The 56891-nt window shown below is 72.2% G+C and carries 43 protein-coding genes and 5 pseudogenes; 26 read left to right on the top strand and 22 right to left on the bottom strand.

Annotation, left to right across the window (positions count from 1 at the left end; all coding sequences use genetic code 11):
* Positions 1-718, bottom strand: a 718-nt coding sequence (locus HCJ92_RS02635; protein ID WP_338053984.1) for a transposase, incomplete at its 3' end; no start/stop codon positions are given.
* A 249-nt stretch (positions 719-967) separates the two neighbouring features.
* On the opposite strand from HCJ92_RS02635, the gene HCJ92_RS24255 reads away from it, so the two are divergent.
* Positions 968-1249: a hypothetical protein gene (locus HCJ92_RS24255; protein ID WP_209310635.1), complete on the top strand. Its 282-nt coding sequence runs from the start codon at positions 968-970 to the stop codon at positions 1247-1249.
* 343 nt (positions 1250-1592) lie between these two features.
* On the opposite strand, the gene HCJ92_RS02620 is transcribed toward HCJ92_RS24255, so the two are convergent.
* Positions 1593-2075 (bottom strand): GNAT family N-acetyltransferase, encoded by a 483-nt coding sequence (locus HCJ92_RS02620; protein ID WP_167931731.1) that lies wholly within the window; start codon positions 2073-2075, stop codon positions 1593-1595.
* A gap of 1069 nt (positions 2076-3144) precedes the next feature.
* On the opposite strand from HCJ92_RS02620, the gene HCJ92_RS02615 reads away from it, so the two are divergent.
* Positions 3145-4161: an SMP-30/gluconolactonase/LRE family protein gene (locus HCJ92_RS02615; RefSeq protein WP_167931730.1), complete on the top strand. Its 1017-nt coding sequence runs from the start codon at positions 3145-3147 to the stop codon at positions 4159-4161.
* 13 nt (positions 4162-4174) lie between these two features.
* Here the strand turns inward: HCJ92_RS02615 and HCJ92_RS02610 are convergent, their stop codons facing one another.
* The 4 genes from HCJ92_RS02610 to HCJ92_RS02595 form a co-directional block, all read right to left on the bottom strand.
* The gene (locus tag HCJ92_RS02610) at positions 4175-4759 is read right to left on the bottom strand and encodes a TetR/AcrR family transcriptional regulator (RefSeq protein WP_167931729.1); all 585 of its coding nucleotides are present in this window, start codon (positions 4757-4759) and stop codon (positions 4175-4177) included.
* 289 nt (positions 4760-5048) lie between these two features.
* Positions 5049-6422 (bottom strand): salicylate synthase, encoded by a 1374-nt coding sequence (locus HCJ92_RS02605; protein WP_167931728.1) that lies wholly within the window; start codon positions 6420-6422, stop codon positions 5049-5051.
* A 309-nt stretch (positions 6423-6731) separates the two neighbouring features.
* A complete protein-coding gene (locus HCJ92_RS02600; protein WP_167931727.1) occupies positions 6732-7463 on the bottom strand; it encodes a class I SAM-dependent methyltransferase in 732 nt (243 codons plus the stop codon).
* 19 nt (positions 7464-7482) lie between these two features.
* Positions 7483-8271: a thioesterase II family protein gene (locus HCJ92_RS02595; protein WP_167931726.1), complete on the bottom strand. Its 789-nt coding sequence runs from the start codon at positions 8269-8271 to the stop codon at positions 7483-7485.
* Between the two features lie 196 nt (positions 8272-8467).
* On the opposite strand from HCJ92_RS02595, the gene HCJ92_RS02590 reads away from it, so the two are divergent.
* The gene (locus HCJ92_RS02590; protein ID WP_167931725.1) at positions 8468-9694 is read left to right on the top strand and encodes a cytochrome P450; all 1227 of its coding nucleotides are present in this window, start codon (positions 8468-8470) and stop codon (positions 9692-9694) included.
* Here the strand turns inward: HCJ92_RS02590 and HCJ92_RS02585 are convergent.
* From HCJ92_RS02585 to HCJ92_RS02570, 4 genes are read right to left on the bottom strand one after another with little or no spacing between them, the layout of a single operon-like run.
* Positions 9684-11642 (bottom strand): Gfo/Idh/MocA family oxidoreductase, encoded by a 1959-nt coding sequence (locus HCJ92_RS02585; RefSeq protein WP_167931724.1) that lies wholly within the window; start codon positions 11640-11642, stop codon positions 9684-9686. The genes HCJ92_RS02590 and HCJ92_RS02585 overlap by 11 nt on opposite strands.
* Entirely contained in the window at positions 11639-12766 is a 1128-nt protein-coding gene (locus HCJ92_RS02580; RefSeq protein ID WP_167931723.1) for an NAD(P)H-binding protein, read from the bottom strand. The genes HCJ92_RS02585 and HCJ92_RS02580 overlap by 4 nt, the downstream gene beginning before the upstream one ends.
* On the bottom strand, positions 12763-18246 hold the full coding sequence (locus HCJ92_RS02575) for a non-ribosomal peptide synthetase (protein WP_167931722.1): 5484 nt from the start codon (positions 18244-18246) through the stop codon (positions 12763-12765). The genes HCJ92_RS02580 and HCJ92_RS02575 overlap by 4 nt, the downstream gene beginning before the upstream one ends.
* Entirely contained in the window at positions 18243-24836 is a 6594-nt protein-coding gene (locus HCJ92_RS02570; RefSeq protein ID WP_338053982.1) for an amino acid adenylation domain-containing protein, read from the bottom strand. The genes HCJ92_RS02575 and HCJ92_RS02570 overlap by 4 nt, the downstream gene beginning before the upstream one ends.
* A 137-nt stretch (positions 24837-24973) precedes the next feature.
* Between HCJ92_RS02570 and HCJ92_RS02565 the strand changes: the two genes are divergently transcribed.
* Positions 24974-26692 (top strand): (2,3-dihydroxybenzoyl)adenylate synthase, encoded by a 1719-nt coding sequence (locus tag HCJ92_RS02565; RefSeq protein WP_167931721.1) that lies wholly within the window; start codon positions 24974-24976, stop codon positions 26690-26692.
* Positions 26689-26955: a 4Fe-4S domain-containing protein gene (locus HCJ92_RS02560; RefSeq protein ID WP_167931720.1), complete on the top strand. Its 267-nt coding sequence runs from the start codon at positions 26689-26691 to the stop codon at positions 26953-26955. The genes HCJ92_RS02565 and HCJ92_RS02560 overlap by 4 nt, the downstream gene beginning before the upstream one ends.
* Before the next feature lie 80 nt (positions 26956-27035).
* Here the strand turns inward: HCJ92_RS02560 and HCJ92_RS02555 are convergent, their stop codons facing one another.
* Genes HCJ92_RS02555 through HCJ92_RS02540 form a run of 4 tightly spaced genes read right to left on the bottom strand, consistent with a single transcriptional unit; the run spans position 27036 to position 31781 of the window.
* Entirely contained in the window at positions 27036-28478 is a 1443-nt protein-coding gene (locus HCJ92_RS02555; protein ID WP_167931719.1) for an ATP-binding cassette domain-containing protein, read from the bottom strand.
* A complete protein-coding gene (locus HCJ92_RS02550) occupies positions 28475-29296 on the bottom strand; it encodes an ABC transporter permease subunit (RefSeq protein WP_167931718.1) in 822 nt (273 codons plus the stop codon). The genes HCJ92_RS02555 and HCJ92_RS02550 overlap by 4 nt, the downstream gene beginning before the upstream one ends.
* A complete protein-coding gene (locus tag HCJ92_RS02545; RefSeq protein ID WP_338053981.1) occupies positions 29293-30270 on the bottom strand; it encodes an ABC transporter permease in 978 nt (325 codons plus the stop codon). The genes HCJ92_RS02550 and HCJ92_RS02545 overlap by 4 nt, the downstream gene beginning before the upstream one ends.
* Positions 30267-31781, bottom strand: a complete 1515-nt coding sequence (locus tag HCJ92_RS02540; RefSeq protein WP_167931717.1) for an ABC transporter substrate-binding protein — start codon at positions 31779-31781, stop codon at positions 30267-30269. The genes HCJ92_RS02545 and HCJ92_RS02540 overlap by 4 nt, the downstream gene beginning before the upstream one ends.
* A 227-nt stretch (positions 31782-32008) precedes the next feature.
* Here HCJ92_RS02540 and HCJ92_RS02535 point away from each other — a divergent pair, with 227 nt between their 5' ends.
* Together HCJ92_RS02535 and HCJ92_RS24610 are read left to right on the top strand one after the other, a co-directional pair.
* The gene (locus HCJ92_RS02535) at positions 32009-32854 is read left to right on the top strand and encodes an SAM-dependent methyltransferase (protein WP_167931716.1); all 846 of its coding nucleotides are present in this window, start codon (positions 32009-32011) and stop codon (positions 32852-32854) included.
* On the top strand, positions 32851-33273 hold the full coding sequence (locus HCJ92_RS24610; RefSeq protein WP_245240501.1) for a chorismate mutase family protein: 423 nt from the start codon (positions 32851-32853) through the stop codon (positions 33271-33273). The genes HCJ92_RS02535 and HCJ92_RS24610 overlap by 4 nt, the downstream gene beginning before the upstream one ends.
* Before the next feature lie 540 nt (positions 33274-33813).
* On the opposite strand, the gene HCJ92_RS02525 is transcribed toward HCJ92_RS24610, so the two are convergent.
* On the bottom strand, positions 33814-37464 hold the full coding sequence (locus HCJ92_RS02525; protein WP_167931715.1) for a glycoside hydrolase family 9 protein: 3651 nt from the start codon (positions 37462-37464) through the stop codon (positions 33814-33816).
* Positions 37465-38596: 1132 nt separating this feature from the next.
* Between HCJ92_RS02525 and HCJ92_RS02520 the strand changes: the two genes are divergently transcribed.
* The 4 genes and pseudogenes from HCJ92_RS02520 to HCJ92_RS02505 all read left to right on the top strand — a co-directional run bounded on the left by HCJ92_RS02520 (position 38597) and on the right by HCJ92_RS02505 (position 42638).
* Positions 38597-39268: an Abi family protein gene (locus HCJ92_RS02520; protein WP_167931714.1), complete on the top strand. Its 672-nt coding sequence runs from the start codon at positions 38597-38599 to the stop codon at positions 39266-39268.
* Positions 39269-40039: 771 nt separating this feature from the next.
* Positions 40040-40806: pseudogene (locus HCJ92_RS02515) on the top strand (transposase family protein).
* 301 nt (positions 40807-41107) lie between these two features.
* Positions 41108-41838 (top strand): IS5 family transposase gene (locus HCJ92_RS02510; protein ID WP_420824660.1). Its coding sequence is split into 2 segments (ribosomal slippage): positions 41108-41396 and positions 41396-41838, totalling 732 coding nucleotides; the frame shifts between segments, so codons are not numbered across the junction.
* Positions 41839-41867: 29 nt separating this feature from the next.
* Positions 41868-42638 (top strand): transposase, encoded by a 771-nt coding sequence (locus HCJ92_RS02505; RefSeq protein ID WP_167931713.1) that lies wholly within the window; start codon positions 41868-41870, stop codon positions 42636-42638.
* 255 nt (positions 42639-42893) lie between these two features.
* Here HCJ92_RS02505 and HCJ92_RS02500 read toward each other — a convergent pair whose 3' ends face one another.
* The gene (locus tag HCJ92_RS02500) at positions 42894-43283 is read right to left on the bottom strand and encodes an SDR family NAD(P)-dependent oxidoreductase (protein WP_167931712.1); all 390 of its coding nucleotides are present in this window, start codon (positions 43281-43283) and stop codon (positions 42894-42896) included.
* A gap of 31 nt (positions 43284-43314) precedes the next feature.
* Positions 43315-43761, bottom strand: a pseudogene (locus HCJ92_RS02495) (zinc-binding dehydrogenase); the annotation flags it as partial.
* Here HCJ92_RS02495 and HCJ92_RS02490 point away from each other — a divergent pair.
* Entirely contained in the window at positions 43696-44289 is a 594-nt protein-coding gene (locus HCJ92_RS02490) for an MmyB family transcriptional regulator (protein WP_338053980.1), read from the top strand. The pseudogene HCJ92_RS02495 and the gene HCJ92_RS02490 overlap by 66 nt on opposite strands.
* A 382-nt stretch (positions 44290-44671) precedes the next feature.
* Here HCJ92_RS02490 and HCJ92_RS02485 read toward each other — a convergent pair whose 3' ends face one another.
* Positions 44672-45241 carry a hypothetical protein gene (locus tag HCJ92_RS02485; protein WP_167931711.1) on the bottom strand — a complete coding sequence of 190 codons (570 nt, stop codon included), beginning with the start codon at positions 45239-45241 and terminating at the stop codon, positions 44672-44674.
* Between the two features lie 278 nt (positions 45242-45519).
* Between HCJ92_RS02485 and HCJ92_RS24605 the strand changes: the two genes are divergently transcribed.
* The 4 genes and pseudogenes from HCJ92_RS24605 (at position 45520) to HCJ92_RS02470 (ending at position 47662) form a co-directional block, all read left to right on the top strand.
* Positions 45520-45987 (top strand): Mu transposase domain-containing protein, encoded by a 468-nt coding sequence (locus tag HCJ92_RS24605; protein WP_245240499.1) that lies wholly within the window; start codon positions 45520-45522, stop codon positions 45985-45987.
* A gap of 49 nt (positions 45988-46036) precedes the next feature.
* Entirely contained in the window at positions 46037-46198 is a 162-nt protein-coding gene (locus tag HCJ92_RS24245) for a hypothetical protein (RefSeq protein ID WP_209310634.1), read from the top strand.
* A gap of 118 nt (positions 46199-46316) precedes the next feature.
* A pseudogene (gene istB / locus HCJ92_RS02475) lies at positions 46317-47111 on the top strand (IS21-like element helper ATPase IstB).
* Positions 47112-47248: 137 nt separating this feature from the next.
* The gene (locus HCJ92_RS02470; protein WP_167931710.1) at positions 47249-47662 is read left to right on the top strand and encodes a GNAT family N-acetyltransferase; all 414 of its coding nucleotides are present in this window, start codon (positions 47249-47251) and stop codon (positions 47660-47662) included.
* Positions 47663-48392: 730 nt separating this feature from the next.
* Here HCJ92_RS02470 and HCJ92_RS02465 read toward each other — a convergent pair.
* Entirely contained in the window at positions 48393-48785 is a 393-nt protein-coding gene (locus HCJ92_RS02465) for a winged helix-turn-helix transcriptional regulator (RefSeq protein ID WP_167931709.1), read from the bottom strand.
* Between the two features lie 111 nt (positions 48786-48896).
* Between HCJ92_RS02465 and HCJ92_RS02460 the strand changes: the two genes are divergently transcribed.
* Together HCJ92_RS02460 and HCJ92_RS02455 are read left to right on the top strand one after the other, a co-directional pair.
* Positions 48897-49271 carry a VOC family protein gene (locus HCJ92_RS02460; protein WP_167931708.1) on the top strand — a complete coding sequence of 125 codons (375 nt, stop codon included), beginning with the start codon at positions 48897-48899 and terminating at the stop codon, positions 49269-49271.
* Between the two features lie 255 nt (positions 49272-49526).
* Positions 49527-50474 carry an AraC family transcriptional regulator gene (locus HCJ92_RS02455; protein WP_167931707.1) on the top strand — a complete coding sequence of 316 codons (948 nt, stop codon included), beginning with the start codon at positions 49527-49529 and terminating at the stop codon, positions 50472-50474.
* 43 nt (positions 50475-50517) lie between these two features.
* Here HCJ92_RS02455 and HCJ92_RS02450 read toward each other — a convergent pair whose 3' ends face one another.
* On the bottom strand, positions 50518-50886 hold the full coding sequence (locus HCJ92_RS02450) for an STAS domain-containing protein (RefSeq protein WP_167931706.1): 369 nt from the start codon (positions 50884-50886) through the stop codon (positions 50518-50520).
* Positions 50887-51356: 470 nt separating this feature from the next.
* On the opposite strand from HCJ92_RS02450, the pseudogene HCJ92_RS25735 reads away from it, so the two are divergent.
* The 7 genes and pseudogenes from HCJ92_RS25735 to HCJ92_RS02415 form a co-directional block, all read left to right on the top strand.
* Positions 51357-51452 (top strand): annotated as a pseudogene (locus HCJ92_RS25735) (SDR family NAD(P)-dependent oxidoreductase); the annotation flags it as partial.
* A 53-nt stretch (positions 51453-51505) separates the two neighbouring features.
* On the top strand, positions 51506-51913 hold the full coding sequence (locus HCJ92_RS02440) for a hypothetical protein (protein WP_167931705.1): 408 nt from the start codon (positions 51506-51508) through the stop codon (positions 51911-51913).
* Positions 51914-52260: 347 nt separating this feature from the next.
* Complete coding sequence (locus HCJ92_RS02435; RefSeq protein ID WP_167931704.1) at positions 52261-52458, top strand: DUF6011 domain-containing protein; 198 nt, start codon at positions 52261-52263, stop codon at positions 52456-52458.
* Positions 52459-52492: 34 nt separating this feature from the next.
* The gene (locus tag HCJ92_RS02430) at positions 52493-52741 is read left to right on the top strand and encodes a hypothetical protein (RefSeq protein ID WP_167931703.1); all 249 of its coding nucleotides are present in this window, start codon (positions 52493-52495) and stop codon (positions 52739-52741) included.
* 125 nt (positions 52742-52866) lie between these two features.
* Positions 52867-53127 carry a type II toxin-antitoxin system Phd/YefM family antitoxin gene (locus HCJ92_RS02425; protein ID WP_167931702.1) on the top strand — a complete coding sequence of 87 codons (261 nt, stop codon included), beginning with the start codon at positions 52867-52869 and terminating at the stop codon, positions 53125-53127.
* On the top strand, positions 53115-53507 hold the full coding sequence (locus HCJ92_RS02420) for a PIN domain-containing protein (protein WP_167931701.1): 393 nt from the start codon (positions 53115-53117) through the stop codon (positions 53505-53507). The genes HCJ92_RS02425 and HCJ92_RS02420 overlap by 13 nt, the downstream gene beginning before the upstream one ends.
* Positions 53508-53672: 165 nt before the next feature.
* Positions 53673-54020, top strand: coding sequence for a hypothetical protein (locus HCJ92_RS02415; RefSeq protein WP_167931700.1), 348 nt, complete (start codon positions 53673-53675; stop codon positions 54018-54020).
* A 154-nt stretch (positions 54021-54174) separates the two neighbouring features.
* Here HCJ92_RS02415 and HCJ92_RS02410 read toward each other — a convergent pair whose 3' ends face one another.
* Positions 54175-54738: a helix-turn-helix domain-containing protein gene (locus HCJ92_RS02410; RefSeq protein WP_167931699.1), complete on the bottom strand. Its 564-nt coding sequence runs from the start codon at positions 54736-54738 to the stop codon at positions 54175-54177.
* Positions 54739-54844: 106 nt separating this feature from the next.
* On the opposite strand from HCJ92_RS02410, the gene HCJ92_RS02405 reads away from it, so the two are divergent.
* Positions 54845-56056, top strand: a complete 1212-nt coding sequence (locus HCJ92_RS02405; RefSeq protein ID WP_167931698.1) for an MFS transporter — start codon at positions 54845-54847, stop codon at positions 56054-56056.
* A gap of 41 nt (positions 56057-56097) precedes the next feature.
* Here the strand turns inward: HCJ92_RS02405 and HCJ92_RS02400 are convergent.
* Positions 56098-56891: pseudogene (locus tag HCJ92_RS02400) on the bottom strand (hypothetical protein); the annotation flags it as partial.

Raw genomic sequence — 56891 nt, 5'->3', positions numbered from 1 at the left:
CGAAGTCGTGGGTGCCGCCGGCGGAGTCGGTGCGGATGAGGGTCTTGCGCCCTCGCCGGTACTTCTTCGGTAGCTGGGCGAGGGCGAGCTGGGTGGTGGTGATGTGGTCGGCGGCGGTGTTGGAGCCCGCGTTGCCCGGTCGCAGGAGGGCGGCGACGGGTTCTCCGGTGCCGCCTGGTCCGTGGTCGACGAACGCCATGAGGGGGTGGTGGCCATAGGTCTTCTTCCAGGTCGCGGCAGCGTCCTGTTTCTCCGAGTGCGCGATCACGAGAACACCGTCGAGGTCGACCGTGACCTGACCGTCGACGTCCGGGGCGTTCCCGCCCGCCAGTGACCAGACCCGGTTGCGGGCTTCGGCCCGTGCGGACCGGATGGCTTGGAGGGCTGTGTCGCCGGAGGTGGCAAGAGCGTCGATCAGGCGGGAGACGGTCGGGTCGGAGGCGACCGGGCCGAAGACGGCCGGCTCACAGCGCAGTATCGCGACGTCCGCGAGGCAGTCCCCGCCCTGCGCGACCGCCAGCGCGACGTCCATGAGGGCCTTGCCGGGATCGTGGACGGCCCGGGGCTTCCGCCACGGAGCCAGGGCTGCGGATATGGCCTGGTCAAGACCGGTCTTGCGGGCCGTCTCCACGAGCAGGACCGACCCGGCCTGCGAGACGACCTGACGACCGTCGTCCTGGACACGGGCACGCGGGTAAGAACCGATAGAGTGCTTCACCTGGAAAGTGCTCTTTTCCTTGCAGCGAACTGGACCCTCAGCAAGTCCTATCGTTGCAGGTCAAGAGCACTTTCTGCGTTCCTGATCAACCTCCGGACAGCCCACCGCGTGAAAGCGCGAGGCTAGGAAGTGCCGATGCGGTGCAGGCACACTGCGAACCTTACGGACCGGAGCCCCCCCCGCCTACGCGCAGCGCCTCTTCGACACCCGGCGGCCTTGTTCGCCTGTGCCTGGGCGATCTCGATTGCGGTGGCGCGCACGGCGTCCTCGCTGACCGGCTGGTCGATGATGCCGGCGGCTGCGGCGCTGGATCTGACGGGGCAGCCCGAGGTCGAACCGGAGGTGGAGGCCGAGGGGCTGGACGACCGCATCGCCGAAGTGCGGACCATAGGCCCGTTCGAGGGCATGCTGGGCGTCGCGATCGGCGTGGAGGGCAACGTCCTGCCCGAGTACGAGATCAGCAAGGACGGCACGGCCATGGTCATCGAGGTCTCCGAGCCCGAGTCGCAGGACGAACCCACGGAGCTCTGACCCCGGACCGCTGCACGGCCGGCGCCGTCGAGCAGACCGGCCGCACTGCCGTGAGGCCCTCGGGCCGATCCCGTCGCTCCCCGTGGAACCCTCACCTTCGAGGGCGCCACGGGGAGTCGGGATCGGCTACCGGCTCGTGGGGGCCGCCAGGAGAGCGGAGACCCCAGCCGGCGCGGAAGCGCTCGCAGGAGGCGGCGACCGGTCGCGGGACGCGGAGTGCGGACCGGGCCGGGCTCTCGGCGGTGACCCCGGCCCCCTCCCCACGCCACCTGCGTCCCGGGGAGGGGCGGCAGCGTCTGTCGCTGTTGCGCAGAGCGTCAGCGTGATGGTGCCCGGCGCATCGCTACAAGGCCTTGTAGTAGCGGGTGAGAGGTAGCGCGGTGTATCCGGCCTTCTCGTAGGTTCTACGCGCGGGAGCATGTCCCGGGTCGCCGCCGGTCCAGATCGAGACCAGGCTCACCCCGGCCTCCCGCATCCAGTCGGTCGCGAACTCCGTCAGCGCCGTGCCGATGGAGTGCCCCTGGTGATCGGGGTCGACGGCCAGAAGCTCAATGGCGCCGGCGTCGCCGTCCTGAGCCAGCACCACAGCGACGAACCCGACGATCCTCGATCCGGTGTCGGCGACCCAGACGCGGGCCCTGCCGTCCGTGCAGGCCGCTTCGACCTCACCGCGCTGGGAGGCTCGCCAATCCGGGTACTGCCGATGGAAGACCTCCGGACCCAGCACAGTGGCGAAGCTCTCGTAGACAGGGACCCAAGCGCGCAGGGACAGGTCGACCACCGCACTGAGGTCCGCCGCACGGAACGGCCGCACTCGTACCTGCATCTCTCGCTCCCCGCCCCGGCCGATGCACGGCCCACGTGATCTCTCCTGCCATGATCGCAACACACGCCGGCCGGCGAAAGGGAGTTCACCGGGGGCGGGCCAGCCCGCCCCTGCTCTGCGGCGCAGCTGCCTCCTGGCCCTCGGCGCTGACGCGGTCGCGGCGCTGATCACCCGGCTGCGCTGACGGCTTGTTCCCACTGTCGACCGGCCGCGAGGTGACGCCGGTGCGCGTGCCGTTGGCCCCGCCGGGGGCGGGAAGAGGCCACTGGGAGAAGGCAAGCACCGGGGGCCACCCGGCGGCGGGCGCCCTGGCAGGGGGAACCGGGGTACCCGTCTCGCACGACCGTCCGGGTGGGACCGACTGGGTGCCCGGTGCGGGCTTGTGGCGGGATCGGTCCACCCGGGGCCGATCCGGGTGTCGGCTCGGACGGCCCGGGCAAGGAGCACCCGCCAGGTCGTCGACGACCGCCAGGAGCCGTTCGGACTCGCGCCGGTTGTCGGCGACGTGCCCCTGGTTGCGAACGCCGAACCCGCGGGCCGCATGGTGCGCCACGTCCCGGGGCCGGCGGTCAGCGCTGTGACCATGGTGGAGAACAGGGCGTCCGCGGAGAAGTCGGACAGCTGCGCGATGCGCACGGCGTGGCGACGGATCTCGGCCCGCGGGAGTACCTCCATCCGGGCGCGTAGCGGGTCTCGTCGAGCAGCTGCCGGTAGACAGGCGATTCGACGTCGCGGTGCATGCCGGCATAGCGCTTGCGACACCACGTTCCTCCGACGTCGCCGCCTAGTCAGGCGGACCCGCCGCTCACGTTCACCGCGCTACCGCCGCCTCAGTTCGGTGAGGTCGCCGGAGACAGGGCGAGGGGTCGTCATGTGGGCTGCTCCTGCGCTGCGTTGCCCGCACGGGCGAGCGATCCTCGGCTACGGTGACCACAACCGGACAGCAGTGTCCGGTTGTGGTCCCGGGGCGTGCGACGACCACCGGGCGCACACGGCCGTCCGCTGGGCGGACACGTGCGCGTCTCGAGTCGGTGTCGCCCCCGTACACCTGGACAGGAAGCGAGTCTCCATGCGATACCGCCCGATCGCCCCGCTGGCAGCCATTGCCATGACCAGCACGCTGCTCGTCACCGGATGCGGCACCGGTACAGCGGACACCCCAGGCGGGGCGACACCCGCCACGACGGGCCGCGCGGTTGAGGCCCAGGAGGTCATGCGGCTGACCGAGCCGCACCCCGAGACGGGGATGACCCTGTTGGAAGGCCCCACGTTCGGCCCGGACGGCCGTTTGGTCGTCGTTGACGTCACCGCACCCGAGGGCGAGCCCAAGGTGATGGCGGTGGAGCTCGCGGACGGCAGCGTGGAAGCTCTCCACACCGAGGGCGGCGCCTACACCTCGGCTCAGTTCAGCCCGTACGACGGACGGCTCTACCTCAGCGACTACGCCGCCGGTGAGATCGTGAGCCTGGCACCGGACGGCGGTGACGCGCAGACGTTCTTCTCCGAGCCGGTCGACGGTGCCCGTATGAAGCCCGACGACGTCGCCTTCGACGAGGCGGGCAACCTCTACGTCAGCGACTCGCTCGGCCTCTCCGAGGGCGAGAACCACGGCCGGGTCGTGCGGATCAGCCGCGACGGCACGGAGAGCGCCGTCCTGGCCGACAACCTGGCCGCGACGAACGGGATCTCCTTCGACGCGGCCTACGACGGACTGTGGTTCAGCGAACTCACCGCCAACCGGATCTCCTACCTCGGCGTCGACCCGGAGGGCGACGTGACCTCCCGGCACACGGCGATCCGCGTGGACGGCGGTGTCGCGCAGACCGACTCCATCGCCGTGGACGCCGACGGCAACCTCTACGTGGGGCTGCACGGCCGACCGGCCATGGTCGTCTACTCCCCGAACGGCGAGCGGATCGCGACGGTGGAGGTCCCGCCCGGCACCGAAGGGCTGGAGTCGGCGACCAACGTGGCCATCACCCCGGGTGGCACCGCCGCCTACATGACGGTCAGCGGTCCCTCAGGGGGATACCTCTACTCCTTCGACGCCTTCGCCGAGGGCACGCGGCAGTCCAACGGGGGCTGACCCGATCCACCGCTCAGACGCTGAACGGCCTCACCGGTCCCACCTCGACGCCGAGCAGGCGCCAGGCGGCGCGCGCCCGGTGCTCCCGCTCGGAACGGGTGGGGCCGGTCACCGTCACCGAGACCATGGCGACCGCCAGTTCCAGGTCCCGCTCACTCAGGCGGTGACCGGTCGGCAGCCGGGAACGCAGGGCACCCTGGACCCGCTCCGAGAGCGCCATCGCGGGGGGCCGCCCCCCGGGGTTGCCCGCACGGACGCTGTGCAGCAGGCCGATGAACGCGGCCGATCCGGCGAGATGCCAGGTGAGCACGCCGAGCACGTCGCTGAGGGTCGCGCCCTCGGCCTCCGCCGCCTGTTCGACCTCGCGGACGTTCTCTTCCAGGACCGCCGCGACTGCGGAGGCCCGGTCGGGAAGGTGCCGGTAGAGCACGGCCTGTCCGACCCCCGCCCTGCGCGCGATCGCGGAGAGCGGCGCCTCCAGGCCGTGCTCCGCGAACACCTCCCGCGCAGCCGCGACCACCGCAGCCCGGTTGCGGGCGGCCGCCCGAGGGCCCTCGTTCGTGGGCCGTCGCGTCTCCCGGTCCGTGTGCTCCGCCATTCCGGCAGCCTAGCCCTCCGCCATGTTCGCGGGGCCGCCACGGGCCCAACGGGCCCGGCATCCGGAACCTCGCCACCGGGCCGCGGTCAGGTACAGCCCTGCCTGCCCCGAGACCAGCACGCCCCCGAGGGCGTCCCGCGTTCTCACGCCCTCCAGGTAGCCGACCGAACCGCCGCAGCACGGACCCACCGGCGACGGGTCGACGCCGAGGGCACCTGCGGTGAAGCGACGTGCGTCCTGCCGTGCCGGCGCGCAGAGCACCGTGGGCGGGACCGCCCGTGTCGGTACGTCACGCGCTTGCTGCGACGGTCCCTGCCGCCGCGGCCGTAGCGCTGGACGGCACGAGGTACCCACTCACGGCTCGGAGCTTCTCTCGGGTCTCCTCGAGCTCCCGGTCGGGATCGGAGGCTTCCACCACACCGGCGCCGGCACGCAACCAGGTCTGCCCACCGCGACGCAGGACTGTGCGCAGCACAAGCGCGGCGTCCAGGGTGCCGTCGGCGTCCAGCCGTACCACCGCGCCGCTGTACAGTCCGCGGGGTTCCCCCTCCGCGCGGTCGATGGTCGGCAACGCCGCCAGTTTGGGTATTCCCGAGGCGGTGACGGCGGGGAACAGCGCGGCGAGAGCGTCCCAGCTGTTGCGGCCCGCCGCGAGCGTCCCTCTGAGGCGTGAGGCGAGGTGCTGTACGCTCCCCCGCTCTTCCACCGACATGAAGTCTTCCGTGCGCACGGACGCGGGCTCGCAGACGGCGTCCAGTTCCTCCTGCACCAGGCGGACGGAGACGGCGTGCTCGTACACCTCTTTGGGGTCGCGGTGCAGTTCCTCGCGGCGGGCCGCGTCGGCCCGGGCTTCACCGGTCAACGCCCGGGTGCCGGCCAGCGGTTGGGCGGTCACCAGACCATCGACATCGACGCGTGCCACGATTTCCGGGCTGAAGCCGGCGGCCTCCCAGCCGCCGTGCCGTAGCAGGAACGACCTTGCCGGCTGGTGGCTGCGGCGGCCCGCGACGTAGGTTGCGGGGAAATCGACCTGGCCGTGGACGGTGACGGGGCGGGAGATGATCGCTTTGGCCAGTGCCCCGGTGCGGATCTCGCGGACCGTTTCGGCGACCGCATCACGGTAGCGTTCGGCCCGCTGGTCGAGATCGACGGTGAGGCGGTCGTCCGCGGGTTCGAGCGGGGCGGCTTCGGCGGCTCGGAGGCGCGCCTCCAGACGGTCGAGGGCATGTTCGTCAGGGGCACGGAGCACAGCACCGGATGCGGTCATCTCGACCTCGTACTGCGGAACCACGAATCGGGCGAGCGGCCCTGCTTCGGCCCCGTGCTCTGACGGCCCGTCTGCGTGGTACCGGTGGATAAGCTCGTAGGCGACCCACCCATGCGATGTCACCCCGGCTCCTGCTGCGCAGGTTCGGAGGAGCCGGCCCGCGGTGGCCAGCGGATGCGCTCCGGCGGGGAGTTCGACTGGTTCGGCGTCCCCGCGGTGCAGGGTGGCTCGTGCCGCGGACACTTCGACCACGGCCAACTCTCCTTCGCTCCACACCACCGAACCGGGCTGCTCGTAGAGGAGGTACGGCGCATCGGTGGTTGCAGCGAGCGCCGCCGCGACCGTGACCGGGTCGCCGGCGAGGGCGAGCGCACGCTCGGCTGGGAAGAAGGTCACTGGGGCTCACTTTCGAGGGTGTCGGGCTGCGTCGGCTGTTTGCGCGGGTCACATGCCGGGGTCGGATGGTTCCGCTTCGTGCCGGGTGCCGGCGGCGGCTCTGCGCTCGGGACTCGGCCAGGTCGATCGGGCCGGTCGGGCCCGGATCGCCGCGAGCGTTCCCCGTGGTTCCGGCAGGGCGCCGGTCCGGGTGACACGTGTGGGCCGAGAGCCATCAAAGCCATAATGAAAACGATTGTCAATCGCAAGTCAGGTGCTGCCACATGGCCGGCCTGGCGCCGCATGGGCAATGCCCCGGCGGTCGACACTTCACCGCGTCAATCTGCCGATCTCCGGAGACCCGGGAACCCCGCCCGCACTCACCAGGCTGCTGGCCATGCCCGCCTCCTCGCCCAGCTGTTCCAGGCTGAGGTTCTCCCAGTCGTAGCTGTCCGTGGTGGTGCGTACGACCTCCCCGCCACGGAGCACCTTCCAGGTCGTGTGCCACCGCATCACTTGCCCCTCGACCTGCTCGGCCCGGGTCCACCACTCGTAGGTCTGGTCGCCGATCGACTCGCGCAGCATGCGGAAGGGGGGCACGGTCCGCGCTCTGGCGACCCCCATCAGCTCCACCACGATCGGGCCGCCCCGCGGCAGCCGCTCCCGCAGTTCCGCCCAGAGTCGGACGCGTTCGCGCTGCGTCAGGTGACCCACCACTCCGAAGATGACGACCGCGCTGACCGTGTCGGGCAGGCGGAGGTGCTGTGCGGGCTCCGCCACCACGGTCACCCGGTCCCGAAGCGCCGGATCGGAGAAGACCCTGCTGGTGAGCATCGCGCGCATCGGGGTCGAGGGTTCGGCGGCGACGATGGGGACGCCCGGCAGGGCGCGGGCGATGACCTCGGTGATCCTGCCGGTGCCGGCGCCTATCTCGACCACCGGGCCCCGCGTGGTGTCGACGCCGGCCAACGCTGTGGTGAGCGGTCCCGCGCTGGTCCGCACATGCCGGGCGGCGACCATCTCGTAGAACTCGGCGGAGGCGGTGTAGTAGTCCGCGACCATACTGGTGACGTCCTTCCGTTCAGGGGGTGCTGGGCCAGGTGCGCGCTGCGGCCACGGAGCGGACGCCGAGGTCCCGGGCCACGGCCTCGGCCAGCCGGACGCGCTGCGGCACGAGGAAGAAGTGGCCGCCCTCGAAGGGGCTGAGTGCCAGTGGTCGGCTCGTCACCGCCGCCCAGGTCTCCGCCTGCGCGGTACCGCACTCGGGGTCCGCGGTGCCGTGGTACACGCTGACCGGGCAGCTCAGTGGCGGCTCGACCGACGGCCGATACGTCTCGATGACCCGGTAGTCGGCACGGACGTACCGGAGGATGCCGGACCGCAGCTCGGGGTCGGCCAGTACCTCCCGGGGGGTGGCCCCGTACCGGGTCAGCTCGGCGAGCAGCACCTCGTCGTCGGCACGGTGGATCTCGCCCACCGCGGCGGCGTGGGGCGCGGCACGTCCGGCGACCAGGAGCCGCATCGGTTCGGGCAGCCCCCGTCGGCGGAGTTCCAGGGCCACCTCGTATGCCACCGCGCTCCCCATGCTGTGGCCGAAGAGCGCAAGAGGGCGGTCGAGCAGCGGTAGCAGCACGTCCACCACCGCGTCCACCAGTTCCGCCATCGACTCGACCACGGGGTCGAGCACGCGGTCCTCCCGGCCCGGGTACTGCACGGTCGCGTACTCGATGCCGTCGGGGAGCAGCCGCTGCCACGGGCGGAACGAGGAGGCCGCACCGCCGGCGTGCGGGAAGCACACCAGGCGCCTGCCCGCCTCCGGCCGCGCGGCGGGCCTGCGCAGCCACGACGCGCGGGATGTCTCTCTCACCATTGTTCTCCTGTCACTAACGCGGGCACGGCGGCGCAGAGCGGCGGAGGAAGAGCGATACCGAACCCGATTTCCGCAACCTCGGCGACCTCGGCCACCACTGTCGAATACGACAGGGCCCTGCGTCAAGTTTTCGTTGGCAACGAGCAATGCGTCGGCTTAGGATGCCCGATACCGTCGCACGAAGGAATGAAACTCCATGACCGAGCACGATGCGGGCGAGACCGCCCCGAGAAACTTTCCGATGACCCGCGGGTGCCCCTTCTCCCCACCGGAGGAGTACGCGGAACTGCGCCGGCTGGGCCCGGTGGCCCAGGTGATGCTCCCCACCGGCCGTCGCGCCTGGGTCGTGACGGGGTACCGGGAGGTGCGGGCGGTGCTGGCCGACCCCCGGGTCAGCGCGGACGTCCGGCACCCGCAGTTCCCCGCCCTGGTCCCGGGCGAGCAGGAGGTGGGCGCCAGGACACGCCCGTTCATCCGGATGGATCCCCCCGAGCACACACGGTTCCGCCGGATGCTGCTCGCCGAGATGACGGTGCGGCGGACCCGGCGCATGCGGCGCGGGGTGCAGCGGATCGTCGACGAGCGGGTCGACGAGCTCCTGGCCGGTGGACCACCGGTGGACCTCGTGACCCACTTCGCGCACACCGTTTCCAGCACGGTGATGTGCGAACTGATCGGCGTCCGCCGGGCGGACCCGTGGTTCCGGCGCATCACCGGGACTCTCGGCTCCCAGGTGTTCGGCGGTGGCGCCAGCACGGCGCAGGGCGCGGCGGAGGGCATCGGCGCGCTGTCCGCCGTGATCGACGGGGTGGTCGCCGACCGTGAGCAGGCACCCGGCGACGACATGCTGAGCCGGCTCGTGACCGAACGGCTCCACACCGGCGAGATCAGTCGGGAGGAGCTGGTCACCACCCTCGCGATCCTGGTCGTGGCGGGCTGGGAGACGACCACCAACCAGCTCGCCCTGAGCGTGCTGGCGCTGCTGGAGAACCCCGGGCTGCTGGCGCGGCTGCGCGCCGACCCGGCCGCGTTCCCCGCCGCCGTCGAAGAACTCCTGCGCGTTCTGTCCGTCGGGGACTCCATCGCACTGCGGACTGCCACCGAGGACATACACGTGGGAGACCATGTCATTCCTGCAGGCGAAGGAATTATCCCCTTGTTGGCTTCAGCAAATCATGACGAGTCCGTTTTTCAGGAAGCGGAGACAATAGACATGGATCGCCAGGGAAAACAGCATGTGGCTTTCAGCTACGGCATTCACCAGTGCGTCGGTCAGAATCTCGCCCGGCTGGAACTGGTGACCGCTCTCAGCACCCTTGTGGACCGCATCCCGACGCTGCGGGCCGTGGCGCCCCTGCACACGGTCCGGTTCCGGCACGAAGGGATCGCCTTCGGGCCGGAACAGGTCCTCGTCACCTGGTGAGCACCGCCCGTTCCGCACCTCGCAGCACTCCGAGGTGCGGGACGGCGGCCCGGTGGCCGTCGGGCGGAGCCGCCAGCCGCAGCCCGGCCTCCTCGGCGACCTGCTCCAGCGTCACCGTGTGCCAGAGGTAGGAGTCGCGCACCTCGCGGACCAGCCGCTCCCCGGCGAACACCCGCCAGGTGGTGCGCAGTCGCATCAGCGCCTCCCCCGCAGGCTCGCCGGCCATCCACCATTCGTAGCGCTGGCTGCCGAGCCGGGCCTGGCGCAGTCGGGTCGGCGGCATGACGATCGGGGTGTACAGGCCCATGAGCTCGACCACCAGGGGCGCCCCGGGCGCGAGGGCAGCCGCCAGGTTCTCCAGCAGCGACCGGCGCTGGTCCGGAGGGAGGTGGCCGAGCACGCCGCAGGCGACCGCGCCGCTGATGCGGTCGGGCAACGCCAGGTCGGCGGCGGCCTCCGGTACGACGGTCACCCGCGCGGCGGTGCGCGGATCCTCCGCCATCCGGCTGGCGAGCACCGCCCGCATCCCGGCGGAGGGCTCCGCCGCGATGATCTCGCACTCCGGGTGAGCCAGCGCCACCTGGCGGGTGACCAGACCGCTGCCGGCACCGATGTCCAACAGCGGCCCCGCCGCAGGGTCGAGCCCCCTCAGGCAGGCGACCACCGCCGGCCCGGTGCGCCCGGTGTGATCCTGCGCCCCCAGGTCGAAGAACTCGGCGGGCCGGGTGTACCCGGCTCCCGGCGCGTTCGTGTCGGCGGCGGGCGGGGTGGGCGTGGCAGCCGCCGGCTCCGCCCTGTCCCCCTTGTCGGCAAGGGTCTGCCGGGTACCGCCGCCGGAGGGCACCCCGGTCGGCGGCCCCACCAGCTCCGAGACCGCCAGGACTCTCGGGGCAGCCGGGCGGATCAGCTCCGGCGGACCGAGGATCGCCATGAGGTCGCGCCAGGCCCCAAAGACGGCCAGGTCGTGCCGGGACTCCCGCAGTACGTCCACGTCGTCGCGGATCGCTTCCAGAACGCCGTCGAGCGCTCGCGTCACGGCAGCCGGCCACAGCTCGGAGAAGACCTCGTCGAAGCTGTGCCCGTCGGGCGCGCCGGCGACGACGGAGCTCGTCGGGAGCCGCAGCCAGGGTGCGTCCGGGCCGGAGCGGAACACGAGCCGGTGCCCCTCGTCACGCGGCGAGTGCATCCGGGGGTGCCACAGCACCGGGCCGTGGGTGTCCGCCAGCGTGAGGACGCCCCCTTCGGTCGTGACCGCGACACGGTGCCAGAACAGCGCGTGGTTGTCACGGTCCCCGGGATGGATCTGGTTCTGCACCCGCAGGGTGGTCGGCACATCGGCGATCGTGCCCTGCAGCGCGCGGACGGGCGCCCCGCCCCCGGAGCCGTCCGCCCCTGGGGAGACCTCCGCCAGCCGCCAGGGGCGGAGTCCGCCCAGGGCGCGCCCCAGGATGTCGACCAGCGGCGCCAGCACGTGCACCGGTGACGCCGCGTCCACGTGCAGCACCCGCTGCTCGGCGCGCAGCCGCCGAGCCGCGTCGAGGAAGGCACGCACCGGTTCGACATGCGGGTAGTGCGTGTTGACCCGGTACTGCATCCTGCCGCGCCGGGCGACGCGCAGGGTCTCCGCGAGCTCGTCGGGGTGCAGGGGGTGCTCCTGCAGCACGTGCACCCCCCGGCGCAGGAGCGCCTGCGCCAGCTCCGTGCCCTGCCCGCCCATGACGGCGGAGGGCACCACCACGCACGCCAGGCCGAGGTCGTCGGGGAGCTGGTCGAGCGCGGTCCAGCAGGGCACGCCGTGACGGCGGGCGAGGGCGCGGGACTGCGGGCTGCCGGTGGCGAGGATGCCGGCGAGCTCCAGGTCGGGGTGGGCGCTCACCGCGTCGACGTAGAAGCGGCCGAAGTTGGTGCCGGCCACCACCGTGCGCAGCGGGCTGCGCGAGGTACTCACAGTTGACCGTCCTCGAAGTCGCCGTGGCTGCCGGCGTCCGCCGCGCCCTCGTGGATCAGGAACTCCCCCGCCCCGTCGCGCTCCAGCGCAGCGATGGTCGGGGCGGGGTCGAGCACTTCGCCAGCGAAGTGCACGCCGGGGGCGATCCCGCCCGCGGCCAGGGCTCGCACGGCCTGAACGGCCACGGCCGCCGTGAGCCGGTAGCTGTCGTCCGTGCGCACCACGAGGGTGCGCCACTGCTCCGTGCCGGAGAGGGTGAGGACGAGCCGGTAGTACGGTTCGGCGCCGGCGAGGTCCGTGGCACCGGCTCGGACGATCCGGTCGATCAGCTCGGCGCGCTGCTCGGGGGTGTCCGCCGGCAGCGTGGGGAGCGCGGAGAACAGGGCGCGGACCTGGCTGCCGGGAAAGACGTTGTACCACTCGGCGTCGTCGAGTCCCTCGGCCCGGGCGGCGCGCTCGACCTCTGCCGTCAGCAGCGGTTGCCGCGCGACGGGTGACGGGAAGTACGGCACCTCGGCGCTCTCCTCGATCCGCAGCGCGCGCGGCACGCGCCGCCCCTTCCGCCAGGCGGCGAGGGGATGGCCGTAGGGCTCGCCGCCGGCGCCGCCGACACGCAGCGACAGGAGGATGTCGGCGGCGACGGTGCCGGTGGCGTGCTCCAGGCCGCCGGCGTGCGCGACGAGCCGGGTCGGGCGGGTGCGGTCCCCGGCAGCTGACTCCGTCAGGAGCCGGTGCGCCAGCCGGGACAGTCCGGGGACGGTTCCGGCGGAGAGCACGGCGGACCGGCCCGCCGGCACGGGCCCGGTCGCCGTCAGCGCCTCGTGCACCGGGTCGTCCCCCAGGACGTCGACGTAGTCGGCACCGGCGGCCAGCGCAGCCAGCGCGACGGTCTCCTTCAGTGCGTAGCTGGGGCCGGCGCAGTTGAGGACGATGTGGCAGCCCGCGCAGAACGCCGCGAGGGAGTCGGGGTCCGTCGCGTCGACCTCGCGGACCTCGTCATCGGTCCGGGCGTGCCTTCGCAGCGCGTCCGTGCGGCGTGCGCCGAGTCGCAGGGGGCCGTCGGCGGCGAGGGCGGCGGTGGCGTGGCGCCCGACCGCACCGGACGCGCCCAGAATGCCGATCACGGGGTGCTCCCTTCGATGACGGCGCGCAGGTGGGCGTGGACGGCGGGGACGTGTTCCCCGGTCATGCAGGTGAAGTGTTCGCCGGCGATCTCTCGGCTCTCCAGGTCGCCCAGGCAGATCTTCGCCCAGTGGTCGGTGATGGTGTCCGCGCTGCCGGGGAAGGGGTAGGCGCCGTTGTGGCGGAGGAAGGTGATGTCCCCCGGGTACGGCTCGGCGCGGTGCCGGCTCAGGGCGTAGGTGCTCTGCTGGTAGGTGCGCAGCGCCCGCAGCAGGCCCTCGGGCTGGTAGGTGCCCTCCAGAGCGGGCGGCAGCGCCTCGCACATGCGGGTGACGCGGGCCATGCGGGGGAGTGCTTCCAGTCGGGCGAACGCCTCGGCGATGTCGGAGAACTCCCCGCCGAGGTCGGTGAGGGCGCCGTCCTCGATGGCGTCGGGCGTCCGGCGGAGCACGGCTCCGACTGCGGCGCCCACCCGGTCGGAGTCGGCGGGGAACCCGATGTGCGCGAGGTCCATCCCCATCATCAGCGCGAAGGAGTACTCGGAGAGCAGCTCGTCGTCCATGCGGAAGGTGGGGCTGTGGCTGCTGATGACGGTCAGGCTGCGCACCGTGGCGCCTGCTTCGGCGAGGCCGCGTGCCACTTCGGTGGCGATGACGCCGCCCACGCAGTAGCCGACGACGTCGAAGGCGGTGGTGCCGGTGTCGAGCAGTGCGCGGGCGTATCGCGCCGCCTGCCGGTCGATCAGTCCGTCGGGGTCGGCGTTGAGGAACTCGTCCAGCTCGGGTATCTCCAGGCCCACCAGGCCGTTGCCGCCCGGTGCTGCGGCGCGTATCGCGGTGACCAGGGGACGGTACGGGAGGAGGGTGCCGGTGCCTGCGTGGACGAGGACGGTGACCGGCGCGTCGGGCTGCGGCGTGATCAGTTCGACGACCGGTGAGGTCGCCGCCGCCGCGCCCTGCTGGTCGGCCGAGACCTCGCGGAGGTACCCGGCGAGCCCGGCGACGGTGGGTCGGCGCAGCAGGTGGCGCAGGACGACCTCCCATTCCAGGTCCCACTCGGTGCCGTCGAGGCCGTCCAGCCCGTCGCGGAGACGTCCGACGATGCGGGCGACGAGGAGTGAGTCACCGCCGAGGTCGAAGAGGTCGTCGTCCCGACCGACCTCCGGGACGTCGAGCAGTTCGGCCCAGAGTGCCGCGACGGCGGTCTCCAGGGCGTCGCGCGGTCGGCCGTCCTCGCGGGCGTCGGGCTGCCGGTCCTCGCGGTCGGCGCGGGCCTGCAGCAGCGCCCGGTCGAGCTTGCCGTTGGCGGTCCGCGGCAGGGTGTCGACCAGCTGCCACCGGGTGGGGACGGAGTACTCCGGGAGCAGTTCCGCGCAGTCGCGGGCGAGGAGCGTCGACTCGACGCGGGCGCGCGCCGGGGTGGGCTGGACGAAGTACAGGCGGCGGCCGAGAGCGGCTGCCGCATCCGGGTCGGCGGGTACCTCGGCGGCGATCCTGCCTCCTCCGGCGGAGAGGAGCGCGGTCCACTGGTCCGCGGTGAGGAAGGACTGCTCGCCGTCGGCGCGGACGTCGGTGAATGGGCCGGCGTGCTCGGGAAGGAACTCGGTCGAGACCCGCAGGGCGTGGTCGTCGTCGTCGGAGTTCTGGAGCAGCACCAGCCAGCCGTCCGGAGCCACCAGGGTGCGCAGCCGCGCCAGCGACGCGGGGACGTCGGGCAGGTTGTCCAGCACGCCGACGCAGATGAGCACGTCCACGGAGTGGGGCTCGACTCCCTGCTCGGCGGGGTCGAGAGCGGGGTCGAACGCCGCGCAGCGCACGCGGGGGTCGTCCGCGTGGCGCTGCTCCACCGGCGCCCGGTGACGGGCGGAAGGATCGGTGGCGAGGTAGTCGACCGGTGCGTCCCCGAGTGCGGGGAGGAGCTCCGTGACGGCGCCGCCGCCGCGGAGGCCGACCTCCATCAGCCGGAGCGGCGAGTCCGCGGAGCGCCCGCGGGCCAGTTCGGTGACGCCCGCGACCAGTACCTGGTGCAGGGCGCGGGCTGCGGGGTTGGCGGTGTAGGCGGCGTGCAGCGCCTCGGCCGAGGCGCCGGCGAACGGCAGGGCCGCCGGGTCGGCACGGCCGGTGAGCAGGTCGGGCAGCACACCCGCGCAGCCGCGGACCATCGCGAACAGCTCGGTGCTCCACCGCGCTTCGCGTTCACGGGCGGCGGCGGTCTCCCAGAGCTGCTCGGTCTCGCCCGCCGCGGGAACGGCCGGCTCGCGGTGGCCGCCGTCCGGGTCCCTGACGATGCGGCCGGCGGCGACCAGGCCCCGCAGCCACCGGCGGACGAGCCGGTGGTGTTCGGGGAGGACGCCGAGGCGCTCGCACACCTCGGCGGCCGTCCGCGGCTCGCCCTCGGCGAAGGCGGGGGCCAGCGCCTCGGTCATGGCGGACAGCGCGGCCTCGTCGGTGGCGGAGCGGAACGCGGTGAGCGCCGCGAGGTCGACGGCTCCGAGGGCGGTGCCGGACGTCCGTGCCACCGTGGCCGCGAACTCCTCCGGAACCGGGGGTGTCTCCGGCAGGTGCGCGGGTTCGACGAAGGCGGTCAGTGCGCGCGGCGCCGGTGTTCCGCCGTCCGCGCGTCCGCCGGTGACGACCACGGCTGCGGCCCCCACGCCGGGGAGCGACTCGACGGTCGCCTGGATCTCACCGAGTTCGATGCGGTAGCCGCGGATCTTCACCTGGGTGTCGGCGCGCCCCTGGAACTCGATCCGGCCGTCGGGGTGGTAGCGGCCGAGGTCGCCGGTGCGGTACAGGCGCTCGCCCGTGACGGGGTGTTCGATGAAGGCGGCGGCGGTGCGCTCGGCGTCGCCGAGGTAGCCCTGTGCCAGACCCGCCCCTCCGATGTGGAGGTCCCCGGTGACGAGGTCGGGGCGTGCGCGCAGCGCGGCGTCCAGCACGTGGAAGGTCTGGTTGGCCAGCGGCGTGCCGTAGGGAATGCTGCGCCGCGCTGCGTCGGCGGCGGTCACCGGGTGGTGGATCGACCAAATCGACGCCTCGGTGGCGCCGCCGAGGCTCTGGACGGCCGCGGCGGGGGCCCAGCGGCGGACGGCCTCGGGGAGGGTGACGGGAATCCAGTCGCCCGAGAGCAGCATGAGGCGCAGGGAGGGCATCGGCGGGTCGTCGGCCCGGAGGTAGTCGTGGAGTATCTGCAGCTGCCCGGGGACGGAGTTCCAGACGGTCACCCCGGCCCGGCGCACCGTCTCGGCCCAGCTGGAGGGGTCGCCCCGGCGTTCCGGGTCGGGCATGACGACCGTGGCGCCGCGCGACAGCGGGCCGAACAGGTCGTAGACGGAGAGGTCGAAGCCCAGCTGTGCCAGGGCCAGGACGCGGTCCTCCTCCGTGACCGCGAAGCGGCGGTTGATGTCCTGGACCGTGTTGAGGGCGGCGGCGTGAGAGATCATCACCCCCTTGGGCGCGCCGGTGGAGCCGGAGGTGTAGATCACGTAGGCCAGGTCGTCGGGGTGGCGGTCGGGAGACGGCACCTCGGTGTCGTGGGCGGGGACCGCGTCGACCGGGAGGGTGGGGAGGGTGTGGCCCGACGCCGCCTCGTCGAGGAGCCAGGACTGGGTCAGGACCGCGCGGGCGTCGGCGTCGGCGAGGATCGCGGCGCGGCGGCGCGGCGGCTGGGTGGTGTCGAGCGGCAGGTAGGCGGCGCCGGCCAGCAGCACACCGAGCACTCCCGCGGCCTGCTCCCATCCCTTGTCCATGGTCACGGCGACGACCTGGCCGGGGGTGACACCCGTGGTCGTCAGGGCGCGTGCGACGCCGTTGGCGCGGGCGACGAGCTCCTGGTAGGAGACCTCGCGTCCCTGGTCCAGGACGGCGGTGCGCTCGGGGGTGCTGTGCGCGGCGGCGAGGACGGGTTCGTGGAGGAGAGCGCGGGGCAGCGGCGCGGCGGTGTCGTTGATCCGGGCGCGGACGGCGCGGGTGCGCTCGGGGAGGTCGATGCGCGCGGGCGCGGACCAGGCGTCGGCGTCGTCGGCCAGGCGGCGCATCAGGGTGGTGAAGGCGTCGAACAGGTCGTCCGCGACGCCGGGAGCGAGGACGCCCTCACGCACGTCCCAGCTGAGGGCCAGGCCGTCGCCCCGTTCCATCACCTGGCAGTCGATCCAGACTTGCGGGGTCTGGGTCTGGGCGTGGCGGACCGCCGCCTCGGGCTGCCGCATGGTCGCGGAGCCGAGGGTGCTGGTGAACACGATCGGCATCAGCAGGGTCTGCGACCCGCGCAGGCGTGCCATCTCGCCCAGGACCTGACTGCCGGTGAACAGGGAGTGCGCGAGGTCCTCCAGCAGGTCGGCGCTGAGTTCCCGGACCCGGTCGGCGAAGGCCAGTTCGGTGCCGAGGTCGACGGCGAGGAGTTCGACGGCGGTGAAGTCGCCGACGAGGCGGTCGACGTCCTCGTGCAGGGGGAGCCGGGTGAAGGTCGGCAGGTTGAGGGTGAAGGCGGTGTTTCGGCTCCACCGGCCCACGACCTCGGCGAAGGCGGTCAGCGCGGCGGCGGAGAGCGGGAGCCGCAGCTCCGCGGCCCTTGCCTCGAAGGCGGCGCGCTGCTCTGCTCCCATCACCGTCTCGTAGCGGCGGAACGGGCCCGGCTGTACGGGGTTGCCGGTACCGTCGGCCGCCATGGGGAGTTCGGGGGCGCCCGGCAGGTCGGGCAGCCGGCGCATCCAGTAGTCGCGGTGGCGGTTGTACTCGGTGGTGAGGGTCTGGCGGCGGCGCGCCAGGACGTAGTCGCGGAAGCCCAGCGTGAGCGGGGGCAGCGCCCGGCCGTGGTAGGCGTCCTCGAGTTCGGCGAGCACCACCAGCAGGCTGGCGTAGTCGACGATGAGCTGGTCGACGGAGAGGTGCAGCAGTAGGGCGTCGTCGCACTGCGTCATGCGGAGCTCGAAGAGCGGCGGGCGGTCGGTCGGCGGGACGCGCGAGGCGAGTTCCTCCCGGACCTCCTCCACCCGGCGCTCAACGGCGGCGGGAGCGGCTCCGCGCAGGTCGCGGACGGGGACCGGGGTCTCGGGGATGCTCGGCAGCACTTCCTGGGAGCCGTCGGGGTGCACGACGGCCCGCAGCATGTCGTGGCGGGCGACCGTCGCCCACCACGCGTCGTTCAGCCGGGCGGGGTCGGTGTCGGCCGGGTAGGCGAGTTCGGTGTACACGTGGCAGGCGACGCCGCCGTAGCCGTAGGCGCTGCCGCGGCCGACCAGGTAGGCGGCCTGGATGTCGGTCAGGGGGAACGGCTCGTGGGCGGCGGCCGGGTCGGGCACGAGTTCGGTGGCGCGGGCCCGCTCGACGAGGTGGTCGAGCACCTCCTGGCGGCGTGTGCGCAGCAGCGCGCGCCGGTCGTCGGTGAGGGCGCCGTGGGGCGCCCGGAACCGCAGCTTCCCCTCCTCCTCCCAGAGCCGGATGCCGTGTCGCTCGAACTCCGCGACGATCTCCTGCGCTCTCATATCTCTCCGCTTTCTTCGTCTGCCGTGTGGTCGGTCTGCATGTCGTTGATCCGGGCCGCGAGCTCGGCGGGGGTGGACGCGGCGAGGAAGGCCCGGACGGGGATGTCCGTGCCGAACTCCTCGTTGGCGGCCCCCACCAGCCGCAGCGCGATGAGGCTGTCGCCGCCGGCCGCGAAGAAGTTGGTGTCGCGGTCGGGTGGTGCGGTGTCGAGGAGGCGGGACCAGAGCTCCGCGACGCGGTGCTCGGTGGGGGTCCTCGGCGGGCCGCCGGTGTCCTGGTCCGCGTTCAGCAGGTCGGCGAGTGCGACGCGGTCGACCTCGCCGCGGGGGGTGGCGGGCAGGTGGTCCGGCGAGTCGAGGCTGGTGATCCGGGAGGGGACGGCGTGCGCGGGGAGGTGCGCCTCCAGGTGTCGGGCCAGTTCCGCGGTCCGGATGCCGCCCGGCACGACCACCGCGTGGGAGCGGGGGTCGGAGGCCGGTCCGGTGGCGACGAGGACGGCGTGGTCGACCGCCGGGTGGCTCTCCAGCAGGGTCTCGACGTCGTACGGGTCGACCGCACGGCCGCCGGCTCCCGGGAGCAGCCCGTGAACGGCGCGCAGTTCCAGCGTGCCGTCGGGGCGGTGGCGCGCCCGGGTGCCGGTGCGGTACCAGCGGGTGCCGTCGGTCGTCGTGAGCCGTTCGGGCGGTGTGCCCTGCGGAGTGCCGTGTGCGGGCCAGGCCAGCCACAGCTCGCCCGACACCCAGTCGGGGCGGTCCCGTCCTGCCGGGTCGGCGACCCGGTACCGGACGCCGCCCAGTGGGCGGCCCGCGGTGGCCGGGAGACCGCCGTCGGGCCGCGTGGCCGGCGGTTCGTGGGCAAGGCCCCACAGCGGCGTGCCGGGCACGGGGGCGAGGGTGACCGTCCGAAGGCCGGCACCCAACCGTGCGCGGAGGCGGGCGGGGAGGTCGTGGCCGACCCTGCTGCCGGAGACCGCGGCGATGCGTACGGCCGGGTCGGCGCCGGAGTGCGGGAGCAGGCGGTCCAGTTGCAGCGGCGTTCCGTTCCAGACGGTGGCTCGGTGCCGGGCGCCGAGCCGGGCCGCCGCCGCGGGGTCCTCCTGCTCCGTGGTGTTCGGCAGGATCAGGGAGGCGCCGGTGCCCAGCAGGCCGAAGAGGTCGAGCACGGCCCCGGCGGTGTCGGGTGGCGACAGGGCGAGGCCGCGGTCGTCGGCGCTGAGCGCGAGGAGGTCGCGCAGCTCGGCCAGGGCGTCGGCCACGGCCGCGTGCCCGAAGACGAGCGGTCCGTCCGCGGTGAGCCGGACCCAGGCCGGGGCGTCCGGGTCCGACGCGACGGGCGGGGCGGGGTCCGCCCCGCGGGTCAGCTCGTCCGGACGGAGGTGTGCGGGTCCGGTCGGTGAACCGGGGCGGAGGTCGGTGACGACGAGGGCGGCGCCGGCCGGCGGCTCGACGGCCTCCTCCGCCGCGTACGGCAGGGGGAGGCACGCCGCCCCCGCACCCAGGATGCCCAGAACGGCCGTCACCTGGTCGACGCCGACGGGGAGTCGGAGAGCGACGGTGTCCCCGGGGCGGACACCGTGCCGCAGCAGCCCGCCGGTGAGGAGGGAGACGCGCTGGGCGAGCTCCCCGTAGCCGACGGTGCGGCCCTCGGAGGTGATGAGCGCGGCCCGCTCCGGGTCGGTCCCGGCGTGGCGCAGCACGTCGAGGTGGAGCGGACCGGCGGTGGGCCGGTCGGCCGCCGCCGGTTCCTCGGCCGCCGGGTGCCGGGGCGGCAGCACAGCGGGGAGGGGGCCGTCGCTCCAGGGCTCGTCCGCGAGCCGGTGGAGCATGCGGCAGTAGGCGTCGAACATGGCGTCGAGGACGCCGGGGCGGAACAGGTCCTCCACGGCGTCCCAGCTGACCATGACGCCGCCGGCGGACTCGGTCACCTGGTTGTCGAGCATGACCTGGGGCGTCTGGGTGATGCCGAAGACCTTGGCGGGGAAAGATCCGCTGAGGTCCTTGGTCGCCCGGTCGCCGACCCCGACGGTGCTGCTGAAGACGACGGGCATCGCGGCCTCCACCGTGCCGGTGCGCCGGGCGAGTTCCTGCATGAGCCAGATGGCGGAGGCCTCCCGGTGGTCCAGGTCCTCACCCATCACTGCCTGGAGCCGGTGCGCCGCCTTGAGCCAGCTCTCGCCGGGGCGGGGCCGGTGGCCGATGAGGGAGACCGAGGTGAAGTCGCCGACCAGGCGGTCGATGTGGGGGTGGACCGGCAGCCGGTTGAACAGGGTGAGGTTCACCGTTACGCCGTCCTGGTCGCTCCAGGACGCCAGTACCTCGACGTAGCAGAGCAGCAGGACGACCGACGGGGTGAGTCCCTCGGTGCGTGCGCGGTCGCGGATCGCCTGCCAGCGGTCGGCGGGCAGGGGGCGGTCGCGGCGGGTGAACCGGGGCCGGGTGACGGCTCCCGGGTCGCCCGCGAGCGGGAGTTCGGGGGCGGGGGGCAGGTCGTCGAGCCGGCGCAGCCAGTAGGCGCGGGCCCGTTCGACGGCCGCGCGTTCCGGGACGATGTCGAGGACGTAGTCCCGGAAGGAGATGTCGACGGGCGGCAGCTGCGTCGCGGGGTCGGTGTGGAGCGCGTCGAGTTCGGCGTAGAGCGCCATGATGGACGCTCCGTCGAGCACCAGGTAGTCGAGTCCGACGGCGAGGCGGGTGCGAGTCTGCCCGTCGCGGTGGTAGCGGACGGCGCGCAGGTCGAACAGGGGCCAGCGGGTGGGGTCGAGGCGTCGGTGGGACGACTCGTGCCGCAGCGCGTCGAGCGCCGCGGTGGGGTCGGTGCCGGGGTCGACCTCGGTCACGGCGATGGTGTAGGGCGGCACGTCGGGAAGGATGCGCTGGCGGCCGTCGTCGTCGAAGACGGCGCGGAGCATCTCGTGGCGCGCGACGAGGTGGTGCCAGGCGTGTTCGACCCGCGGCAGGTCGACGTCGGCCCCGTCGAACTCGCTGTAGTGGTAGGTGCCGACCCCGCCGAGCGGCAGCCGGTCGTCGCGGCCGATCCAGAAGGCGCGTTGCACGTCGGTCGGCGGGAACGGTTCGTGGCGGCGGGCGGTGTCGCCGGCGCCGAGGGACTGTTCGCGGTTCGCACCGCGGGTGAGGGTCGCGGCGAAGTCGGCGAGCCGGGGCAGGGTGAACAGGCGCGCGACCCGGGCCCCGCCGGCGCCCCGCTCGCGGAGAGCCGCGATGGTGCGGGTGGCGAGCAGCGAGTCGCCGCCGAGGGTGAAGAAGTCGTCGTCGCGGCCCACCAGGGTGGCGCCCAGCAGCTGGGACCAGACCTCGGCCAGCGTCGTCTCGGCCCAGCCCACGGGGGGTTGGTGGGTCACGGAGGGGGTGGGCGCGGAATCGGCGAGGAGCTGCGCGGCCCGTCGGCGGTCGGGTTTCCCGTTGGCGGTCAGCGGCAGCAGGGGGACGACCTCGATGCGGGTGGGGACCATGTATCCCGGCAGTGTTCGGGTCAGCTCCTCCCGCAACGCGTCCACGGCGGGCGGTGGTGTGTCGGTGACACCCCCGACGACCAGCGCGAGCTGGACCGGGCCGGCGGTCAGCAGCGCGACCGCGCCGGCGACGTCCGGCCGACCGGTCACCGCCGCCTCCACCTCACCGAGCTCGATGCGGTGGCCTCGGAGTTTGACCTGGTGGTCGACGCGGCCGAGGAACTCCAGTGTCCCGTCGCCGTGGTACCGGGCGCGGTCCCCGGTGCGGTACCAGCGCCTGCCGCCGTGGTGGACGAAAGCGCGGGAGGTGCGTTCCGGGTCGTCGCGATAGCCGTCGGCGAGCCCGGCGCCGCTGAGCCACAGTTCGCCCGGGACCCAGTCGGGGCAGTCCCGGCCGCGGGCGTCCACCACCCGGGCCCGCATGTTCGGCAGCGGGACGCCCCAGGGGACGGGCGCCCCGTCGGGCAGGGTGTGGTCGACCTCGTGGACGGTGGAGTGCACCGCCGCCTCGGTCATCCCGCCGAGGGCGACGAACCTGGCCGCGGGGGCGAGCGCGCGCAGTCGCCCGAAGAGGTCGGGCCCGACCCGGTCGCCGCCCAGCAGGACCAGCCGGAGGCTCCCGCCGATGCCCGCGGGGTCGGCCTCGGCGGCGGTGAGGGTCATGTCCAGCAGCGCCGGCACGCAGTTCACGAGCGTGACCCCGTGCTCGCGGATCAACTTCGCCCAGTGCTGCGGGTCGCGGTGGGCGGCCTCTTCCACCAGGACGACCGAGCCGCCGGCCGAGAGCGGGCCGAACAGGTCGTAGACCGCCATGTCGAAGTCGAGTTCCGCGAGCGCAAGCCCGCGGTCCTCCGCTCCGACGGCGAACCGGTCGTTGAGGGCGGTGAGGGTGTTCATCGCCGCTCCGTGGGAGACGTCGACCCCCTTGGGCACGCCGGTGGAGCCCGAGGTGTAGATGGTGTAGGCGGTGTCGGTGCCGGGGTGGTCGAGCAGGGGCGCCGCGGGCTCGTGGGCGGCGGCGTCCGCGAGGGCGAGGACCTGGTGGGAGCCGTCGGGGGTTCCCGCCGCGGGGCGGTCGGTCAGCTCGGCCGCGACCTTCGCGGCGCGCAGGACGCGAGTGGCCCGGTCGGCGGGTTGGTGGGTGCCGACGGGCACGTAGCAGGCACCGGCGCCGAGGACGCCCAGCACGGCGGCGACCTGGCCGACGCCGCGGGGAAGACGGACGGCGACCGAGTCGCCTTGTCGCACCCCGGAGGCGAGGAGGAGCGCGGTGACGCGGCCGGCGCGGTCCCGCAGTTCCCGGTAGGTGTGGGGCTGCCCGGTCTCGTCGATCACCGCGACGGCCCGGGGTTGTGCGTCGGCGGCCCGGTGGAAGCCCTCGTGCAGCAGTCGGGGCGCGACGGCCGTGTCGGTGGCATTGGCCCGGTCGCGGACCGCGGCCTGCTCGGCGGGCAGTCGGGAGCCGACGGGCCGCGTCCAGGCCTGCTCGTCGTCGAGGAGTCCTTCGACCAGTGAGCGGTAGGCGTCGAACGCGGCGGCGGGGACACCGGGAGCGAACAGGCTCTCCCTGACGTCCCAGTTCAGCAGGATGCCGTCGTCGAGTTCGGTGACCTGGGCGTCCAGCCAGACCTGCGGACCCTGGGAGATGATCCACGACGGCTCGCCAAACGTCTCGCGGACCGGGCGGTCGTAGACCTCTCCCATGCCGAGGGCGCTGGTGTACACGACGGGGGCGAGCACGGGGGCGCCGCCGGACGCACGGGAGAGGTCGCGCAGCACGTCGACGCCGGAGTACGCGCCGTGCGCGATGGTGCGGCGGAGTTCGGCCTGGACGGTGCGTGCGGTGTCCGCGAACGGCTGCGGGCGGGTCAGGTCGATGTCCAGCAGGACGGAGCTGCTGAAGTCGCCGACGAGGAGTTCGGTGCCCGGGTGAGCCAGGTCGCGGTGGAAGAGCGGCAGGTTGAGGAGAAAGCGGGGTTCGGCGCTCCAGGCCGCGAGGGTCTCGGCGAAGGCGGTGGCCAGCACCGCGGTGGGCGTGAGCCGGTGTCGCCTGGCGTGGTCGAGCAGCAACTGCTTCCGCTCGGCGGACAGGTGGTGGTGGTGGCGCACCGTGCGGTGGTGGTGCGGGTCGCGGGCGGCCGGGTCCAGCGGGTCGGCCACGGTGGGGAGGCGGGGCGGGGCGCTGAGACCCTCCAGCCGGCCGCGCCACCATTCCCGTGCCGACGCGACGTCTTCCCGGCGGCGTTCCCGGGTTTCCCGGAGGTAGTCGCGGTAGGTGGTGCCCGGTTCGGGCAGCGGCACCTCCGGCTGTTCGTAGAGGTGGCGGAGGTCCGCCAGGACGACGCGCATGCTGGCTGCGTCGGCCCCGACCATGTCGAGGTCGAGGTGCAGCCGGGTGCGGCCCTCGGGGAGAAGGGTCAGGGCCACGTCGAAGACCTCGCCCTGCTCGGGGTCCATGCGCCGGTGGGTCCCGAGGTCGCGCAGCCGGGTGAGTTCGCGCTCGCGCTCCGCGGCGGTGCGGGCCGTGAGGTCGTGGCCGGTGACGGCGGGCTGCGCGGGTGCGGCTCGGGTGTGCTGGCGTCCGTCGTCGAGCACGGTCACCCGGAGCATGTCGTGGCGGCGGCGCAGGGCGGTGACCGCCGTCGCGAGCCGGTCGGGGTCGACTGCGGAGCCGTCGAGTTCGACGTAGAAGTGCGCGCCCACGCCGCCCAGCGGCTGGTCGTCCTGGCGCCCGATCCAGTAGGCGTGCTGCATGGCCGCGAGCGGGAAGGCCTCCGTGTCCTTGGCCGGTTCCTCCGGGAGGGCCCGTTCCGGCACCTCGGCGGGTGCGGGCACCGCCTTCGAGTTCGCCTGTGTTGCCGGCGCCGCGGGTGCTTGGGCAAGAGCGGAAACCCAGTCGCGGAGAGTCGCCGCCTCGGCCAGCTCCTCGTACCCGATGGCGACGCCCTGCCGCCGCCAGGCGGCAGTGAGGCGTATCAGCGCCAGGGAGTCGATCCCCAGGTCGAACGGGTCTGTTTCCGGGCCCAGTTCCTCCGCGGGGATCCCCAACGCCGCGGCCACTGCCGCGAGCACCTCCGACTCCCCCGGTCGTACACGGTCGGGTGCAGGTACGTCGTTCACGAGCTTCCAGTCCTCCCTCGCCCAGCCGACAGTATTTCAAATGACAATCATGTTCAAGTACCTTAACCTAGTCCCACGACGCCGAGGGATGCCACCGACTCCCACCACACCCGCCGCACCCACCGCGGAGAGGACGCATGACCACGACCCCAGCGACGACACCGGACCCACCCGAGGGACAGGACCGGCCGCCCTCCCCCAACTGGCCCGGCTGGCCCGCGGAGGCCGCGGAGCGGTACCGCTCCGCGGGGTACTGGAGAGACGAGTCGCTCGGCGACATCCCCGCCCACCAGGCCGCCCTGCGGCCGGACGCGATGGCGCTGGTCGACGGTGACCGCCGCTGGACCTACGCGCGGCTGGCGGCGGACGTGGCCGCACTGCACGGCTCCCTGTACCGGCTCGGACTGCGCCGCGGCGACCGCGTCATCGTCCAGCTGCCCAACCAGGCCGAGTTCGTCCTGCTCTGGTTCGCGCTCCAGCGGCTCGGCGCCGTCCCCGTCCACGCGCTGCCGGGACACCGCCGGCAGGAACTGACCCACCTGGTCCGCGTGACCGGGGCGGTCGGCTACGTCTTCCCGGACCGGCACGCCCGGTACGACCACCGCCGGCCGGCGGCCGACCTCGCCGCCGCGCACCCGGCGCTGCGGCACACCGTTGTCGTGGGCGACCCGGGCGGCCACACGGGAATGGTGCGGTTCGAAAGCCTGCTGGGTGCGGAGGCGTCCCACCCCGTGCCCGCAGAGGCGTCGGTAGCCGCCGACGACCTCGCCCTGCTGCTGCTGTCGGGCGGGACGACGGGAACGCCGAAACTCATCCCGCGCACCCATCAGGACTACGGCTACAACGCCCGCGCGGCAGCCGGGGTCTGCCGTCTGGGGCCCGCCTCGGTGTACCTCGCGGTCCTGCCGATCGCCTTCAACTTCACGATGAGCTGCCCCGGCATCCTGGGAACGCTGCAGGCCGGGGGCACGGTCGTGGTCTGTCCGAGTCCGGACCCCGCCACCGCGCTGGCGCTGGTCGAACGGGAGGGCGTCACGATCACGGCCGTCAACCCGCCGCTGGTGCCGCACTGGCTGCGTGAGGCGGAGGAGGGCGGCCACGACCTGTCCTCCCTCGCTGTCCTCCAGGTGGGGGCCGCGCGGCTGGCCGACGACCTCGCCCGCCGGGTCGGCCCCTCCCTCGGCTGCCGACTGCAGCAGGTCTTCGGCATGGCGGAGGGGCTCCTCAACCTCACCGGCCTCGACGACCCGGAGGAGACCGTCTGCACCACGCAGGGGCGGCCGGTCTCCCCCGGGGACGAGGTACTCGTCGTCGACGGTGACGGCGCCCCTGTGGCCGACGGACGGACCGGGGAACTGCTGACCCGCGGCCCCTACACGCTGCGCGGCTACTACCGGTCGCCGGAACTCGCCGCCAGCCACTTCACCCCGGACGGCTTCTACCGCACCGGCGACCTGGTGCGCAGACTGCCCACCGGACACCTGAACGTGGTGGGCCGGGCCAAGGACCAGATCAACCGGGGCGGGGAGAAGATCGACGCCACCGAGGTGGAGGGCCACCTGCTGGCCCATACCGCGGTGGAGGCCGCGGCCCTGGTGGCCGTGGCCGACACCGAGCTCGGAGAGCGGTCGGCGGCGTTCCTGGTGTGCAACGGGCCGGGCCCAGGAGTGCGGGAGCTGGCCCGCTTCCTGCGCGACCGCGGGCTGGCCGCCTACAAGGCCCCGGACCGGGTGCACGAGATCACCGAACTTCCCCTCACCCCGGTGGGGAAGATCGACAAGAACGCGCTGCGGCAGCGGTTGCAGGAGAACGGCACCCCTGACGCCACCGGTGGCGGGCCGGGGCGGACGCCGTGACCCCGGAGGCGTCGCCCGCCCCGCCGGGCGGGGCCGCCGCGCGCGTCCTCGTGGACCGCACCGCCTGCATCGGCTCGGGCCAGTGCGTGCTGGCGGCGGAGACCGTCTTCGACCAGAGCACCGAGGACGGCCTGGTGGTGCTGCTCTCACCCGTCCCGGGCCCCGGCGAACTGGACGACGTCCGCGACGCGGTGGACCGCTGCCCCGCCCGGGCCATCGAGCTCGCGGGCGGCCCCCCACCCGGCGGAGGCGCCCCGGCGTAGGGGCGCTTCGCGCCGATGACACAGGCCGCCACACGTCTGCCCCGACCCGCCCGCGTGCCGGGGCAGGCGGCGACGGTCGCTCAGTCCCGGGAGCGGGCGGGCGGCACCAGCAGGCCGTGACGCAGCTCCAGCACCCGGTCGGCGGTGGCGGCGACCGCCGCGCGGTGGGTGATGAGCAGGACCGCGAGGTCTCGCTCGATCCGCAGTTCCGCCAGCAGCGCCAGCACCCGCTGCTCGGTCTCCGGGTCGAGCGAGGCGGTCACCTCGTCGCAGAGCAGCACCTGCGGTGCCGCCGCGAGGGCCCGCGCCAGGTTCACCCGCTGCCGTTCCCCGCCGCTGAGTTCACCGGGCAGTCGCCCGGCAGCCGTGGCCGGCAGCGCGACGGCCCGCAACAGCTCCGCCGCGGGCTCCGGAACGAGGCCGCACCGCAGGGCCGCGCGGCGCGCCCGTCGCAGCGCGACGGCGACGGTCTCCCGCGGGTTGAGCGCACCACGGCTGTCCTGGTCGACGTGGGCCACCAGCAGCCGGTCCCCGCCGCGTCGGCGGGTGACGGGCCAGGGGCACGGCTCCTCCCGCAGCCACAGCCGACCGGCGTCCGGCACCAAGCCGCCCGCGAGCACCCGCGCCAGCGTCGTCTTCCCCACTCCGGACGGCCCCACCACGGCCACGCACTCCCCCGCACGCAGGTCCAGGTCGGTCCCCCGCAGCGCCGGCTCGCCCCCGTGGCCTGCGGTGACCCCCTCCGCACGCAGCAGGGGGGCGCCGGCCGGACGGGGCGGTTCCGCGGGCAGGCGGACCGCGGCGAGAGGTTCCGGGGCCGGGGGTCCGGGCCGGTCGAGGCCGTCGAGCGGGCCGTCCCCGAGGCTTCCCGCCTCCACGGTCAGCCGGCGGGTCGTCAGCTCGGCGACGATGTCGTGGTCGTGGCTGATCAGCAGCATCGCGACCGCGCCGGCCCCTCGGCGCAGCAGCCGGACCAGCTCGGCCGCGGCCCGCGCGTCCAGGCCGCTCGTGGGTTCGTCCAGCACGAGGAGCTCCGACCCGGCCAGCAGGGCGGTGGCCAGCGCGACGCGCTGCGCCTGTCCTCCCGAGATCTGGTGCGGGAAGGCCCGCGCGAGGCCGGGGTCGAGCCCGAGGTCGCCCATGACCGCCTCACGGGCGGTCGGCAGCCCGTCCCGCGGCACGCCCGCCCGTCGGGCGGCCCGGTCCAGGACCCATCCGACCCGTCGTTCGGCGGGCAGGGCGCTCGCGCAGTCCTGCGGCACGTAGGCGGCGGCGCGGCCCCGGACCCGGCACGCCCCGGCGGTGGTGAAGGGGTCGTGGCCGGCCACCCGGACCGAACCTCCGGTGCGGGTGATCCCTGACCTGGTGTGTCCGAACAGGGCGTGCGCCAAGGCGGTCTTACCGGACCCGGAGCGGCCCACCAGGCCGACCCGCTCCCCCGGGCGGATCGTCAGCGAGCAGTCGGCGAGCACCACGCCGTCGGCGGAGGTCAGCTCCAGCCGTGTGACGTCGACGAGGTTCACGAAGGAGTCCTTTGCGGGGGGTGCTGCGGACGGGCGGGTGCGGTGAGGCGGTCGGCGAGCAGCGTGGTGCCGAGGGCCAGCAGCACCAGGAGGAAGGCCGGGGCAAGCGTCGCCCAGGGTTGGGCGGCGGCTCCTGCTGCGTTCTCCCGAACCAGGCGGCCCCAGTTGGCCTCGGGTGCGGGGGCACCGAGGCCGAGAAAGCCGGCGGTGGCGCAGAGTTGGGTGGCCGCGATGAAGCGCAGCCCCGCCTCGGCCCAGGCCTCGCGGGCGATGTTGGGCAGGATGTCGCGCCGGGCCACGTCGAGTCTGCCGTCGCCGCGCGCCAGCGCCGTCCGCACGTAGCCGAGTTCGGTGAGCCGTGCGGTGGCCGTGCCGATGACGCGCACCGAGAACGGGACGCTGACCAGGGTCACCGCGACGAGCACGGCGAGGTCGCTGCCGGGGCTGCCCGCGGCTGTCAGCAGGACGACCAGCAGACCCGGGACGGCCGCGACGCCGTCGACCAGCCGCAGCAGCCAGGTGAGGGGTCCGCGGCGGGCCAGGCCGGCGAGGGTTCCGATCAGCAGCCCCACGGCGCTGCCCAGCGCGGTCGCCGCCAGTGCCTGCAGCAGCAGGGTGCGCCCTCCGTGTGCCGTCCTCGCGAGGACGTCCCGTCCCAGGAAGTCCGTGCCCAGCAGGTGGCCGGCGCCCGGAGGCTGGAAGGGCGCGGCGATCCGTTCCGTCGGTGAGGACAACGGCAGCCACGGCCCGATCAGCGCCAGCGCGGTGAGAAGAACCAGGAGCACGAGCAGCAGCCGCCGCGGCCCGGAGCGGGTCACCTGAGCCTCCGCTCGCCGCGGAGGCCGGTGGCGGACGCGGAACGCGACCGCACGTCGAGCAGGCCCGACACGAGGTCACCGAGGAGGAGTACCAGGAGGGCGGTCCCGGCGAGTGCCAGGCCGAACCCCTGCACCACGGCGGTGTCCCGGTAGGCGACGGCCCGCGCCAGCTCACTGCCGACGCCGGGGTAGTTGAACAAGGTCTCCACCACCAGACTGCCGCCCAGCAGGCCGGCGGTGGTGACCGCCAGTCCCTGGACGGCCGGGGCGGCGGCCGGCAGCACGTAGGACCAGGCGAGGCGGGGCCCTCTCTCGCCCGACAGCCGGGCCTGCTCCACCGCGGGGCTCTCCGCCGCGGTCGCCACGGCAGCCCGCAGCAGTCGCGTGGCGATCCCTACTCCCGCCAGGAACAGGCTCGCGACGGGCAGGACCAGTGCCTGCGGATGCTGCCATGGGCTGTCGCCGAGCGGGATCAGCGACACCGCGGGAAGCAGCCCGGCGCCGTGGGCGAACACGGCCAGCAGGGCGGTCGCCAGCAGGAACTCCGGCAGTGCCAGGAGCGTCACGGTCCCCGACGACACCAGGCGGTCCACCGGCCGCCCCGACCGCAGACCGGCGAGCAGTCCGAGCACCGTCGCGGCCACGGCGATGCACGCGACGGCGGTCGCCACCAGCAGCACCGAGCTCCCGAAGCGGGAGGCGAGCATCTCCCCCACCGGCCGCCCGGCCGCGGCGGACCGGCCCAGGTCGCCGGTGAGGGAGTCCCCCAACCACGCCAGGTACCGCTCGACGACGGGCCGGTCCAGGCCCAGCCTCTCGCGAAGTTCGGCCCGCTCCCCGGCGGTGGCGTCCGCGCCTGCTGCCGTGCCCGCCGCGTCTCCGGGCAGCGCGTCGGTGGCCAGGAACAGCGCGGCCGAGAGCAGTGCCATGGTCGCCAGCGCGGTGCCGACACGCACCAGGAGGAAGTGGGTCACGCCGAGGCGAGGCGCGCGGCGGAGAGGTCGGGGAACTGGAGATGCCGCACGCCGCTCAGCCGGTCGGTGTGGGCGTCCACCGTGGGGACGAACACGGGGATGATCTGGTTGCCCTGCTCCCACAGCAGCTGCTGGGCGCGATGCGAGGCATCGGTGCGCTGTGCCGCGTCAGGTGCGCTGCGAGCGGTCGCCACCAGCGTGTCGACCTCCGGGAAGGTGCCCGGCGTGTGGTTGGCCTCGAAGGGGGCGGGCGGGTTGTAACCGGCGGCGAAGGGGAGCTGCTGGTACGCCTCGTAGTCGGCGTAGAGCTGACCGGCGGGCAGCTCCACGAGAGTCGCCCGGACGCCGATCTCGCGCAGATTCTCGACGATGAGAGTGGCCGTCTCGACCATGCCGGGAAGTTCCGGCCCGGCGGTCAGTTCGACCGACATGCCGTCGTGACCGGCCGCGCGCAGCAACCGCCGCGCCTCGTCGGGGTCGTGGAGGCGCTGTTCCAACGAGGAGTCGTAGCTCGGGAACCCGATGGCAGGCACGTCGTTGCCGATCGCCGCGCGCCCGAAGTACACCGTGTCGACGACTGCCTGACGGTCGACCGCGAGACGGAACGCTCGGCGGACTCGCTCGTCACGGAAGGGCTCGTGCTCCAGGTTCATCTCGAAGCGCAGGTTCGAGAGATAGGGCGCTTCGCCCGCGCTGACCTCGAAGCCGCTCTCTTCGGCGAGGCTCTGAGCGCTGTAGGGCGACACTCCGCTGACGAAGTCGGCGGCGTCTCCCCGGAGGGCGTTGACGCGAGCCTCCGCGTCGCTGATGGAGAGCAGGTGTATCTCGTCGGGCCCGTTCCCGTCCCCGAACCAGTCGGGGTTGCGACGCAGCACGGTCTGCTGCCCGGCTTCGAAGCCCTCGATGAGGTAGGGCCCGCAGGAGGGAGTGCGGGGACTGAATTCGGTCGTGCCGTCCTTGATGACCAGCATGCTCTGGCAGAGCAACAGGCGGCCGTCCGCGATGGGGCTCGCCGTGGGCAGCCTCACGGTGCGTGCGTCGAGTCTCTTCGCGGCGGAGAGGTCGAATCCGCGTCCGACGAGCCGGGTGAACGGTAGTCCCTGCAGTTCGTCGGGGGCGCGCAGCGAGTAGAGCAGGTCGTCGGAGGTGACCGGGGAACCGTCGGAGAAGGTGAGCGCCTCCCGTAGCCGCAGGGTGTAGGAGGTGAGGTCGTCGTCGATGTCGATCGACTCCAGCGCCCCGAGGCTCACTCCGTCGGGCTGTGCGGGGTCGATGGCGCCGAGCGGCGCATGGACGAGTCGTGCGCGGACGAAGTCGAGCGCGGACGGGCCCACGAAGTAGTTCAGCGTTTCGGCACTACCGCCGCCGGCGAACGCCGCGCGGAGCGTGGTGGCCGCGCTGCCGCCGGAGGGTGCGGCGGGTTCGGCGGAGCAGGCCGTCAGCAGACCGGACAGGCCGGCCGCGGCAACGGCTCCGATCCCCAGAAATCCTCGACGGGACAGTTCACTCACGGTGGTTCCTTGCTGCTGTGGGCGGTACGGGCTTCTCGATGAGGAAGCCGGGAGGGCTCGCGAGCCCGGAGGTCCTGCGAACCGGACCGCGGCGGGCGAGCGGTGCGGGACAGGGCGAAGGCGACGGCACCGCCGCCTGGTTCGCCGGCCCACCGAGCATCATATGCAAACCATAATCGTTTTCAATAGAGTTTACTTGAAAATGATGTTCATGTAGCCTGCCGGGCATGGCTCATGGCGAAGAAGTCGGACTCATCACATACCTGCAGGTCAACAGGGCTTTTCTGGCCCCTGTCATCGAGCGGGCCGTCGCCCGGCTCGGACTGGGCGACCGACGGCGCGTACTCGACGTAGGCACCGGGGCCGGCGGCGGCCTCGTCGCACTGGCCCGTGCCACCGGCCCCGCGGGCCGCGTCCTCGCCGTGGACCGCAGCGAGGACGCCCTCGCACTCGCGCGCCGCCACGCCGCCACGGAGGGCGTCATCGACCGGGTGCGGTTCGAGGCTGCGGACCTCCTCACGGTCGCCTCTCAGGCCGCCGCAGGAGAACGGTTCGATGCGATCTGGGCCGGCGACGTCATCTGGCCGGGCAACGTCCCGGCCCCGCAGCGGGCCGTCGCACAACTGGCTGACGCGCTGGCTCCCGGCGGCGTCCTGGCGCTCTTCACCAGCAACTACTACAACGCCACGTTCCTGCCCGGACACCCCAGGCTGGAACGCCAGTTGATGACCGCTTCCGAGCTGAACTGGGGCATCCCCGCAGACGGCCCGGACCACTACGCCCGGCACGTGCACTGGATGCACGACGCCGGACTCACCGACGTGCGGCTCCACGTCCTGCCACGGACCGGTTTCCCCGTCGACCAAGACCCCACCGTACGGGCCTACCTGGAGAGCATTGTGTGGCCCGAGCTACTGGGAGCTGCACGGACGAAGGGACGGGAAGCAGGCATGAGCAGCGAGGACCTCGAGCTCGCTGAGGCGCTGCTACGACCCGGCGGCCCGAAGTACATCGCGGACGAGCCGGGCTACTACCTGGTGCACCCGGCACTGCTGGTCACCGGCACCCGTTGAACCGGCACAACGGCCACGAGCCCACCACCCGGCTGGACGAACAGACCCACGGCGACCGGCCGACCCACGTGACGCGCACCGCGCCGCCCCCTCATCAGAGCGCCGCCCCCTGCGCGCACCGGGGAGGAGACGCGCGGCCGAACCAGACGGCAGCGGAGCTGCACGCCCACATCGACGCACTCGACGAGACCATCATCACCCTGGTCCGCCTGCGAACCGACGCCTGCATCACGCTGGCTGCACAACGCCGGGCAGCAGGGTTGCCCGCCGTCGAACTCGCGCGCGAGAACGCCGTCCTGGCGCGCTACCACGCCGCCTTCGGCCGCAGCGGCTCCGCCCTCGGCCTTCTGCTCACCCAACGAGGCCAGCAGCGCCCCCCTGAGAGCGTGTTTGAGATGGGTTCAGATGGTGCGGCATAGGGGTTTGTGGCCGGTGCGTGTGGCGGGGCCAGTGCGGGTGAGGCGGCAGTCAGGCACCTGAGAGTCGGGAAGGTGAGCGAGGCAGATGGGAACGGCTGGCGCGGGACGCGCCCATCGGCTGCGTGGGGAAGCAAGGCCTTCGGCCCCTGGTGGTCGGCGGGCTGCAGGCTGCGAGGTCGGCCGCCCGCTCGGAGCCGTGGAAGTGGGAGGTGCCCGCAATCGTGCGGGCTGTCGGCAGGCGTCGCGGCGTGCAGTTGCCCGTGGTGATCGCTGCGCACTGGAACCAGCGTCTGAAGTACTGGCTCGGGTACGGTCCTGTGATCGACGACCTATGCAAGTCCGGTGTCATCGCTCTCGCCGCCGACGTGGTCTGTCTTCTGCGCCGCGAGAACGCAGGCATCCTCCATCTCGTGCTTTGCGCTCTTTGGTGCCAGCGCCACCGCCGGCCAGCGATGACTGGGCGGGCGACGCTCGGCGGTGTGCCTGTCCTCGATGGGTGGGTGGGTCCCGTGCGCCCCTCGGAGGGGACACCTGCCCTTTTCAGTGGCGTGCCGCGTCCGCGGCGAAGGAGCTGACCCAGGCGAGGGCCGAGTTCCAGTTGATGGTTATCTCGTTGACGGACCAGGCTTCGATGTTGTCGACGTAGCAGAGCTGGGGTGCGCAGCCGTGGAGCCAGGAGGCGGCCAGGGGGTCTTGGAGGCTGGAGTTGGGGCCTCCTGAGACGGAACCGACGGGTGGGTTGGGCAGGGTGGCGTCTAGGGATCTGGCGTACCAGCGGCTGTGTTGGTTCTTGGAGTCGTTGGTGCCGTATCCGGTGATGTAGGACTGTCCGAGGCCGTTGCGGCCCATGAGGTAGTCGAAGGCTTCGAAGACGGCGTCCGCGTATTTGGTCTCGCCGGTCAGGTCGTAGGCGGTGGCCAGGACGACTTGGTTGTTGAGCATGGAGGCGTTGGAGCCCCAGTCGTATTTGCCGGTGGTCGGGGTGTAGGCCTGGCCGAAGCGTTCGGCTTGTTGGAAGGCGATCAGTCGGTCGGCTGCCCGGCTGACCCAGGTTCTGATGTCGTTTTGTTCGGAGAGATCGTTGCCGAAGCGGGCGAGGTCGAGCTGGGCGAGCGCGGCTACGGAGCCCCAGTAGAACCCGTTGTGGTTGAAGGCAGCCCCGGCCTTGTGGTAGCGGCTGGCCCGCACGGCGTCGAGGTACTTGTCGCTCTTGGTGGTGAGGTAGAGCTGTGCTGAGGCCCAGTAGATCTCGTCGCTGACGTCGTCGTCTGCGTAGGGGCCGCCGCCTGCTCGGTCCTCCCGTGGTGCGTGCAGTCCCTGGTTGCGCTCGGCGGCGCTGTAGGCGCGTATGGCAGCGGTCTCCAGTTCTTCGGCGAAGTCGGGGTCGATCTCGGCGAAGATGCGGGAGCCCTGTGCGGCTACGGCGGCGAGGTTGAGGGTGGCGGCGGTGGAGGGTCGGTGGAGCTGGCGCTTCTTGGGGTCTTGGTGGGGCAGCATGGGTGGGCCGGTCCAGGACTCGTCGTGGACCTTGTGGTGGACCATGCCGGAGAGGGGCTTATCGGAGGGCACCTGCATCTTGAGCATGAACTCCAGGTTCCAGCGGGCTTCGTCGAGGATGTCGGGGACACCGTTGCCTCGCTCGGGGATGGCGAGGGTGGAGTCGCCCAGTCGGGCCTGGGTGCCTTCGGCGACTGCCCGCTCCCAGGCGGAGAGGAGCTGGTAGGTGGCGATGCCTCCGTTGACCACGTACTTGCCGTGGTCTCCGGCGTCGTACCAGCCACCGGTGACGTCGAGGGTGTAGTCGCAGGTCCAGTTGTCCATGTAGGACTTCGGGGTTTGGCAGGGGACGCGGGTGTCACCACCGCCTGGGGAGGAGGCAACGTGCCCGGCGGGCCGGGCGTATTCCGGGCCGGCGATGGCGCCGTCAATGGCGATTCCGCTGCGGTTGGGGTAGAAGAACCTCATGGAGTCGACTCGGAGGGCGTCGTACAGATCTGCTCTGATGTCGAAGGGGTAGCTCTTCTCGCCGTCGACAACCAGTTCGAAGCGCCCGGTGTTCCGCACGTCGCTGAAGTCGAGTGCGTGCACTCTCGCGCCCACTGATCCGTCGTGGCCCGCGGGGGTGGTGCGGCCGGTGGCGACGGTGCTGCCGCCTACTCGGCGTAGGGCCCACGGGAGCCGGCCGGTGTCGGGGGTGATCACGGTGGCGCGTTTGGGGCCGTCGGGGAGGTAGCCGTGCTGGTTGACCTTGATGGCTGGGCCGGTGTCTGCCGATGGTTCGTATGGGTCGCCGTTGAGGGAGACGTCGTCCATGCAGAACCTGTACGACTCGCTCGAACCACCGAGGCGGAACTGCAGCTGTGACAGAACGTAGGAGTCGGAGAAGTCGATGTCGAACGTGTATTCGTATTGGCGCCAGCTCGTGGTGAGAGTTGGGTACTTGGCCAGGTAGGTTTCGTTTCGGGGATTGTCGAAGGGCGCCACCTGGAGTGCGATGTTGGCCCCGTTGTCAGCCCTGGCGCGGAACTTGAGCGTGTATGAGCCGCCGCGCGGCAGGTAGATGCTGTTGTGCCCGATGATGACGTCCCAGGGCCGCGCCGAGGCGGGAGCTGTCACGCAGAAGGCCCCGCTCTCGATGTCGGGGGTCATCCCGGCATTCACCCACCAGGGCCGGTCCGTCTCGGAGAAGTCGCCGTTGGGTAGGAGTCGCTCGGTCAGCTGGGGCCGAGGCTGTCCGCCGGTGTAGGAGGGCAGAGCGCCGGTCGGTAGCTGGCCGCTGGGAGGCCCACTGACGTCCTCTCCGTCCTCCGGTGCGGTGCCGCCCATTCCCGGAGTGTCCCCGTGGTAGACGTACCTGTTCAGCTCCCGGACAGCGGAGATCGGATCGCCGTCCTTGTACTGGTCGATGGCGAGGAAGTTCGGCTTCTTGCGAGCTGCCGGCATGCACACGTTCTCGGCGCGCTCGGCGAGTTGCTCGTTGTCGGCCCTGGCGACAGGGGCTATCGGCACGTCGCGGAAGTGGTTCATCACGAAGAGCCGCCGGAAGTTCTCCTCCTCCTTCAGGAGAGGGAGGGAGTGCGGTTCCTCGCCCCACCGGCTGTGGCATTCCCAGCTCTCGCCCACCACGCCCCGAGTCATTGACCAGTGGTTCTCCACCGTCCAGTCCCGCTGGCTCATGAAGCCGAGCTCGTTCTTCGCGTTCCCGGAGTTCGAGGCTGCCGCGTCGTGGGTGAACAGCAGCAGCCGCTTGTCGGCGGCGACCATCGAACTGATGGTGGGCCAACCGTGGTCGCGCACGCCTTCCGCGTCAGGGCGGAAGACCTTGTCGGCCAGGGGCTTACCGGGCCCCAGCAGGTCCTTCAGTTCCTCGTTGAGCTGGGAGGCGGTGGTGTAGTCCTCCAGGAAGACGGTCACCACCGCTTCTCGGTCTTCCTCGAGGAACTCGGCGATGTCCTCGAAGAACAAGGCACCTGGACGCGCGACGGGGCAGTTGCCGACCGCGGTGATGTCGTGACAGAAGCGCACCCCGCCGTTGCTGAAGTGCGCGTCCAGCATCAACCCGCGCACCCCGGCCCGTAGCTGAGTACTCACCCGATGCGGCTGGTTAGGCGCGAAGAGGATCGGGACGTCCTGATCCTCCGTGTTGTGCATGGCGTTGTGCGCCGTCAGAAACGTCATATCGTCGAACCTGGGGTCGGACGGCATGGCATGGCGTACCGGAGCAACCGAGGTGAGGTACCAGGACTGGTGGGGGATGTTGTTCTCGGTGATCTTGACCTGCATGTGGGAGTCGATGACCGGCTCACCCCACAACCTGCGCCCGGTCCCCGGTACGTAGATCCGGTACTTCTCCCCCGCTTCGTGTCGCAGCTCCCAGTCGGTGCCGTCCGAACTGCAGGACCGCAAGACGAGCCGTGCATCGCCTTCCGGGTTGTCCCTCTCGGTCAGGCACGCCCCGTCGCGGCCGGTGTTCCGAATCTTGTAGGTGCCGTTCGTGTTGCGGCTGAACCTCCACTCCTGGGCGCCGTCGCCACCGGGCCGGCGGGTGGAGACCCAGTCGCCAGAGCCTGACATGTTGTAGCCGCTGACAGCGTTCTGGAGATGGAACGTGCCGCTCTCGGAGGGGCGTGGGGTGTCGGTAGCGCCTGAAGCGGGCCCGGTGAGCATGGTCAGAACCAGTGCCACTGCCATGCACCAGACCGTGCTCGTGCGTCTCGCACGCACAGGAGAACTCCCTACTGTCGAAGGAACTGGGCGCCCTCACGCCCGGCGCGCGAGACTGACACACCTTGATCACATCCACATGAACCACGAGCCTTTTTCAGCCTCCCCTCACATAGAGCACGACAAGCACACAAAGAACGCGGGGTGCGACGCTGCAGCGGACCTCCGGCTCCGCTCCGCGACAGGCACGATTCACGTGCAGGCCGCGCCCCGAAGACGAGGGACGCCGGGCCGGATACTGCGGGCCGCCCAGGCCCGGGCAGACGCGGCGGGCTGATGGGCACGCACGATCGCGGCGTCGCCCGAGGCGGCCCACCCGCGGTCCTCGTCCGCGTCGGCCTGGCCACCAGTGCGGTGAACACCCGCTCCCAGGTGCCGCGGACGACCCACATCCGCAGCCATAGACAGCTCCGGCGCATACCGGCCGCTCTTCTCCGGCAGGTGCACCGACACAGTGCCGGCCCGGAACGTAAAGGCGATCGCATCGACCACCTCACGATGGTCACTCCAGCAGCCACCCCGCTCCGGCACCCGGTCCTAGAGCAGCGGTTCGATCCGCGCCCACTGCGCGTCAGCAACGGCACAGCCGGACCAAGGGCCACCTGACCCAAACGAAACTGCCTAGTCGGCTCGCCGGTCGTGAAGGACGTGAGCGCCCGCCCCGGCCAGGCACGTCGCTACCACTCCAGGCACCGGCGGCGTGTCTGCCTCGGAGCACGTCGGCGTGGACCGGGCCATGCCGCGGCCTCCGCAACGGAGGCGCGGCACGGCGTGCTGGAGCTGGTGGCAGGAGGTGGGGACATCATCGCCGAGCAGACCGAATCGCTCGGCCCCAATACGCCTCGACGGCCACGGCCTGAGCCTTGGTGCTCTGGTGCTTGCCCTTACCCGTACTGCCCGTGGCCCCGTACGTCCCGCGGCCCTCGTGGGCGCGGCCCGGGGCGGCCCCGTGGGGTGGCATGCGTGAGGGCCGCACAGTGGAAACCGTGCGGCCCTCAGCCAACGTCTGAACCCTGGAGGTGTGGCCTGTCCCCTTGCGAGGACTACCAGGGACGATCCCAGGGTCTTCGTCGCTGACTATACCTATGATTGCCCCACGATGCACAGCACGCCTTTTGCCGACCTCGAGCCGTCCGACGGCAAAGCCCTCATCGAGCTCATCAGCCCCGACAGGATGAGCCCCTACCTGGCTGCCTGCGGCGGCGATGCCACCGCCGCGCTCGCGCTGTACCGGTGGAACAGCAACATCTCCGCGGCGTTCTTCGAACCGATCGGGCACCTGGAGATCATGCTGCGCAACGCGCTGGACGCCCAGCTCGTGGCCCGCCAGGAGCGCCGCGGCCGGGCTACCGAGTGGTACATCGACCAGCAGGTGCCCCTCAGCAGCAGGGCCCGTGCCGATATCGCCCAAGCCCGGGATCGCGCCGGTCGAGGCGGCACCTCGGCCACGCCGCGTGGGAAAGTCATCGCAGAGCTGAGCTTCGGGTTCTGGCGCTTTCTGCTGGCCCGCCAGTACAAGACCACCCTGTGGCCCGACCTCGCAGGCGCTTTCCCTTACGCCCCCAATCGTGCCGTGACCACGGTGGAGGACCCGATCAAGCGGCTGCACACGTTCCGCAACCGCATCGCGCACCACGAGGGAATCTGGCACATGCCGCTCGAAGACCGCCGGAACGATATTCATGCGGTACTCGGCTTCATCACACCGCTCGCCGCAACGTGGGTCGCCGACACCTCCCGCATCAACGACATCCTGGCCCGCCGCCCCTGACACCCGCCCGCGGCCGGTGTACGGGGCGCGGCCGGTTCACGGCGCGCCTGCACCATTTCAGTACGGGGCCGACTCGGCGGCGGGCGTCAGTAGTGGCTCACAGTTCACGGATCGCCACCCGGTCGGCCTTGGCTGGGGGACGGGGCTGCCGGTCCGGGTCGGCCCCGCGGCATACCGCGGGGGGCGGCGGTCAGGGACCGGAAGGCTGCGGTTGCGCCAATGACGATCGTTGAGGTCAGCGCTTGGTGGAGGCGTTGCGCGGTAGGCCGCCGGCCAACAGCAAGGCAAGGGCAGTGGTGGTGGCGTAGAGGTCGACCGCGGTGGCGGTGGGCGGAGAGGAGTTGGAGGAGGGTGAGGGGGCGTGGTGGTCGGCGCGTCAGGCCAGGCGCTGGAGAGTGCGGGGAGGCGGCGATCCCAGGCGTCTGGTTGCGGCCGCGCCGCCCGTGTCACCTCAGGGGCAAGGTCGGCCCCGCAGGGTCGTGTGGGGCGCTCCCGCCGCATTTCTCGGGGGAGGGTGAGGCGGGTTGGGACACCGAGGCGTAGGTATGTGTCCGGGGCCGGCGCCCGGCGGCCCCGACAAACTCAACGCGCGGCGGGGCGAGAGGTCACGGCCGGTCTGCGGGGCAACCCACCCACGCCGACCGCCCCTGGACGAGTCCTTGAGCTGATTCCAACCTGCCTGGCGGGTAATGCGGTTGGGCTGACAACGTGGTGAAGCCGCTGGTGGACGGGGTCACGACCAAGATTCCCTCGCCCCACCAGAGGCTTCGTGTGCTTGTCTACCCGTCAGGGCTGGACGTGTCCAGCTCTGCCCTGCGCCTGCTGTCGACCGAGCTACGCCGACGCCGGGTGGAAATCGGAACCCGCTGGCGACGCCTGAACACGGGCGCCGGTCCCTGCTCACCCTCGCCCACCTCCGCAACGCCCCGCCCCTACGCCCAGCTCGCGCCGGATTCGGCATCGGAACCACGACCGCCTACCGGTACATCGCCGAGGCCGTGGAGGCCATGGCCGCTCTCGCTCCGAGCCTCGCCGAGGCGGCACGGACTGCCTCAGCGAGAGCGTTCGTGCTACTGGACGGCACGCTCCTGCCGATCGACCGCATCGCCACGAACCGGCCGTTCTACTCCGGAAAGCACAAGAAGCACGGGATGAACGTGCAGGTCCTCGCCGATCCCTACGGCCGGCTGCTGTGGGCCTCACCCGCTCTACCCGGCGCTGTCCACGACCTCCGCGCAGCTCGCGAACACGGCATCGTCGACACCCTCACCGAGGCAGGTATCGCGTGCTGGGCCGACAAGGGATACCGAGGCGCCGGCGGCACAGTACGCACCCCGTACTGGGGACGGTGGGACACCCTCTCCGCAGGCCAGCAGGCGGTCAACCGGTCCCACGCGAAGAGCCTCGCACTCGTCGAACAGGCCGTCGCCACCCTCAAGTCCTGGCGACTCCTCCGGAAGCTGCGGTGCTCAACCACCCGCATCACCGCCCTCGTCCAAGCCGTCCTCACCCTGCATCTGGCCAGCTCAACAGCATGATGAAACCGCTCCTTGCCGGGAGCTGACACCGCAGCCCGGGAACCTGCTGTTGCGTCGCTCCGCTCGTTTCGACTTCAACACCTGCCCGATCACGGGACGAGGCACGTTTGCCCCCGACGTCACCGGTCCGTTCGGGTCGGTCGACAACGTCCTGCACAGGGGGCGCCCCCGGGTGCCGGTAAGAGCTCGTAACACGATCTTGTGATGTGGGGCTGGTGGGCGTGACCGGGGTGGCGGTTTGGCCGTTCGTGTTGGTGTGGGTGACAAGCCGTGGATCGTGTCGGATGAACTGTGGGCCCGGATGGAGCCGTTGCTGCCGCGGTGGCCGGAGCGGTCGCCGGGTCCGAGACCGCTGGATGACCGGCTGTGCCTGCAGGGCATCTTGTTCGTGCTCTACAACGACATCCGCTGGCATCACCTGCCGCCTGAACTGGGCTTCGGTTCCGGGCAGACGTGCTGGCGGCGGCTGGGGCGGTGGCAGGAGGCCGGGGTCTTCGACCAGCTGCACCGTCTGCTGCTGGCCGAACTGCACGCCGCAGGTGAGCTGGAGTGGTCCCGGGCCTGCGTGGACGCCTCCCACATCCGGGCGAAAAAGGGGGCGCCGGGACCGGCCCGTCGCCGGTCGACCGGGGGAAGAGGGGCAGTAAACACCACCTGATCTGCGACGGGAACGGCACACCACTGAAGGTGATCACCACCGGCGGCAACGTCAACGACGTCACCCAGACCCTCGCCCTCGTGGACGGCATCCCACCCGTCGCCGGCCGACCCGGCCGCCCCCGCAAACGACCCGACGCGCTCCTCGGCGACAAGGGCTACGACAGCAACCCCAACCGCCGCGAACTGCGAAAACGCCGCATCCTCCCGGTCATCTCCCGCAAAGGCCAGGCAGACATCCACGGCCCGGGCAAGCTCCGCTACGTCGTCGAGCAGACCTTCGCCCTCCTCCACCACTTCAAGCGCCTGGCAACCCGATGGGAACGCCGACTCGAACTCCACGACGCACTCGTCTCCCTAAGGCCTGTCCCGTAAGTGCAGGTCAGCGGTGAGATGATCTTGCGGTGGCTGGTGTGATCACGGCGTCGGAGCCGTCCTGGATAGTCCCGTTCGCTGGGCTGAGCCCGCGGCAGTTCGGCAAGCTGGTCACCGCGCTGCGACGCGAAGGGGCGGACCCGGTGCGCAGGGGCCGGCCGTGGAGCCTGCCGTTGGAGGACCGGGTGCTGCTGGTCGCCGCCTACTGGCGGACCAACCTCACCCTGCGGCAGCTCGCCCCGTTGTTCGGCATCTCCAAGTCCGCCGCCGACCGCATCGTCGACCACCTCGGACCGGCCCTGGCCCTGCAGCCGCGCAAACGGTTCCGCAAGGACACCGTACTCATCGTCGACGGCACCCTGGTGCCCACCCGCGACCACACCGTCGCCGAGCAGTCGAAGAACTACCGCTACTCCACCAACCACCAGGTCGTCATCGACGCCGATACCCGGCTGGTCGTCGCCGTCGGCCGGCCGCTACCCGGCAACCGCAACGACTGCAAGGCCTGGGAACTGTCCGGCCCCAAGGCCGCCGTCGGCCGCGCCACCGTCATCGCCGACGGCGGCTACCGCGGCACCGGCCTGCTCATCCCGCACCGCCGTGACCCCGGCCAGACCGAACTGCCCGCCTGGAAGCAGGAGCACAACGCCTCGCACCGCCAGGTACGCGCCCGCGTCGAGCACACCTTCGCGCGCATGAAGACCTGGAAGATCCTCCGCGACTGCCGCCTGAAAGGCGACGGCGTCCACCACGCCATGCTCGGCATCGCTCGCCTACACAACCTCACCCTCACCGGCTGACCGGCGTACAACCAGGTCAGCCAGCACGCTCGACATCATTTACGGGACAACTTTTAGCCTGCTCACTCATCTGCTTCAGGCGCCTGAAGAACACCACCCCATGATCGTGTTACGAGCTCTAAGACGGTCGTCGTCGAGAGCCAGGAGATGACGGTGATGCTTGGGATATGGCGCGCGAGCACCCGCACCCGAAGGTCGGCCTCTCCGAGGAGCAGCGGGCTGTCTTGGAGGAGCTGGGGGTGTGGACCGCCGCGGTCACCAGGAGGGACCGTGGCAGGGCCGCGGTGGTGGGAGCGCTCGACCGGGCCCGTTGCTTTGGCGCGATGTGGCGTGACGCCGGAAGTCCCGGGGAAAGGGCGTCTCCGGTGTCGCGGGCCATAGCCCACCGTGCATGACGCCGGCGTTGTGGACGACGGCGTCGTAGGGCCCCAGTTCCTCGGCCTGCTCGGCCAGGTCGCGCACCTGCCGGAGTTCGGCGAGGTCGCCTACCACTGCGGACGCCCCGCGGTCCAGCAGGTTCTGGACGGCAGCCAGCCGCGCTCGGGTGCGGGCGTGCACGACCACGTGATGGCCTTGGTCCAGGAGAGCCGTGGCAGTGCTGCGCCCCAGCCCTTCGGTCGATCCGGTGACGAGGACGGCAACCATAAGGGTCTCCCCCGGTTGGTGGGTGATGGGCTCAGGCGAAGGTGGCGGCGTCGATGACGAATCGGTACCGCACGTCGGAGGCCAGGACCCGCTCGTAGGCCTCGTTGATCTGCGAGGCGCCGATCAGCTCGGTCTCCGGCACGATGCCGTGCTCGGCACAGAAGTCCAGCATCTCCTGCGTGACAGGGATACCACCGTTGGCCGAGCCCGCGATGGAACGCCGGAACGCCAGCAGGGACATGGCGTCCACCTGCCCCGGCTCGGTCGGGGCGCCCAGGATGACCAGGGTGCCGTCCACGTCGAGCAGGTTCACGTACTTGCCGTGGTCCAGACCAGCCGAGACGGTGTTGAGGATCAGGTCGAACCGGCCCGCGAGCGTCTCGAAGGTGGCCTCGTCCTCGGTGGCGTAGTAGTGGTCCGCGCCGAGCGTGAGGCCGTCGTCCTTCTTGGCCAGCGTGCGCGACAGGACGGTGACCTGGCCCACAACGCTCTCGGCAGGGCCCTGTACGCCCCCGTCTTCACCAGCGGCACCGCCGCCAGGCACGGGCGGGCCAACATAGCCCGCTACACCTTCCTCGACCCCGGGGCCCAGGACTTCTTCACCGACTGGGACACCGCCTACGCCTCCACCGCCGCACTGCTACGCGCCGAGGCCGGGCGCCGGCCGCACGACCGCGCCCTGCGCGAACTCATCGGCGACCTGTCCACACTCAGCACCACCTTCCGCACCGTCTGGGCCTCCCACGACGTGCGCATCCACCACGACGGCACCAAGAAGCTGCACCATCCCGAAGCCGGCCGGCTGGAGCTCATCTACCAGTCGCTGACACTTCCCCTGCACCACCGGGACGGCGACGGAATGACCCTGTACACCGCCGCACCCGGCAGCGCCGCCGAGGACCAGCTCAGGCTCCTGGGCATCTGGACCGCCGCGCCCGCAGACCACAAGAGCACCCACCCGACAGAAGCACCACAGGACAGCCCGCCGCCCGCCACTTCCGGCTGACGCACCCCCGCCCCCAACACTTCACGGCCCCCCGCAAGGCCGGCGGGCGACCGCGGCCCACACCGTCGGCGCAGCGCAGCCGGCGGCGGTACGCACGCGGAGGTGCCGTCGGACAGTTCTCTTCAACGCCCGAAGCCTCGGAGCACTCAGCGCCTGCGCGACCCGCCGGCCTCACGGCGATCTACCGGGGCTGGAACGCCCCTGAGCACAGGAACCTGGCAACACCCGCGAGCCCAGCGCCTGAGTCGCTCAGCACCGACGCCCTCGGCGCGGAGGTCGGCTGGAGCGTGCCATCCGCCGGGATTCCCTGATCTTGGGCAGCGGGCGCTCCGCTGCCCAAGACGGCGCGTGGGGGGGGCGGGGCCGGGCGTCGGGCCAGGCGCTACGCCGCGCATTCCTCGGACTGGTCGGTGATGACCCAACCTCGGGTGGTGCGTTCCATGTCGATCGTGCCGCAGTCGCCACCGTCGACGTAGGTGACGAACAAGGTCGCAGTGGTGTGGGTCTCCGAGACGATCTCGACGGTCACTTCATCGCTGACGCCGAAGGCCCGGTACATCTCGGCAGTCGCCTCGGTGAGTTCCTCGCAGCCGCTGACCGGGGGATAGCCGTTCGCCTCCATCTCGGCAAGCATCTTCTCGACCAGCTCGTCGGTGAGGTAGCCGCAGGCCAGCTCGGCGTCCGGGAGACGTGAGGCCGTCAGCCACGAACGGTACGCCTCCTCGGGGGTCTCCCACGCGTCCGGCCCGCCCGCCTGGTCCGCCCCGTCGCTCTCCGCTCCGTCATCTTCCGCGGCGTCGGTCTCCCCCTCGTCCTCGCTCTCCACTGCGGGACTGCCCTGCCCCTGCCCCGGGTTCTGCGGCTCCTCCGGGGCCGCGGCTTCACCGGAGGAGCCGCAGCCGGTGAGTACGAGCGAGAGGAGAAGAGTGGGAAATATGGTTCGGCGAAGCATCTCAGGGCCCCCGGGTCCTGTCGGCGGATCAGTCGCTCTCAAACTACAAGGCTCTGCCCCCGGGGCGCGCCCGCCTGCGAACAGCGGGCGGGCCCGGCCGGTGCCGCCGACCTTCGGGTCAGCCGCAGCACTCGGCGCGCTCGTCCTCGGTCATCTCCGGGTGTGTTGGGTCTTGTTGGTGTGGCGGTAAGTGAGGTGCGGGGCGGTGAGCCACTGCACCTGGTCCGCCGTGCCGGTCTTGACGACCCCCAGGCCTCGGAGGACGTCCGCGCGCAACGGTGCGCTGGACCCGGCGGAGTGGGCGGCCCCGTTTCCGGGGCTACCTCGACCTCGCCGTGCTCCTGGTCACCGTGGTGGGTGTCGACCGGTCGTGGCCCGTCGACCGCGACGGCCAGATCCCGGTCCGCACGAACCGGCACTCGGTCCCCATCCGGCTGATCGGCAAGCGGGTGAGGGTCATCCTTCACGCCTCTCACCTGGTGGTTTACGATCAGAATGTGGAGGTGGCCCGGCACGAGCGGCTGATCGCCAAAGGGGTCGTCCGCCTGGACCTGGACCACTGTCTGGAGGTCCTGGTCCGCAAGCCTGGCGCATTCCCCGGCTCGACCGCTCTCGAACAGGCCCGCTCGGCGGGCAAGTTCACCCCGATACACGACGCCTGGTGGACCCAGGCCATGGAGATCCACGGCGAGCGGGGCGACACCCGCGCACTCTCATCGAGATGCTGCTGCTCGGAGTCCACATGACGCACGAGCATGGTGTCGCCGGCCTGGCCGCTGCTCTGCGGGCGGGGCCATGACCGCGGACGTGGTCGCGCTGGAGGCCCGCAAGGCCGCTCAGGCCGAGACCGAGCCCGCACCGGACGCCCAGGGCCTCGGTCAGCCGCCGGCGACGGTGACGTCCCCGGTCGACAGCAGGCGCACAGCAGAACTGGACACACCCAGCCCGGACGGGTAGACAAGCACACGAAGCCTCTGGTGGGCGAGGGAATCTTGGTCGTGAACCCGTCTACCAGGGGCTTCACCACGTTGTCAGCTCAACCGCACTACCCGCCAGGCAGGTTGGAATCAGCTCAGTGACCCTGACCCGCCAGCGAGGCTTGACCGAGCAGGCCGCCGACGCCGCCATCGACAGCGCCTGCCGGCTCCTGCGACTGCCGTCGATCCGCAACGAGTTCTCCGACATCGCCGACCGGGCGGTGAAGGATCAGATGACCTACCGGGGCTTCCTCGCCGAACTGCTGATGACCGAGTGCGACGACCGGTCCCGCCGCCGTTCGGAGAGGCGGATCAAGGCGGCCGGATTCCCGGGGGAGAAGTCCCTGCGGCCCTTCGATCGACGCGAACCCCAACATCGACGCAGCCACCATCCGCACCCTCGCCAGCTGCGAATGGATCAAGAAGAGCCAGCCGCTCCGCCCGATCGGAGACTCCGGCACCGGCACGTCCCCCATGCTCATCGCCCTGGGCACCGAAGCAGCCATGAAGGGCTACCGCGTCCGCTACACGCTGGCCACGAAGCTCGTGAACGAACTGGTCGAAGCGGCGGACGAGAAGCAGCTGAACAAGACCATCGCCCGCTACGGCCGTGTCGACCTCCTCTGCATCGACGAGCTCGGCTACACGGAACTGGACCGCCGCGGCGCCGAGCTCCTCTTCCAGGTGCTGACGGAACGCGAGGAGAAGAACAGCGTCGCCACCGCCTCGAACGAGTCCTTGGCGGCTGGACCAAGACCTTCACCGACCCCCGCCTCTGCGCGGCCATCGTGGATCGCCTCACCTTCAACGGCACCATCATCGAGACCGGCACCGACTCCTACCGCCTCGCCAGCACCCGAGCCCGGGCCGAGGAACCCGCCAAGGCCGGCTGAGTTCGGTGGTTGCCGATCTTGACGTGCCGGACGAGCGTGAAGTCAGATGCGGTGTCGAGTTCGTCATCAGAAGCGGTACCGCCGCATAGGGGTTTGGTGTGTTCCTAGCGAAAGAGGATGCTTTCGATCCTGAGGAGATGCTCAGCCTCTACGACTCGGTCGGCTGGGAGGGCTACACCAAAGACGTCGACAAGCTCTGCCGCGGCCTGCTGAACTCACACCTCGTCATCACGGCACGAGACGGTTCAGGAACGCTCCTCGGACTGGCCCGGACCATCTCTGACGACGAGCACATCTGCTACGTCCAGGACGTCGTGGTCAACCCCAAGTATCACAGGCAGGGCATCGGCCGGGCCTTGATCGAGGACCTCATGCCGCGCTACTCGCACTGCCGCTTCTTCCTCCTGTCCACGGACCACGAGGCGTCACCGGAGGGCAAGCGCAGCCACGCGTTCTACCGGAGTCTGGGCTTCCTGTCCTACGAGGAAAAGGAGATGGCGGGCTTCGGACTGCCCAGGAACCGCCCAGACCTGCGTGACATGGCGCCGTGAACCAATTCATACGCGGCCTGAACCGCCCCCGGTCTTCTTCCGGTCGACCTCTGCCACTACTCCCGCCTTCGACGGCCAGCCGCCCTGACGGGCGGCTGGCCCCCCCGCATCCCCAGACACGACAGCACCGTCATTTCTCATCGACATCCGCGAGCTGGAGGATCACCAACCGCCTCCAGAACCGGTCGACAAACGCTGTTCCCAGAGACCAACGAAGCCAGCGGCCAGGCCGAGCGGGCCGTGCCGGACCCCGCAGGGGCTCGCGGCACGCTGCTGACGAGTCCCAGGACCGCCACCGATCGCCGCGGCCGAGCAGAGTAGTCAGTTGCACAGCTCCGCTCGGCGGTCACCTACGCAGGCGACCTCAGGTAGTAGACGCATCCGGCGACAACCGGGAGCATCGGCACGGCGCTCAGCAGAGCCGTTCTCCACTGGCCCAGAGCGAGGGTCGTCACGAGCAGGCATGCCGTCATCACGAGGAATCCCAGCATGACGATGCGGAGCCCACGCCCCGGCTGCCATCTCCTCTGCTCTACTCACGCTGCCCTCCGGAGCGGACCCGGTCCGACCAGTGAGGAAGGGAGCCGCGGCTCGGGCGCGCGGGGCGCGTCACGCGGAGCCGGGACGCGGTCGGATCAAGCCCTGGCGGGGCAGTGGGAGCGACCCTGCGCGGGCCGGGGACCGCCACCGGCGGTGGGCCGTCCCCTCCGCGGGCCGCGTGGCGGGCGGGTCAGCCCGCGCGGGTGGAGTCGAACCGGCGCCGGGCCTCCTCGATGTGGTCCAGATAGGTGCGGGTCCAGGCGCACATGCCGTTGACCGTGGCGCGAAGCGCCTGGCCGGCCTCGGTGAGGCGGTACTCGACACGTGGCGGCACCACGGGATGCACGGTCCGGTCCACCAGTCCGTCCCGTTCCAGGTGTCGCAGCGTCTGGGCCAGCATCTTGTGACTGATGCCTCCGACCTGCTTCTGCAGCTCGGTGAAGCGCAGGGTGCGGTCGGCCAGGACGTTGATGAGCAGCAACGCCCACTTGTTGGCGACTCCCGCGAAGATTTCTCGGGCCAGCGAGTCGGCGCGGGTGAGGTCGGTGTCGGCCGGGTCGCGTGCCGGGTTGTCGGTTACCACGGGGTGCCCTTCTCACGGAAAGGTGCGTTCTTCCAGGTGGGAGCTTACTCTCCTAAGGTTAGTCCGTATCTGCTGGATACCGATCCGGACCGAACGTCCCCTGGAGTCACCGTGATCCTCAAGACCTACGCGCGCCTGTGGGCCGACGACATGAGCGCGACCCTCCCCCTGCTGGAGCGGCTGACGGGGTCGCGCCCGGATCTGCGGTTCGCTTTCGGCGCGATCGAACTCGCGGCCATCGGGGACTTCCTGGTCGTCGCCGGGCCGGCCGAGGAACGGGCCCGGTACGCGCATGCCACGGCCACGGTGGTTGTCCCGGACCTGGATCAGACGCGTGCGGCGCTGGAGGAAGCGGGTGCCCAGATCACCACGGAGGAGGCGACCAGTGCCACCGGCCGCTTTCTCTACGCACGCCATCGTGGCGGAGCCGAGGCCGAGTACGTGGAGTGGAAGCCGGAGGTGCTGCGTCAGGTGCTCGGGGCGTAGCGGTCGGCGGTGCGTCCCGGCGGCTGCCCGCGGGCCGCGGACGGACCGTGCGTCGGGGGCATGGGCGTCGTGGACGCACCAGCCGCTGCGGGCGGCGCGCCGGGCCCGGCCGGGTTCCCGGGTGCCGCGTGGCGCACCGACGGCGCGGGCGTTGTCACGGCCTGTTCACGACACCCGCGCCCTCACGGGTGTGGGGCCGCGGGTAGCCGGGGGCACACTGTCAGGGGCGGGCAGCGGTCGCGGCGGGAGGGCCACATGGAGAGCTTTCGGATCGAGAGGGCCGGCCCCGCTGCCACCGGGTGGCCGCTCTCCCAGGTCTGCCCCCCTGAGCGCCTGCGGGCGGCGCCCCCCGAACCGGCCCGTGGCGAGGCCCGCCGGTGGGAGAGCGAGGACTTCTCCTACGCCGAGTTGTCGCTGGACGGCGCGGTCGACCTGGCGGTCGACGCGGTGCCGAACCGGGTCGGCTTCCTCGCGGTCCACGCGGGGGCCTTCACCGACACGACCGGCGGTCGTCACGACACCTACCGGGCCGGTTCGGCGGTCCTGGTCACCGACTGCGCGGTGCCGCGGAGCGGAACCGCGCGGGAGATGGAGGCGACGGTGGCGACGTTCGACCCCGTGCTGCTCGGCGGGGACGCCCTCTCCGGCACGGACGACACGGTGCCGGCGGCCGGGCCCGGGGCGGCGGTCCCCGAGGTGGGTCGGCAGGTCTCCGCCGCCCTGGACCATCTTCGACACGTCGTCCTCGCGGGGCCGGAGAGCGACCCGCTGTCGGCGGTCACCGGGATCAGACACCTGGCCGCGGTGCTCGGCACCGCCCTGCCCCGGCCCGGGACCCCGCGCAGCGAGACGGCGGACACCGAGACCCTGCGACGGGCGATGCGGTTCATCGAGGACAACGCCGAGCGACCGATCGGCCTGTCCCACATCGCCGGTGCGGCCCTCGTCACACCGCGGGCCGTGCAGTACGCGTTCCAGCGCCACCTCGACACCACGCCGCTGGGATACCTGCGACAGGTGCGAGTCGACCGCGCCCACCAGGAGCTGCGGGCCGCCGACCCGCGGAACGCCGATGTCACGACGGTCGCGGCGCGGTGGGGGTTCACCCACCCGGGGCGGTTCGCCGCCGCCTACCGGCTCACCTACGGCTTCCCGCCCTCGTCCACCCTGCGGCGGCAGCCTCCCCCGGACACCGTCGACTGACGCACGGGCTCGGCGTCGACCGTCAACAGGACGGCACGCATCGTCAAGCCTCCAGGCCGTCCGGGGCGGACGGAAGAGCAGCCAGGGCCGCGGCCAGGGTAGGCGCGACGGCGAAGAGGCCGGCGGCACCCGTGGTGGCCAGGCGCCGCTCGAAGGCGGGCCCGAGGGGACCGACCAGAAGGACCTGGCACTGCGCGCGGGCCGCCAGCAACAGCCGCAGCAGCGTGCTGTCGCCGAAGGTCAGCGCGGCGAGGTCCACGATCAGCGGGGCACCGCCGGCCAGCGCGTGGTCGAAGTGCGCCTCCAGGCCGACGGCCTGCCCGTCGGCGCGACCGCGGAGCACCAGGACGTGCGCGGCCGGGTTGCGGAACGGGACGGATATGACGACGAGGTTGCCGCCGGGGTTCTCCACGCCCCCACCGTGACAGACCTCGGCGCCCCGCCCCGCCGGGGCCGCGTGCTTCCGGCAGCCAGGCCGACGCGAGCCACGCAGGCTGCGACTCGTCCGGCCGACCGGGCAGTTGCGGACCGGGCGGCAGGGCTGCCGCCGGTCCGAGGGTGCCGCGCTTCGTGTCCTCGGAGCATCGGCCGCGACAGCCGTTCCGCCCTCGGCGGTGCCCGTTGGTACGTGCGCTCGCCCACATCGAGCCTGCCCGGGACCCCGGAGGTCGCTTCGCTCCCCCGGCCCGCCTCGACGCGTCCCGTGTCGCACGCCGCGCTCGCCCCCAAGGACCGGGCACCAGAAGCAATGGGCGGCGGATCACACCGCAGCGGTCCGCCGGGTGGAGGCCGAGCACGGAGCCGTGGGCATCCTGGTCAACAACGCGGCCTACGCGTATCCAGGCGGCCTGCGAGAGGACCGACCCGGACGAGGGACGCCGGATGTTCGAGACGAACTTCTTCGGCCTGTGCCGCCTGTCGCAGCTCGTGGTTCCCGCCATGCGGCGGGACAACGCCGGACGCATCGTCAACGTGACGTCGATGGGTGCGCACTTCTCCCTCCCCGGGGCCGGTTTCCTCCACGCCTCCAAGTGGACCTGGACTACCTGTCCGACGGCGAGACCGTCGTCTGCGGGAGGGCCAAGGACGTCATCATCATCGGGGGCCGCAACATCTACCCATCGACATCGAGAACGCAGCCTCCTCGGTCGAGGGGGGTACGTGCCGGCAACACGGCGGCCGTCAGGCTGGAAGCCGGCTCGGAGCGGGAGCGATTCGCCGTCCTGGCGGAGTCCCGGCACGCGGGGGGCGCCGAGCAGGAGCGGCTGCTGCGCGGGCTCATCACCAGCCGCGTGGTGGACTCGCTGGGCGTTCGGCCGGCCTCGGTCCACATCCTCGGCCCCAGCACGCTCCCGAAGACCTCCTCCGGCAAGCTGCGCAGGTCCGCCGCCGACCGGTTGCTCGACCCCGGACGCCCGGCGCAACCGCGGGGAGCCTGACGCACCGCCGGAGGCCGGGCTGTCGCGTCGTCAGGGGCCGCCCGGCCCGGACCACCGGACTCCTGTGGTCCGGCCACGGGTGACAGGGAGACGACCCGGTCGGGCTCTTCGCCGAGGGCGGCGTTGTCGCCCCGGACGTCGAACGCTCGGGCGCGGAGGACGACGGGCTGACGAGGTGGAGCGCCACACGTGCTCCCCGGTCGGCGACCGCGCAGCCGGTCACGGGGGCGGTCGGCCGGGTGAGTGAGGGCCGATCAGGGAGTCTCCGCGCGACGAGGCGACGGCCGGTTTCGCCACGGCCCGGTGCGGGGACATCTGCAGCCCACCCGCTCTGCTAAACCGGTTCCATGACCGATCCACTTCCGGACGTGCCGCCCGGCGATCCCCGACCACCCGCGCTGTGCCGTCTGTGCGGACGCCGGCTCACCACCACCCTCGCCCGTCAGTGGCAGCTCGGCGAAGGCTGCCGCGCCAAGCTGCACATCCGTGAGGCGCCGACGCCTCGTCCGGTGGACATCCGTCAGGACGCGCTGCCGGGTCTGTGACGGGACTGTCAGTGGCTGCTGCGACCATCCCGGTATGGAGCGACGTGTCTACGGCAGCGACCACGACGAGGCCGCCCCCGAAGCGGGTCGGCGGTACGTCGAGCTGTGCGCCGGCCCACTTGACGGCCTGCTGCTCGACATCACCGGTCGCGAGCCGGCCGACCTCGCCGACGGTGCGGCGCTCACCACCGAGATCGGCCAGTACGGGTCCGGCGGTCGCGCGCACTACCGGCCGCGCGCGGGCGCACCGGAGCTGTGGGACTGGGCCGGGGACAGTCCGTAGCCGGTGATCGCGCCGCGGCCTGCCTCCGGCTGCGACCGGCCGGGGCGAGCGGCGTGCGGGGGGCGGGGTGCAGCAGGGCCCGCATGTCCCCGCCCGGAACAGGCGCTCTCTGATATTCTGAATCCATGCGACTCATGACGGCTTCCGAGGCGTCGCGGAACTTCGCGAGCGTCCTCGACAGGGCGGAACACGGAGAGACCATCGTGATCACCCGAGGTGGACGACGACTCGCGCTGATAGGGCCGGCCCCCGTCGCCAACGGCGGGGACTTCGCCGACGCGCTCACGGCTTTCCGCGCCCGCCACCCGGAGGACGACCCCGCGTACGCGGACGACGTCCTCGGCTCCCGCGACCTGCTGATGCAGGACGACCCGTGGAACGACTGATCCTCGACACCGGCATCCTGATCGAGGCGGAGCGCGGCAGGCTCGACCTCGGTCACCTCAGCCGCAACGCGGATCTCGCCATAGCCGCCGTCACCGGCGCGGAGCTCCTGACGGGCGTGGAGCGCGCCGAAGCACCGCAGCTGCGACAGCGGCGGCAGGAGTTCGCCGACCTGGTCTTCGCGGTGATCCCCGTCGAGGACTACACGCTCGACATCGCCCGTGCCCACGCCCGGCTGCTCGCCCACGTCCGGAGCGAGGGACGGCCGCGCGGCGCCCATGACCTGATCATCGCCGCCACCGCGGCGGGTACCGCCCGTGCGGTCATGACCACCGACGGCAAGGCGGGTTTCGACGACCTCCCGGGTGTCGCCGTCGCCTGAGGCCCCTCCTGCACTGTCGGTCGCGAGCCGGAGGGCGGCCCTCGAAGCGGGACGAGGCGCGCAGCGGCCACCCCACCCCCACCCCGGCTGCCGCGTACGCACGCCTTCCCGGGGGCTGGTGCCGGGGCGGGGCACACCATGCCGCTCGTTGGGTAGGCGCGCTCCATGGACGACGACGTGGCGGTGCTGGCGCTGGAGGCGGGCAGCGTCCGCATGCAGATGACCGCCGGCGGCCTGACCGCCGACGCGGGCGACGCGGTGGCTCTGCGCTCGGTGCGGCGGGCGTGTGCCACGGCCCGCCGCACCCCTGCCCTGCACGAGCAGTTCGGCGAGTACCTCGCACTGGAACTGCGACTCGCGGCCCGCTGCTCGGGCCCCGACCCCGCCCGGAGGCCGGTCGGCACCGTGGTGCGTCACGCCGCCGAACTGATAGAGGCCGGGAGGAACCTTCACACAGTGCTCCACGCGCTGGCCCCGCTCGTCGAGCTCGCCCCTCGGGACGACACGGCCTGACCTGCCGCCGCTCCGGGCGGATCGCACCGCCGCGTCGCCGCCCGGGACGGTCGCGCGCACACGGGACCTCCCGCAGCGCCGAGCCGGACACCGCACCACTCGACGCGTGCCGCGGTGGCCACCGGAGTGAGACGCCCTCGGGCCGACCGGCCCGTCAGTGGTGCGCTCGCGGGACCATGACGACGCGGAGGAACGCCGCCACGGGGGTGACCGCTGTCAGGCGGTGCTCGGACTCGCCGTCGAGCGTACCGGAGTGCCCCTCGGTGACCACCGACTCCCGCTCGCCGGTGGCGACCCGCACGCTTCCCTCCAGCACGTGGAGCATGGAGTCGGGCGCACCGGCCGTCGCCCCCACGGAGTGGACCTCGTCACCGACGAGGCGCAGGCGCCACAGTTCGACGGAGAGGTCCCGCGTCTCGACGGCCCGGAGCAGGTAGGCCCAGCTGTCGGCCGGCGTCGACCAGATCTGCACTCCCGAGGGCGGCGCGTGGTCGACGACGCCGAGGAGGCCGGGAAAGGTCGTCCCGAGCGCCGCGGCGACCTTGTCCACGGTCCCGATGCTGGGATTGGCCTGCCCGAGCTCGATATGCGTCAGCATGCGGCGGCTGACGCCGCTGACCTCCGCCAGCCGGGACAGGCTCATGCCGGTCGCTTCGCGGAGCGCGCGGATACGGCGGCCGATGTCCCGCGCGACGCCCGGGTCCAGCTTCTCGGTCACTCCTCCTCCTGGAGATCCACCACCCGAATGGGCAATATAGTGCGCACCGTGGCATTGATGGCCGTCGGTCCGTCGGTCAGGGACCTGTTCGGCGTGAAGGGGCAGCATGACGCAGCGCAACGATACGGGGGCCGATCCGACGGTCCGTGGGCGGCCTGTCACAGCGGGCCGTTCCGGGCTCGTCCGCTGGCTGGCGGGTTACGGAACCTTCGGGGTGCCGCAGGCGGCGGCACCCATCGCGTTCGCTCTCCTGGCGCTGCCGCTGACCGGCTCCGCCTCCCACGGTGCGGCGCTGGTCGCGGCGATGACGACCGCGCAGGTGGTCGCGGCGCTGCCCCTGTCGCGGCTCGGCGTGCGGTTCGACGCGGTCGGCTACCTGCGGGTGCTGATCGTCGTCCGCACCCTCGGCCTGGTGCTCGTCGCCGCCCTGGCGTCGGCCGGGGCACCCTTCGCTCTGGTGATGGCCGCGGCTGCGTCGGCCGGTGCCGTGAACGGGGCCGCGTACGGGTACCTGCGCCTGCTGCTGAACCACGTCGCCGCACCCGACAAGCTGCCTCGGGCGCTGGGGATCGCGGCCACGCTGAACGAGGCGACGTTCGCCGCGGCCCCCGTCGTCGCGTCGGTGGCCGGGTCGTTCTCACCCGCGGGGGCCGTGGCGGGCCTCGCGGTCACGGGGATGGCCCCGGTCCTCCTGATCCCGCGGACAACGGGGGTGCACGCCCCGCCACCGGCCGGCGTGCCGTCGGCGCGGTTCGGCGCACCCGTGTACCTGTGGCTCTTCTGCACGGCCTCGGTCGCGGGGGCTGTGGCCGCCGTCGAGGTGGGGGCGGTGTCCCTCGCGCTGCGGTACGGCCTGGAGGCGGGCTGGGGGTTCGTCTTCGCCCTGGCACTGTGTCTGGGGTCGATCTCGGGCGGGGTGTGGGTCAGCGTCCGTAACCGGATGCCGGACCGGCCCCAGGTGCTGGCGTTCCTGGGGGCCACCACCCTCGGTGCGGCCACCGTGGCTGCCCAGGGGCCGATCTGGCTGACGCTGCTCGGTGCGACGGCAGTGGGGTTCTTCCTGCCACCGCTCGGTACCTACTTCTCCCTGGTCCTCGACCGATTGGCGCCCGAACACCGCCGCGCGGAGGTGTTCGCCTTCATGCGCACCGCCAACGCACTGGGGGTCATCGCCGTGAGCGGACTGCTCGCCGTCACCGGGACGACGATCGCGCTGGGCGGTGGCGCCCTGGTCATGGGGGTCGCCACGCTGCTCGTCGCCGTCACGTCCCTGGTCGGGGCGAGGCGGCGGGGGCCGGACCCGGGCCCGGGCGACTGAACCCGGCGCGCTTCGGATTCGGTGGTCCGCCCGGCGAGGTCTCACTCCCGGAGGTGGGGTTCCCACTCGACACCCGAGGTGTAGGAGTACTGGGTCGTCCCGCCCGACGCGCTGGTCCGGAACGGGGCGCCCCCGTCGTCGACCCGGACCGTGCCGCTGCGGCCTCCACTGGACCACTCCAGAGTCAGGTCCCAGGCGACGTCGTGACCGGCGGTCAGCGCGGTGACGAAGAGCACCTCGGGGTCGGACTCCTCGACGGTGAAGGGGAACCCTTGCTGCTCCTCCCCCGGGTCGAGCACCGGGTTGGCACTGTCCAGGTCGACACTGAGCGGCCTGGGATGGACCGTGCCACCGCAGCCGTAGCGGGCCAGCGCGTACTCGTCCCAGGTCAGCGGGGTCGACCGCTCGACCACCCTGACGTGCGCGGCCTCCAGCACGACGGTGTCGGCGCCCGTTCCCTGCACGGTGAGACCGACGCGCTGCTCGTCGGCGGGAACGGCCTCGTGGCCGCGGACCCAGTCGGTGACGTCGCCCCCTTCGGGCGGCGGGGCGACGGACGTGGGAGGCCGGTCGACCAGCAGCCGCTGGTCGCAGGGATGCTCGTAGGCGTACGGGCGGACATGGACGGTGAACGGCGCCTCGTCACCGACCAGGTCGCCGTCGGGCGCGTTCTCACCCGGCCGGGCATCCGAGGCGGACGAACCGCCGCCGCTCCCCGCGCCGCCGATCCACGTGGACGCGATCGCCGCCGCCACGGCGACCGCCGCGAGGGCGGCGGCCACGCGCGTCGCTCTCCACACGCGGGCGGGTCGGTCCGGCGCGCGCCGCCCGGTGC

Origin of the sequence: Streptomyces spiramenti (assembly GCF_012034385.1) — a bacterium.
GTDB classification, from domain to species: domain Bacteria; phylum Actinomycetota; class Actinomycetes; order Streptomycetales; family Streptomycetaceae; genus Streptomyces; species Streptomyces spiramenti.
This window is presented reverse-complemented; position numbering and strand designations above follow the sequence as displayed.

What these genes read in the sequence shown, in the direction of transcription:
- HCJ92_RS02455 (WP_167931707.1), top strand. Translation starts at nt 49,527, where the DNA reads ATGGAGAGCTTTCGGATCGAGAGGGCCGGCCCCGCTGCCACCGGGTGG.
- HCJ92_RS02590 (WP_167931725.1), top strand. Translation starts at nt 8,468, where the DNA reads ATGACCGAGCACGATGCGGGCGAGACCGCCCCGAGAAACTTTCCGATG.
- HCJ92_RS02615 (WP_167931730.1), top strand. Translation starts at nt 3,145, where the DNA reads ATGCGATACCGCCCGATCGCCCCGCTGGCAGCCATTGCCATGACCAGC.
- HCJ92_RS02620 (WP_167931731.1), bottom strand. Translation starts at nt 2,075, where the DNA reads ATGCAGGTACGAGTGCGGCCGTTCCGTGCGGCGGACCTCAGTGCGGTG.
- HCJ92_RS02535 (WP_167931716.1), top strand. Translation starts at nt 32,009, where the DNA reads ATGGCTCATGGCGAAGAAGTCGGACTCATCACATACCTGCAGGTCAAC.
- HCJ92_RS02485 (WP_167931711.1), bottom strand. Translation starts at nt 45,241, where the DNA reads ATGCTTCGCCGAACCATATTTCCCACTCTTCTCCTCTCGCTCGTACTC.
- HCJ92_RS02430 (WP_167931703.1), top strand. Translation starts at nt 52,493, where the DNA reads ATGGAGCGACGTGTCTACGGCAGCGACCACGACGAGGCCGCCCCCGAA.
- HCJ92_RS02470 (WP_167931710.1), top strand. Translation starts at nt 47,249, where the DNA reads ATGCTCAGCCTCTACGACTCGGTCGGCTGGGAGGGCTACACCAAAGAC.
- HCJ92_RS02565 (WP_167931721.1), top strand. Translation starts at nt 24,974, where the DNA reads ATGACCACGACCCCAGCGACGACACCGGACCCACCCGAGGGACAGGAC.
- HCJ92_RS02405 (WP_167931698.1), top strand. Translation starts at nt 54,845, where the DNA reads ATGACGCAGCGCAACGATACGGGGGCCGATCCGACGGTCCGTGGGCGG.
- HCJ92_RS02415 (WP_167931700.1), top strand. Translation starts at nt 53,673, where the DNA reads ATGGACGACGACGTGGCGGTGCTGGCGCTGGAGGCGGGCAGCGTCCGC.
- HCJ92_RS02600 (WP_167931727.1), bottom strand. Translation starts at nt 7,463, where the DNA reads ATGGTCGCGGACTACTACACCGCCTCCGCCGAGTTCTACGAGATGGTC.
- HCJ92_RS02435 (WP_167931704.1), top strand. Translation starts at nt 52,261, where the DNA reads ATGACCGATCCACTTCCGGACGTGCCGCCCGGCGATCCCCGACCACCC.
- HCJ92_RS02610 (WP_167931729.1), bottom strand. Translation starts at nt 4,759, where the DNA reads ATGGCGGAGCACACGGACCGGGAGACGCGACGGCCCACGAACGAGGGC.
- HCJ92_RS24245 (WP_209310634.1), top strand. Translation starts at nt 46,037, where the DNA reads ATGACCGCGGACGTGGTCGCGCTGGAGGCCCGCAAGGCCGCTCAGGCC.
- HCJ92_RS02595 (WP_167931726.1), bottom strand. Translation starts at nt 8,271, where the DNA reads ATGGTGAGAGAGACATCCCGCGCGTCGTGGCTGCGCAGGCCCGCCGCG.
- HCJ92_RS02525 (WP_167931715.1), bottom strand. Translation starts at nt 37,464, where the DNA reads ATGGCAGTGGCACTGGTTCTGACCATGCTCACCGGGCCCGCTTCAGGC.
- HCJ92_RS02425 (WP_167931702.1), top strand. Translation starts at nt 52,867, where the DNA reads ATGCGACTCATGACGGCTTCCGAGGCGTCGCGGAACTTCGCGAGCGTC.
- HCJ92_RS02520 (WP_167931714.1), top strand. Translation starts at nt 38,597, where the DNA reads ATGCACAGCACGCCTTTTGCCGACCTCGAGCCGTCCGACGGCAAAGCC.
- HCJ92_RS02575 (WP_167931722.1), bottom strand. Translation starts at nt 18,246, where the DNA reads ATGAGAGCGCAGGAGATCGTCGCGGAGTTCGAGCGACACGGCATCCGG.
- HCJ92_RS02500 (WP_167931712.1), bottom strand. Translation starts at nt 43,283, where the DNA reads ATGGTTGCCGTCCTCGTCACCGGATCGACCGAAGGGCTGGGGCGCAGC.